This is a genomic window from Chromatiales bacterium, assembly GCA_014323925.1.
Classification (GTDB): Bacteria; Pseudomonadota; Gammaproteobacteria; order Poriferisulfidales; family Oxydemutatoraceae; genus SP5GCR1.
Window position 1 is genome coordinate 135,350 of sequence record JACONC010000001.1, and the last position, 57,671, is coordinate 193,020.

Here is a 57,671-nt window from a genome sequence, read left to right on the forward strand (position 1 = left end):
TAATCAGGTTCCAGAAGCGTGTGGCGCGAGTTCTTAATTTTAATGACTGCACGCGTCAGTGGCACGGTTAAACGTTCGTAAAGAGTTTCCTTTTGCTCGACCTGTTGTTCGCCCTGTTCTTCTTTTTGCGGTTCTTCTTTTTTACGAAGTACGGTCAATGTAATGGTCGTGCCTACCTCGCCACGCATCAAATCTATTGATTCTTGCAGGGATAACTTCTTAACCGTTTTGCCATTAATATCAGCGATTAAATCACCTGCCTGTATACCAGCTCGCTGTGCAGGGGTGTCGTCTATTGGCGAGATAACTCTAATAAAATCTCCTTTCTTATCTACTTCTATACCCAGCCCGCCAAATTTACCAGTGGTATTAACTTTGAGTTCTTCGTAAGACTTTTTCTTTAGAAAAACTGAGTATGAGTCCAGTGTGCCAAGCATGCCATCAATAGCACCTTCTATTAGGGTCGCATCGTCTATTTCATCAACATAAGAAGTTTTGATACGGCCGTACACATCACTGAATACGCGCAACTCTTTAAGCGGTAATGTTGCTTGTTCGGCATTTGCTTGATAGGCGCCACTCCAAAATATGCCGCTACTAATTAGTATTACTGATAACGATACGGCAATAAAACGAACAGATAAATATTTATGCATGAGCTTTCTAGCAGTTTAGAAAAATATCATTATATGCTTATTCGTAAGCAGATAACAACTAATGACCAAAATTTGTATTCATAAGCCCTATTATACCCATGCTGGCGTTATAAACAAACGGCAATTTTTCTCTATTTCTCAGAGACATAAAAATGGCTATAGTTTAGCCATTCTCTCAAAACTATTTTATTTCAACCACTTTACTGTTGGTTCATCTATTGTTTGAGTTCATCTTTGCATAGCCGTAGTCATTGGTGATAGCTTTTATTTTGACTGATATCACCACGAAAGAAGGCACGCTAGGATTATATTCGGATAAGGCTAGCGAGTGTTAAAGGCACACTAATCTGCCTGCTAGGCGTTGGTTAATATTTTTACAAGACAGTGCCGCCAATAAAAGAGATAGCAGTTTCTGTAGCGCGTGATGCACAAAACCGGCGTTGCTAGCATCAGTTTAGTGTGACAACTTATTCATTGATAGCTTGATTTTAGAGTGTTTGAAACTACGCATCAGCAAGTCGATAGAGTCATGCTAGCGGTGCCAAAATGTTCGGTTCTATTCTAGTTAATCCACAGCTTATCCACAGATTAGTGAGTTTTAACACCCCAGTTATCCACAACACTTTTTTTGTTAACTATATGAAATATAGCCATAAATTTAAAATATTAGTATTTTATCCACAAGGTGAAGTCATAAGTATTTTTAATCCTTGTTATTGGAGGACTATCCTGATCACCTAAGCGTTATCTGCTGACTTCGCATTCCTGAATAATAGTACTCAGGCTGCAGCTTAGACCAGGCAGTTTGACAACGAGGTGCTTTAATTGGGATGTAAGCCATATTTTATCGATAAATTGGTCATCGTATTGTTGCTAATGTTATCGAGCAAAATCTCAGTTTCGTTATGTTAAAAAATATTTATTCAAATAGAATCACTTCGGGCCTATTTTATTATTATTTTATCATTATTATTTTATGCATAAGTGTAGTTCACTGACGCGGCTATGGATAACAGTGACTATAGATGTCCAGGTTAATAAAGTTAATAAAAAGGTATTGTGTTTTGGTAACCTCAGTGCGTTGTTGCCGGTACTTGCACTATCTTTTTTCGTTGCTTAGGTCTTCGTTTTTCTTTACCGATGTATGCGCAATGCTGCTAAATGCCTATCTATTACTCACTGCCTTGCGCAAAGCACCCTAATCTAATATACTGACCGCTATATATTTTTTTACCAATCTGGATAGCAAAAATAATTTTTGAAAAGTTATTTCAGATGAATGGTATAAAAAAACCGATGAGCTGAATACCCAAATAAAATATTTAATGGATGTGATAAAAAATAAAAACGGCGGTAAGTCGCAAGCTACAGATAACAGATCTCAAACAATGAAACCAAACCAGGTTTCCCATAACCAGGTTTCCCATGATGTATCGGAACTCAAAGTTGCCGAAATATCCAATGTTGCTCCTGGCACATTTAAGGTCATGCGCCGCAGTGGTTCAGTTGCTACATTTGATAATAACAAAATCCATGTAGCGATGAGTAAAGCCTTTATCGCAGTAGAAGGTTCAGCAGCTGCAGCATCGCCAAGGGTGCGTGAAACAATTGACAATTTGACCGCACAGGTTGTCGCCGGGCTTACTCGTTCGCGCCCGGATGGATCTACTTTTCATATAGAAGATATACAGGATAATGTTGAATTGGCATTGATGCGCAACGGCCATCACAAAGTTGCTCGTTCTTATGTACTCTATCGCGAAGAACAAGCTCGCAAGCGTGGCGAAGAACAAGCGCGCAAGCGTAGTAGCGAGCAAACTGATAACAAAGCCATCACTAAAGACATTTTAGTCAGCTACGAAGACGGTGAAAGTAGACCTCTGGATTCAAATCGTATCAAGCAGATATGTCAAGAGGCATGCAACGGTATTGATGCAGTAAATGCCGATGCAGTCATCAGTGAAGTGTACAAAAATATTTACAACGGCATTAATGCTAAAGAGATTGTCAACTCACTTATTTATGCTGCCCGCTCTATGGTTGAAAAAGAACCGGCTTACGCCAAAGTCACTGCACGCCTACTGTTGGATCAATTACGAAGCGAGGCGTTGTCGTTTATAGACGGCCGATATAGCGAAGCGGTTTTCAGCGAGATGACGGAGAGGTATCCCGACTATTTTATCGCTTATATAAAACGCGCGTGCGACCTAGAGTTGCTTGACAGGCGCTTGCACGACGAGTTCGATCTGCAGAAACTAGCAAAAGCACTGCAACCGCAGCGCGACTTGAAATTTAATTATTTGGGTTTACAGACCTTGTACGATCGCTACTTCATACACAGTAATAAAGTACGTTTTGAGTTGCCACAAGCATTTTTTATGCGTGTCGCCATGGGCTTGGCAATCAACGAGGTAGACCGAGAGCAACGAGCGATAGAGTTCTACGATTTACTCTCTGATTTCGCCTTTATGAGTTCTACGCCTACCTTATTTAATTCCGGCACCTACTGTCCACAGCTGTCGTCTTGCTATTTGACGACTGTCTCCGACGATCTATTAGGGATTTTTGGTGCCATACAAGAAAACGCAATGCTATCGAAGTTTGCCGGTGGTTTGGGTAACGATTGGTCTAGGGTGCGGGCGATGGGTTCTTATATAAAAAGTACTAACGGCGAGTCGCAGGGCATTGTGCCGTTTTTGAAAGTAGCTAGCGACACTGCAGTTGCAGTCAATCAAGGTGGCAAACGCAAAGGAGCGGTCTGTGCCTATTTGGAAACTTGGCATCTGGATATAGAAGAGTTTCTCGAACTCAGAAAAAATACTGGCGACGACCGCCGCCGCACGCACGATATGAATACTGCAAATTGGATTCCTGATCTGTTTATGAAACGTGTGAGAGAAGATGAAACCTGGACATTATTTTCACCCAACGAGGTTGCCGATTTGCACGATGTATACGGGAGTGAGTTTGAAAAACGTTATACCGAGTACGAGGCTGCTGCTGAGCGCGGCGAAATCAAACTCTATAAGCGCATCAAAGCCGATCATTTGTGGCGTAAGATGCTTAGTATGCTTTATGAAACCGGGCATCCATGGTTGACATTCAAGGACTCCTGCAATTTACGCTCACCGCAACAACACCTTGGCACCGTACACTCGTCTAATTTGTGCACCGAAATTACGCTCAACACCAGCGACGAAGAAATTGCAGTGTGCAATTTGGGGTCGGTTAATCTAGTTGCCCACTTGGGAGATAAAGGGCTAGATACTGATAAGTTGCGTAAAACGATTCGCACCGCGATGCGCATGTTAGACAATGTTATTGAGTATAATTATTACAGCGTTAGAAAAGCGAGAACCTCTAATTTGCGCCATCGTCCGGTGGGTCTGGGTGTCATGGGTTTTCAAGATGTCCTTTATAAATTACGCATACCTTATGCAAGCGAAGCTGCGGTTGAGTTTGCCGATAGTTCTATGGAAGCGATTAGCTATTATGCAATTGACGCATCGGTTGAACTAGCCAAAGAGAGAGGTGTTTATTCTACTTACCACGGTTCGCTGTGGAGTCAAGGCATACTGCCTATAGACTCTATAAATCTGCTCGCCGACAACCGCGGCAAGTTATTGGACATGGATACATCACAAACCATGGACTGGGATGCTCTGCGTAAGCGCGTCAAAAAATATGGGATGCGCAACTCCAACACAATGGCAATAGCACCGACTGCGACTATTTCCAATATCTGCTCGGTTTCACAAAGCATTGAGCCGACTTATCAAAATCTTTATGTCAAATCTAATCTATCGGGCGAGTTTACGGTTATCAACGAGTATCTGGTAGCAGAACTGAAAAAATTGGGTCTGTGGGACGCGGTCATGGTCAACGATCTAAAGTATTACGATGGTAGCATACAAAAAATAGAGCGAATACCCAATGAGTTAAAAGAGATTTATGCGACTTCATTCGAGATCGACCCAAGGTGGTTGGTGGAAGCTGCTTCGCGCCGGCAAAAGTGGATAGACCAGTCGCAATCGTTGAATTTATATATGGCCGAGCCGGATGGCAAAAAAATGAGTATACTTTATAAATTAGCTTGGCTCAGAGGCTTGAAAACGACCTACTATTTACGCGCGTTAGGCGCCTCCCATGTTGAGAAGAGCACGATGGAGACTACCGACGGCAAATTGAATGCAGTTGAAGTTAAGCAAAATGGTCAGCAAGAGTGTTTGGTGCTGGACGATACTTGTGAAGCATGCCAGTAAGCGATTTTTTTATTTGATAAGATAGATAAAGGAGGCATTATGCAGCAAAGTCAATTTTTTTCGGATTGGGAAGATCCCTTTGCCGAATCTACTGCTAAGGGAACTGCGAAGTTCGCTACCCCCCCCGTAAAAGAAGATATGTCAGAAGATATGTCAGAAGATATGTCAGAAGGTGTGTCAGAAGATGTGTCGTCGAGCGAGCAACCGCAGACTGAACAAAGTGGTATGACTGGCTTGGAGTCCATCGAGAGAGGTGCGGCTCGCATACAGGTAGACGATAAGAAGGTGATTAACTGCCGCGCTGATTTGAACCAACTGGTGCCGCTCAAATACGAATGGGCATGGAATAAATATCTGATGGCTTGTGGTAACCATTGGATGCCGCAAGAGATTAATATGACTGCTGACATAAAAATGTGGAAAGACCCCGAAGGTTTAAGTAGAGACGAGCGTATGGTCGTCAAACGTAATCTAGGATTTTTCTCTACTGCCGACTCCCTAGTTGCGAATAATCTGGTGCTTGCGGTGTATCGTCATATTACTAACCCTGAGTGTCGTCAATATTTATTGCGCCAAGCTTTTGAAGAAGCTTTGCATACTCACGCCTATCAGTATTGCATAGAGTCCTTATCTTTAGACCAAGGTGAAGTATATAATATGTATCGCGAGCTTCCGTCAGTGGCTAAAAAATCCGAATGGGCACTACCTTATACTCAGAGTTTGAGCGATCCTACATTTAAGACCGACACTTTGAAAAATAAACAACGGTTATTACGCGACCTCATTGCTTTCTATGTAGTGTTTGAAGGTATCTTTTTTTATGTCGGCTTCGCACAGATTTTGTCTATGGGACGCCGCAACAAAATGACTGGTATCTCAGAGCAGTTTCAATATATATTGCGCGACGAATCTATGCACATGAATTTCGGTATCGATGTAATCAACCAAATAAAAGTTGAAAACCCTGAATTATGGACTGAAGAGTTTAAGCGGGAAATCATTGCACTTATTATGGAAGGCGTAAAATATGAAAAGCTCTATGCCGAAGACACCATGCCACGCGGCATGTTAGGAATGACTGCTAATTTGTTTAAGCAATATGTAGAATTCATAGCCAACCGCCGTTTTAATCAAATCGGGTTACCAGCACAATTTTCAGGTGCGACCAACCCGTTTCCGTGGATGTCCGAAGTGTTAGACTTAAAGAAAGAAAAGAATTTCTTTGAAACCAGAGTGACCGAATATCAAACTGGCGGTGCCTTAAACTGGGATTAATATCTAAACCAAGCAACCATAGACCCTGCGCGCCGCAAGCTGTAGAAATATGACAGTCTAGGTGTTATGCGTAGGGTGTTCGCATTGACTGCTTGACTAAAAATATTCGTTCTCGGCGTCTTGACCATCGGGCGGCACATCGCTTTCAATCACGCCCTGCATTTGTGCTGCTTTAATCGTATTCTCTATAAGGCTGGCAACCGTCATAGGTCCAGTACCGCCAGGCATAGGCGTAATTGCCCCGGCAACTTCTTTGACTTCGTCAAAAATGACATCGCCGACAATTTTTCCGTCTACTTGAGTAATGCCAACATCAAATACCGTAGCACCTGGTTTAATCGCCGATTTTCCTATCAACGCGTTGATGCCGGTCGCAGCAACAACGATGTCAGCGTCGCGGCATATATCTTCTATAGCGTCGGTTTTAGAGTGGCAGAGTGTAACAGTCGCATCCACTCCTTGTTTAGATAATAGTAATGTCTGTGGTATGCCGACTAAAAAGGAACGTCCGATAACGACTGCCGAACGGCCTGCCGTGGTGATGTTGTATTCTTTAATCAATCGCATTACCCCGAGTGGTGTACAGGGTGCCAGGCCGACACCACCTTTGACAAGCCGTCCCATACTCTGAAAGGTTAGCCCGTCAACATCCTTTTCTGGAGGGATCATTTCCAATAAACGGTCAGTATCCAAGTGTTCGGGTAACGGTAGCTGTAATAAGATTCCGTGTATCTGGCTGTCGTCGGCGAGACTTAGTAAGGTGTCTTCAATGCCATCGTTGCTCACCTCGGCCGGTAATTTAACTAAATGCGGGGTCAAACCGGCTTTTTCGGCAAGCTGCATTTTTAGGTTCACATAGAGATGGCTAGGTGCATAGTCACCGATTAGTATGGTGGCCAGCACAATTTTCGGATTGCCTAGATCGGCTAACTTTAGCGCACAATTGTGAGCGATTTTACGCGATAGACTTTGTCCATCCATAATAACCGCTGATTGCATAGCTGTTACCTTGCTAGGTGGGTAAAGCGGGTTGCTTGGCTGGGTGTAAATAAATTAGACTTTTGCCTAGTTTACCGCCGTAGTTCCCAGCTGAGATCATCGTTAAACCTTCGCTGCCCGATGATGCTTTTATCGCTGCTTGAGTGGCTGCAATAATCGCTTTTATATTGCGACCGTTCATAATAATCTCCATTACCGATGCAACCCCTTCGGGTAAGCCATGCTCTACATCAGGATGTTGTTGTAGCATAGGGCAGAATTTTTCGTAAGTACTGGCAATCGTAAAATCGTAACGACTGCCGGCTTTGGAACCGCTACCGGCAATCCCGCCAGGGAATGTGGTGACAACCTCAGCCATAGGTGCAATCGCCTCGACACCTTTTTCGGCAGCCGCTAATGCTGAGTCGGTATCTTTGCCGAAAAACCATAAATTACCACCCATCAGACCTTCACGATAACCAAGGCGACGGTCTAATATAAACTCTCCTCCGAGTATTGGTATCCACCACATTTCCCGGCCGAAACGCTCTACACGCTTCTGATAACCATTGCCAAAATAAGCGATTTTGCGGCCTATCTGGTAATAATTTTCGCTATCCTCCAACATATTGAAGCAGGAGGCAGTCGGACAAGTCAATATATTTTGACTGATGCGCACCAATGCCGCTTTCTCAAGTCTCTGCACTCGGTCTTTCCAAAAGCGTGGCACATGCAGCTGAACGATAGCACCTGGTCTGCCATCTGGGGTTTGTACGCTGTCATCGCCTCCCGGTCCGACATAGCGATCTAAACCAGCTTCACAATCGCAAAGTATCGAACTAGACGCATTACCAGTGCACGCGTTAACTGCGTGATCCAACCATTTGCGATCGCGCGCAGTAATCAGAAACTCTACATAAAGGCTCTTAAAAGCCTCTGCATAAGTATCATCTATTATGGTATCCATCAATCTCGCCCTTTACCCTCGTATACTGCTTTTTCGGTAATCACTTTGTCCATAAATATATCGTGAGGCCCTACCAGTATTTCGTCGCACAACTGCGATTCATAACAGATGGCTACCAGCGGACAATCTTTGCGAACCTTTTCCAGCAATCGATCATAATATCCCTGACCGTTGCCCATCCGTCCGCCGTTTTTGTCAAAACCAACTCCCGGCACCATTACGATGTCAAGCTCTTCAGGCTTCGCTTCTTTATCTGGGTTACCCCACAGTTCGCGCGGTGGTTCCAATATATTCCATTTTCCAACGATAAGCTCGTCAAAGCTCTCCAAATGCCACAGCCCCAGTTTATTATCGCCTTTGTCGTCTACCGTGCAATAAGGGACGATAATTTTTCTGTCCTGTTTTTCAATTTCCTGTTGCAGATGTTTTTTGGTGCGGGTCTCTGATCGACAGTCTATGTACCACATTGCAGTTGTTGCGCTTTGGTATTCCGTCAATGCGATAAACTTATCGCAAATCTTCTCGCTAATCTCGTCTTTTTTTTCTTGTGCTGCTCTCGCATCGTAGGCTTTACGCCGCATTAAGTTCTTTTTTTCCATTAGAACTTTCAGTTCTTCTTGTGTCAATGACATATTTTTTACTCCTTATAAAAGAATGGGATAATCAGTTAAAGCTTTAGCGTGTTTATTTTAAGCAAGCTATTATATAATATACCGCTATTCAATGGCAGCAGCCCAGCCCTAGTTTTTTCAATCGCCAATAGTTATATGGCCAAGGTGTGATAAAACCTGCTAATAGCATAGGTAATATCACCGTCGGCGTCAATAGTGCACCGCCAGTCATAATAAAATCGGTTGTATTCATTGCCGCTTCCATTGCCAGCATGGATAGAAAACTCATCCCCATCGCTGTTCGCAATGCAGTTATCAATGGAAAATGTTGCCGCCGCATCAAAATAAAAGTCTCTAGTACGATACTGGTAATCAAGCCGTTGGTCATCGCCAGTAGCATAATATAAAGCGTATGCCAGGGTATACCAGTGAACTGAAAATACGCAATAGTGCCTAAATCACCAATAGCACAACCTATCAGACACCACATCGTGTTATACGCACTCTTTGCCCAAAGCTGTCCGGATGTCCAAAAATCTATCATAATGGCCGATTAGCAAGTTCTAACAAACATTATTTCGGGTGCTTCGGTTTTATATCTTTTATGAATAGTATTTTGATCAAGCTTACCAGCGTTCAAAGATTGTTATATATCTCACATCAGTGGTATAAGCACTGCACATGAAGTTTTATGCAGGGTAGCTCAGTATAACTCCGAGGCCATGAGTATGCTGTCGTGTATAAGCTCAAGTACATTATCAATCATAGGTCAGGGGATCAATCATAGGTCAGTGGATCAATCATCGGTCAGTGATTGCACCTTCGGAAGCTGAAGCGACCAACCGCGCATATTTAGCAAGTGTACCATGCCGATGTTTTACCTGCGGTGCTTGCCATTTTTTCAGCCGGTTTTTGATTTGTGCAGCCGACAAGTTAAGATCAATCTTTCTTGCTATCGCATCAATCGTAATCGAGTCCCCATCTCGGATGATCGCCAAAGGACCACCAGCTGCCGCCTCAGGTGTAATATGTCCGACGACGAAACCGTGGCTACCTCCGGAGAAGCGGCCGTCGGTAATCAATGCAACATCGTTGCCTAAACCGCGACCCATAATCGCCGAGGTCGGTGACAACATCTCGCGCATACCAGGACCGCCGCGTGGACCTTCATAGCGAATGACGACGACATCTCCTTTTTTGATTTTGCCAGCTAAGATACTTTGCAGAGCTTCCTCTTCGGAATTATATACGCGCGCCGGCCCAGTAAATTGACTACCTTCTTTACCAGTAATCTTGGCAACTGCACCGCGCGGTGCTAGGTTGCCGCGCAAAATGACCAGATGTCCGTCTGCTTTAATCGGTCGGTCCCAGCTGCGGATAATGTTTTGGTTTTTAGGATAGTCGGGTGTATTTTTTAGATCTTCGGCCAGTGTTCTACCAGTGACAGTCAAACAATCACCGTGTAATAATCCTTTTTCCAACAGTTGTTTCATCAACGGGCGTATACCTCCAATGCGTATCAGTTCGGACATCCGATAGCGACCGCTGGGTCTAAGATCAGCAAGCACAGGCACCTTACGCCCTAGTCTGGAGAAGTCGTCGAGCTTTAGTTTAACGCCAGCACTGTGTGCCATGGCTATCAGATGCAACACTGCATTGGTTGAACCACCGAGCGCAGTGACCACCGTGATAGCGTTTTCAAATGCTTTTTTGGTCATGATGTCACGCGGTAATATTTGTTTATTGATTAAGTTGAGCAACAGTTTGCCGGCGGTAGTGCAATCTTCTGCTTTGGCACGCGACACTGCATTTTGCGCTGAACTGTTTGGCCCGCTCATACCCAGTGCTTCTATAGCCGAAGCCATCGTATTAGCGGTGTACATACCACCGCAGGATCCGGCACCCGGAATCGCACGCGATTCAATTTGCTTAAGTCGCCTAGCACTTAGATTTCCAGCTGCTCTACTGCCGACACTTTCAAATACACTGATGATATCCAATTTCTTTTTGCCTAGAGTCCCCGGCAGTATCGTACCACCGTATATAAACACCGCTGGTCGGTTTAAGCGCGCAATTGCCATCATGCAGCCAGGCATATTTTTATCGCATCCACCGATAGCTATAAGCCCGTCAAAGCCTTCGCAGCCGACCACTGTCTCGATAGAGTCGGCAATCACTTCGCGCGACACCAGTGAATATTTCATTCCTTCACTACCCATAGAAATACCATCTGAGACGGTGATAGTGCCGAATATTAAGGCTTTGCCACCGGCGTCGTCAACCGCCTTTGCAGCACGCCGAGCCAAACGATCAATGTGCATATTACAAGGTGTGACCTCTGCCCAAGTAGATGCAATCCCGATCTGAGGTTTATTGAAATCTTTATCTTTGAAACCCACTGCGCGCAACATTGAACGACTGGGTGCGCGCGCATCTCCGTCCACGATAATCGACGAATAAGGTCTAGTATTTTTTGCCATTGCTCTATTATATACAACAAAAGCTGAACAGACAGCATATACATGCTTTAGTTGTAGCATAGTATACTGTACTAGATTACAATAATTTTTTAGAAAGCGAATGGAAGAGTTCAATATCATTAAGCAAACTATAGAGGATTTGACACAACGCAGCGATGCGCTGAGGAGGTATCTTTGACATTGATGCAAAGCAAGAACGCTATAAGGCTTTGAGTCGTGAGTTGCAAGATCAGGCTATTTGGCACCAGCAAGAGCGGGTCCGCGGTCTGAGTAAAGAGCGTAGTATTTTAGAAAAAATCATAACTGACTTAAGTGCATTGGAACAAGGTTTGACAGACAGCCGTGCGTTACTTGAACTTGCCGAGCAAGAGCAAGACACCGATACCCTAACGGCATTGGCAGACGATATACAAAAACTATCCGAGCGGGTCGCAGCTCTGGAGTTTCAGCGTATGTTTGGTGGTCGGATGGATGCTAATAATGCGTATCTAGATATCAATTCTGGTTCCGGCGGCACTGAAGCTCAGGATTGGGCAGAGATGTTGTTGCGTATGTATTTGCGTTGGGCTGAGCGGCAAGGCTTTAAGACCAACATCACTGGAATATCGCCGGGGGAAGTTGCTGGAATTAAAAGTACAACTATTTACCTACAAGGTGATTATGCATACGGTTGGTTGCGCAGTGAAACTGGCATACACAGATTGGTGCGTAAGTCGCCGTTCAATGCTGGCAACAAACGGCATACTTCCTTTGCTTCGGTATTCGTTTACCCTGAAGTTGATGATGAAGTCGAGATAGAAATCAATCCGAGTGATCTGCGTATTGATGTTTATCGAGCGAGTGGTGCAGGTGGTCAACATGTCAACAAAACCGAATCAGCGGTTAGAATTACACACCTGCCGACTTCTATCGTCGTGCAGTGTCAAAGTGATAGGTCACAGCATAAGAATAAAAGTGTTGCAATGAAACAACTAAAAGCTAAGCTCTATGAATTGGAAATGCGCAAAAAGCTAGGTGAAAAACAAGCAGCGGAAGAGAGTAAATCCGATATAGGATGGGGCAATCAAATACGCTCTTATGTGTTGGATCAATCGCGTATCAAAGATCTGCGCACCCGCTACGAGAATACTGATACGCAAGCAGTGCTTGACGGAGATATCACCGCGTTTATAGAAGAAAGCCTCAAGCAAGGTTATTGATAGAGAACATGCCATGAGCGACGAAGCTGCCGACCGCAGAGCAAAACTAGCTAAGCTACTACAACGGGGCGACATTTATCCTAACAATATTGAACGTACGCTTGCCGAACATTTTCAAGTGCAGTACGGGCACTTAACACGCGACGAGTTAGAAAAACACAATGTATCGGCGGCACTCGCTGGGCGAGTAATGGCAAAACGACAAATGAGTAAGACCAGTTTTATTGAATTACACGATGCGAGTGCCAAGATACAGCTAATGCTCAGTATGACCAACCCCGAGATAGTGCAGACTTTTGAATTACTCGATAGCGGCGATATAGTCTCTGCCACTGGTACTCTAACGAAGACTAAAACCGGCGAGTTGAGTGTACGGGTGAAGGCACTGCGTATACTGGCAAAATCTATACATCCTTTACCTGAAAAATTTCATGGTTTAGCCGATATAGAAACTCGCTATAGAAAACGCTATTTAGATTTAATCATCAACGCCGATAGCTTGGCAGTATTTGAAAAACGTTCTCGGATTATCGCTTACCTACGGTCATATTTAGGTGGCGTTGGTTTTCTTGAGGTAGAAACGCCGATGATGCAAGGGTTGTCCGGCGGTGCTGCAGCCAAACCTTTTGTGACCCATCACAATGCTTTGGATATGACATTGTATTTGCGGGTTGCCCCTGAACTTTATCTCAAGAGATTGCTAGTTGGTGGGTTTGAAAAAGTCTACGAATTGAATCGCAATTTCAGAAATGAAGGTATATCAAGCCATCATAATCCGGAATTTACGATGCTCGAGTTTTATCAAGCGTACACAGATTATCGCCTAGCGATGGATAGAACTGAGGATCTGCTGAGAAATTGTCAACTGTACCTGCAAGAGCAATTTCCGCACCCACCGCCAGCTAGTGATTGTGATTTAAGCCAGCCGTTTGTACGCATGACTTTCAAGCAAGCACTGCTAGAATATATAGACGACTTGAACGAACAATCCTTAGATAATCCGCAGGTATTAAAAAACTGTGCGCTGAGCAAAGGCATTACAGTAGGTGACATTGACAATCCTTATTTGTTACAGATGGCATTGTTTGAAAAACAAGTTGAACCACAGTTGCAAAAACCTACTTTTGTAACAGATTATCCGACTATTGTTTCACCGCTTGCGCATTCAAAACCAGACACTCCCGATGTTGCTGAGCGATTTGAATTGTTCGTGTCAGGCTATGAAATTGCTAACGGTTTTTCGGAACTGAACAATCCCATTGAGCAAGCCCGCCGACTGAAAGCGCAAGCGCAGCAAAAAAGCATTGGCGACGACGAAGCAATGTATTACGATGCTGACTATATAGAGGCTCTAGAATATGCCATGCCGCCAGCCGCAGGTGTCGGTATTGGTATAGATCGCCTAGTGATGATACTGACTGGTTGCACCGCGATTAAAGATGTTATCCTTTTCCCGTTATTACATGCTAAGAAATAGTAGGGGCTAAGAAATAGTAGGGCGCAGAAGCGTATTGTTACAGCACGCCCAACGCAATGACACTGTACACTAGCACCTGCGGTCTCTGCTTTGTGTAGAAACCTAGCAATTCAAGGTTGTCTTTACGGTTTTAAACTTTCTAGTTATCTTTTATTGTGCATTTGGTAGAATATAGTATTTTAAGCTTATGAAAACAGCAAACGAAATTAGACAATCTTTTCTAGATTTTTTCGTGGCAAAGGCGCATCGGCTGGTACCTTCTGCTCCGCTAGTGCCGGCGAACGACCCCACCTTATTGTTCACCAACGCCGGGATGGTGCAATTCAAGGATATATTCTTGGGTAAAGAACAAGCATCTTATAAGCGAGCGGTCAGTAGCCAGTGTTGTATACGCGCAGGCGGCAAGCATAATGATCTGGAAAATGTTGGTTATACCTATCGTCATCATACATTTTTCGAGATGTTGGGTAATTTTAGTTTCGGCGATTATTTTAAGCGTGAGGCTATCGCGTATGCTTGGGAATATATCACTGAGGTATTGCTACTGCCTAAAGATAGGTTGTGGATTACAGTTTTTGATAAAGACGACGAGGCTGCACGAATCTGGCTTAGGGAGATAGGTATCGGCGAGGATCGTTTAGTGCGCACTGGTGCGCGTGATAATTTTTGGACGATGGGTGAGGTTGGTCCCTGTGGTCCTTGTAGCGAGATATTTTACGATCACGGTGCAGGTATAGCCGGTGGTGCGCCTGGCACTGCGCAACAAGAAGGCGACCGCTATGTAGAGTTATGGAACCTCGTGTTTATGCAACACGAGCGAGACGCCAACGGCGTGCTTTCGGATTTACCTAGACTTTCGGTCGATACCGGCATGGGGCTTGAGCGTATCGCTGCAGTCATGCAAGGCGTATGCGATAATTATCAAACCGATCTATTTATGCCGTTAATCGACGCGATTACCGAACTGAGTGCGGATCAATCCTCAGACGATGCCTCGCAAAAAGTGATTGCTGACCATTTGCGTTCCAGTAGTTTTTTAATTGTCGACGGTGTTGTTCCATCTAACGAGAGGCGTGGCTATGTATTGCGGCGTATTATTCGCCGCGCTTTGCGGCACGGTCATAAGCTGGGTATCAGCGAGCCTTTTTTTTATAAACTGGTGTCGCCACTGGTTGAGAATATGGCTGCAGCTTATCCGATACTAAAAGAAAAGGCAGCTTATATAGAGCAAACACTAAAGAAAGAGGAACAACGTTTCGGTGAGACTTTGATTGTTGGTTTGAGTATGTTGGATGCGCATATCAAAGAGATGTCATCTAAGGTTTTACCTGGTGATTTGGTCTTTAAGCTGTACGATACTTACGGTTTTCCTTTAGACTTAACTCAAGATATTGCGCGAGAAAAAAAGCTAACCGTAGACCTCGCCGGATTCAATCGTTTGATGGACGAACAGCGTACACAAGCGAAACAAGCGAGTTGCTTTATCGACCGCACTGAGATTTTAGATATTGCCGCACCCGCACAGCAATTTAGTGGCTATCATAAGAGCGACGAAAGCAGCGTTATCAGAGAAATTTTTTGCCAAGGTCTAAAGGTTCAGACTATCAACGAAGGCGCGCGTGCGACTATTTTATTAGACAGCACCCCGTTTTATGGAGAATCGGGTGGTCAAGTCGGCGATATAGGAAAATTGACAACTGCAAGCGCGTTGTTTGAAGTAGAAGATACGCAAAAACAAGGTGATTATCACAAGCATATCGGTATTCTCAAACACGGCACTTTAACCACCGGCGAAGCAGTGCAAGCCTCTATCGATAATGCGCGTAGAAAAGCCATTGTATTAAATCATTCGGCGACCCACTTGCTGCACGCTGCGTTAAAACAAGTGCTGGGGGAGAGTGTAGTGCAAAAAGGTTCTTTAGTGACAGATACGCATTTACGTTTTGATTTTGCGCATCACCGCGCAGTGTCCGATGAACAAATCAAACAGATAGAGCAAATAGTCAACGAGCAAATTCGTTTGAATGTGGCGGTTGAAGACGAGGTTATGGCTAAGGATGCGGCGATGCAGCGTGGTGCAGTGGCGTTATTCGGAGAAAAATATGGAGAGCAAGTGCGAGTATTAAGTATGGGAGATTTCTCTACTGAGTTATGCGGCGGTACGCATGTCGGCAGAACCGGTGATATAGGGTTATTTAAGATCGTATCAGAGGGCGGAGTAGCTGCTGGTGTGCGCCGTATACAGGCAGTTACTGGTGCCGCAGCACTCGCCCGCGTGCAAGCTGACGAACTATGTTTGAACGAATTGCAAACCCATCTAAAAGCGACTCCTGAGGAGATTGTCGCTAAGGTTAAGCAGTTGTTGCACAGCAATAAGCAGCTGAAGCGAGAAATAGAACAGCTTGCCACCGGGAGCAAAGGTGATGACGAGTTATTATCTAGAGCATCGGAGATCAATGGCATACAAGTTTTAGCGGCGCGTGTCAAACACGCGGATACAAAGATAATGCGCAAGTTGATTGACCAAATGAAGATAAAGCTCGGTAATGCGGCAATTGTTTTAGGTGCAGAAAAAAATAACCGAGCGATATTGGTTGCCGGTGTCAGCAAAAGCTGTGCAGACCGCATTTCGGCAGAGCGGATGATTAACGCGGTTGCCGCCTTAGTCGACGGCAAAGGTGGTGGACGTTCGGATATGGCTGAAGCCGGTGGTAAAAATCCGGCTGCTTTAGATCAAGCACTAGCAACTGTCCCACAGTGGGTGCGTGATCATCTGGCAGCTTGATTACCGTGCCGCTCTAAATAATCATTGTAATCTCTAGTGCAATTTTCCGAACCTATTTTCCTAACCTATTTTCCTAACCCATTTTCCTAACCCATTTTCCTAACCTACTGCTTTATCTTCCTGTTTATGATTGATGCACTTAAAAAGAAGCTGGCAAAGAGAATGTATATCTACAGACAGCTAGATGTATTTAATATGCAATACCACCGTCTAGTCGGTTTAGCCAACGATACGATCGGTCGTCACACCTAGACTGAGACAATCAGATAGCAACATAAAATGCGTACGCGTATCAAGTTCTGTGGTATTAATCAACAAACCGATTTTGCTTATGCGGCAGCATTGGGTGTTGATGCGGTCGGTCTGGTTTTCTACCCATCAAGCCCCCGTTATATAGATATCGAAAAAGCACAGAAATTATTGAGTAAAGTGACTAGAATAGTGACCACAGTTGCTTTATTTATGGATGCAAGCCGAGAATTTGTTGCGCGTGTGTTAAATAGTGTCAATGTTGATTACCTACAATTTCACGGTGGTGAGTCGCCGACATTTTGTACATCGTTTTCGTTGCCTTATATTAAAGCGATACCTATGGCGGATAGTGAGGAAGCAAGAAAAATGATAGCGGCACATAGTAATAGTGCAGATATATTATTGTTCGATAGTCATCGTGCTGGAATGGCTGGAGGTACAGGTGTTGCTTTTGATTGGCATCAATTACCCAAAACTGATGTCCCTATATTTATTGCCGGCGGCTTGACACCAGAAAATGTCGGGCAAGCGATTGCTACCTGCCATCCGCACGGCGTTGATGTGGTGAGTGGTGTAGAATCAGTGGCTGGCGTTAAAGATCATATTAAAATGAGAGCTTTCGTACAAGCAGTTTTACGGGCTGATAACGATAGTTCTGTATAACAGGAGTAAACTAGTTGCAATGAAAGCATTACAAGAAAGCGCAAATACAACTGGACATTTCGGTCCCTACGGCGGTCGTTTTGTCTCCGAGACATTGATGTGGCCGTTAGAGGAGTTAGAAGAGGCCTATCTGTGCTACAAGGACGATGCCGATTTTATTGCCGAATACGAGGATGATCTGCGTCATTATGTAGGCCGTCCTAGTCCGTTATATTTAGCTCGTCGGTGGAGCGAAGCTTTGCAAGGCGCGCAAATCTACTTGAAGCGTGAGGATCTAAATCACACTGGTGCGCATAAAATTAACAGTGCACTGGGACAAGCATTGCTCGCTAAGCGTATGCATAAAAAGCGTATTATTGCCGAGACCGGCGCCGGACAGCACGGCGTTGCCACCGCAACGGTGGCTGCACGACTAGGTCTGGAGTGCGTGGTTTATATGGGGAGTGAGGATATTAAAAGACAAAGGCCCAATGTTTATCGCATGGAATTGCTAGGTGCCGAAGTGGTACCAGTCAAAAGCGGTTCGCGTACGCTAAAGGATGCTTTGAATGAGGCGATGCGTGATTGGGTGACTTATGTCGATGAGACTTTTTATATTATTGGCACGGTCGCCGGTCCTCATCCATATCCGACGATGGTGCGCCATTTTCAATCGGTAATAGGGCGCGAAACTAAGCAGCAGATAGTGGAATTGGGTATTGCATCGCCGCGCGCATTGCTTGCGTGTGTCGGCGGTGGATCTAATGCACTGGGTTTTTTCTATGATTTTTTAGACGATGAAGATATTCAATTATACGGTGTAGAAGCGGGTGGCGAAGGTCTAGATAGCGGCTACCATTCGGCATCGCTGACCGCTGGCAAGCCTGGCGTATTGCACGGAAACCGCACTTATTTACTCGAAGATAACGACGGTCAGATACTGCCGGCACATTCGGTTTCGGCAGGTTTGGATTATCCCGGAGTAGGGCCCGAACACGCCTGGCTCAAGGATAGCGGGCGAGTTTCTTATGTCACCGTGACAGATAAACAGGCACTGGAGGCATTCCATCACTTAACCCGATACGAAGGCATTATCCCGGCTCTGGAGAGTAGCCACGCGCTCGCTTATGCTGCACAACTGGCAAAGCATTATAAAAAACACGAGTCTATTATTATCAATTTATCGGGACGAGGGGATAAAGATTTAGAGACGGTTCGTAATTTCTTATAAGTTAAATGACTACGACTCGTATCGGCAAACGATTTGAATCATTGGCGGTAACTATGCGTAGTGCCTTAATACCTTATATTATGGCTGGCGATCCGCTGCCTGATGCCACTGTGCCGCTGATGCATACTTTAGTTGAAAGTGGCGGTGATTTGATAGAGCTGGGTGTTCCTTTTTCGGACCCGATGGCTGATGGTCCGGTCATACAAGCTGCCAGTGAGCGGGCATTGGAGCATCGTGTAAACTTGCACGATGTGATTGCTATGGTCGACGAGTTCAGGCGCGACGATAGCGATACTCCAGTAATATTGATGACTTATCAGAATCCAATTGAAGCGATGGGTGAGATGCAATTCGTCAACGCGGCAACCTTAGCCGGCGTTGACGGGGTATTGGTGGTCGATTTACCAATAGAGGAAGCAGATTCTTTGTTAACCGCGGCTTCCGGCAAGGCTCTCGATATAATATTTTTAGTATCACCGACGACCTCTGCCGATCGTCTAAATAGCATTGCAAAATCAGCTAGTGGATTCGTTTATTATGTCTCGTTAAAGGGTGTGACCGGTGCTAAAAACATAGATACAGCACACATTGCTGATAAAGTGCAGCAGTTTAAGAATATAATAACGATACCAATCGCGGTAGGGTTTGGCATACACGATGCACAAAGTGCCGCCCAAGTTGCACAATCGGCCGATGCGGTCGTCGTGGGTAGTGCGATAGTGCGTCTTGTTGAGCAAAACCGCACTGCTGATTACCAAAAAAATATTGCCGATTTTATAGTTGGCTTGCGTCGCGCTATGGATCGCAAAACAATAGAATAATGATAGGGAACTGAGATGAGCTGGTTTGAAAAATTAATTCCTTCGCGCATACGCACTTCCCGTACAGATAACCGCAAGATACCAGAAGGACTGTGGAACAAATGTCCTGCATGCCAAGCTATCTTGTATCAACCTGAACTGAAAAAGAATTTCTATGTGTGTCCTAAATGTGAATACCATATCAGACTCTCAGCCAGAGAGCGCATTGATTTATTCCTTGATGCCGAACAGCGCACTGAGCTGAGCGGCACGATACGACCGACTGACTTCCTAAAATTCAAAGATAAACAACGATACAAGGAGCGTTATAACGCAGCTTATAAAAATACCTCTGAACGCGATGCTTTGATTGTATACCAAGGTACGCTGAAATCTAAACCGGTGGTGGTTGCCGCTTTTGAGTTTCGCTTCATAGGTGGTTCTATGGGAGCGGTAGTCGGTGAACTTTTCAAACGCGCAGCTGAGCAGAGTTTAGCAGAACGTATGCCTCTAGTTTGTTTTTCAACCAGCGGTGGGGCGCGTATGCAAGAAGCATTAGTCTCTCTATTTCAAATGGCTAAAACCAGTGCTGTTTTAGCCAAATTATCTGAGCATCGCATTCCTTTTATCTCGGTGTTATGTGATCCAACAATGGGGGGTGTGTCGGCCAGCTTGGCAATGTTGGGGGATGTTATAATTGCCGAACCTAAAGCTCTAGTCGGTTTTGCTGGTCCTAGAGTGATTGAACAAACTGTCAAGCAGACACTACCAGAGGGGTTTCAGCGCAGCGAGTTTTTATTAGCGCACGGTGCTATAGATATGATTGTAAGCCGCCAGCATATGCGTGATCGTATTGCCAATATACTTGCGTTGCTGATGAGAAACTAAACACAATAAATGAAGTCTAATAAAGCTGATTATTCAGCAGAACTACAACTATGGCTTGACAAGCATAGACATACGCATCCTCAAGAAATAGATCTGGGCTTGCATCGGGTCAGAGCAGTCGCTGACAACATGCAACTGCTAAACCCTGAGCAGACCGTGGTGACGGTTGCTGGCACCAACGGTAAGGGTTCAACCGTTGCGCTATTGGAATCGATGCTGCGTGCCGCTGGCTATAAGACGGCGAGCTATACTTCTCCGCACATGCATCGCTATAACGAACGCATTAAAATCAACAATCGTTGTCTGAGCGATGGCGAATTGTGTAGGTCTTTTGAGATGATAGAAGCGCATCGCGGCGACATTAGTTTGAGTTTTTTCGAATTTAGCACACTCGCAGCACTGCAATGTTTCAAGTCTGCAAAGCCCGATATTATATTATTGGAAACTGGTCTGGGGGGTCGTTTGGATGCGGTGAACATCATTGATGCCGACCTGGCAATTATCACCAGCATAGGTATAGACCATGTTGAATGGCTCGGTGATAACCGCAACTCGATAGGTTATGAGAAAGCCGGGATTACGCGCCCTGGTGTGCCCTGTATATGCGGCGATATCGCCCCTCCTGAGTCTATTAAAGCACTCAACAAAGACCGTCCTCTTTATTTAATTAATGAAGATTTTAGTTATCGCAGAGAGCGTGATAGTTGGTATTTTGAACACCGTGATTTTCGCTTAGACGATTTACCATTGCCCGCTTTATTCGGAGATATACAACTGCAGAATGCAAGTTGTGTCGTTATGGCACTCAGGTGCTTGGCGGCAAATTTTCAAGTGTCATACGACGATATAGTTGCCGGATTAACGACCGCGTATTTGCCCGGCCGCTTTCAGATCAAATCGCAAAACATAGAGGGCGGAAGTATCGTCAGTATCTTTGATATTAGTCACAATCCGCAGGGTGTCGAAGTGATGGTAGAAAACCTAAAAAGCCTCACCAACGGCAGAGAATTGCATGCGGTGTTTGCTATTTTAGCCACTAAGGATGCCGACAGCATTACTAAAATTGTCGCGCCTATGGTTGATCATTGGCATTTGTCGGAACCTGACTCGGCTCACGCTTTGCCGGTCGAGCAACTAAAAAGTATTGTTGAAAGATATACAAATGCGTCTAATAGTATACAATGTTTTAATTCGGTATCGGAGGCATACGATGATGCTATGTGCAATATGAAAAACGGTGATCGTCTGTTAGCTTTCGGCTCGACGATGACAGTTGCCGAAGCTTTGAAAAGCTGAGAGGGGTATTTTAACTAAAACCTATAAATGGAACAGCAATTGAAACAACGATTATTGGGGACTGTGGTGTTGGTCGCCGTGGCGGTTATAGTATTGCCTTTATTATTGGACGGTGAGGGTTATAGAGCCATGCAATCTATTGAAATAGACGCCCCACAAAAGCCGCCAATCAAATACCAGCAAGAGGGTTTTATGGTTCCGCTCAAAGACTTCAATAGCACTGTATTAGAAGCACCGCAACCTCTTGATATTAAGCAATTCGATGCAACTGACGGAGAAAGCAAACCTGCACAGCCGAACGCCACCGCCACCGAAGCCACCACCGAAAATGTCCCACCCATTGAAAACCAAGCGACCACCACTTGGGTGATGCAGGTAGGCAGTTTTAGCATTGCCAAGAATGCTGATGAAGTACGTAAACAACTGCTAGGATTGAATGTAAAAAATACTGCTATTGAAGTCGAACCCAAAAAGATTCAAGGACTCGATGTCTATATCGTCAAGGTGATTTCCGATGATTACCGAACATTGAGCGAAGTGGCAGGACTGATTAAAGAAGACTATCCCGATGCTTTTATAAAAGAGAGAGAATGATTTACGCATGCTGAATTATGCTGATGTTTTAATATGCCTGATTATATTTATCTCGATAGCGATGGGTATATATAAAGGATTTGTTAAGGAGATATTCTCGCTGGCGGGTTTGATTGTTGCATTGATACTCGCTTTTTATCTCGCCGATTACCCAGTACAATGGTTATTGCCCACAGCCCACAACTGGGATAGAGAGTTGTTTGATATCAAGATAGAAGGAGAATCTATAGTTTTTGTTGCCTCATTTATATTGATTTTCGTGATTGCGCTTGTTATAGGTAACACAGTGAGTAATGCACTCAGCGGTTTAGTCGCAAAAACAGCCATACTAAGAAGTATCGATCATGTGCTGGGTGCTGCTTTTGGTTTTTTACGAGGGGCTTTGATAGTTATGTTATTAGTCGTTTTTGCCGGGCTTACAAAAGTATCTATATATCCGTGGTGGCAGCAATCTCAGCTACTACCACTTTTTGTCAATGGTGCACAGCGTATTATGATACTATTACCAGAGCAATATTTACGGCATTTCGAGTTCGATACGCCAAGCGAGCAAGGCCAGCCTGCGGAATTAAAACCACAGCCTGAATACGATGCCAACGAGCATATTAGTTTATGATGTGACCGCATATGTGTGGAATACTTGGTATTTATAGTCATCAGCCAGTTGCACAAAACCTACACGACGGTTTATTGTTATTGCAGCATCGCGGGCAGGACGCTGCCGGTATCGTTGTACAAGAAAGTGGCAAGATATATCAACACAAGGGTAACGGTTTAGTTAGAGATGTATTTCACCAAAGACATCTGAACGATCTAAAGGGTTCTATGGGTATTGCGCATGTACGTTACCCGACCGCCGGAACTCCGCACCAAGAGGAGGCGCAACCGCTTTATGTCAACAGCCCCTACGGTATTGCCATGGCGCACAACGGCAACCTGATAAACTCTGAGAAGCTGATTAAAGAATTATTTGCCCACGACCACCGACATATCAATACGGGTTCGGACTCAGAGATTTTATTGAACATATTCGCTAATGAATTACTCAATCAAATGCCGCTGATAGCAGGGCCGGATGCTATATTTAAGGCGATTACTAAGCTACATAGGCGCGTGCGCGGCAGCTACGCAGCAGTGGCGATGATATCCAATGTGGGTCTGGTTGCATTTCGCGACCCCCACGCGATTCGTCCATTAATTTACGCTAAAAAAGAAACCGAGCAAGGCACCGAATATATGTTTGCTTCGGAGAGTGTTGCGTTCAATGCTGCTGGATTTGAAACAATTAGAGACTTAAAACCAGGCGAAGCTATATTTATCGATCAAGCGGGCGATATGTATAGTCAAGTATGTTGCAAATCTGCAATGTATCGCAGTTGTATATTTGAATATGTTTATTTTGCGCGCCCTGATTCGATCATTGACAATGTTTTCGTACATAAGGCGCGTATGCGTATGGGAGACCAATTGGCTAAAAAAATTAAGCAGCAGTGGCCGGACTATAAAATCGATGTGGTCGTACCAGTGCCGGATACCAGCCGTACTGCAGCACTGGAATTGGCTATCAAACTCAAGGTGCGTTACCGTGAAGGGTTTATTAAAAACCGCTATATAGGACGAACCTTTATTATGCCCTGGCAAAAAGAACGACAAAAATCTGTGCGTCATAAATTAAATCCTCTAGTGCCTGAGTTTAAGGGCAAAAAGGTAATGATAGTAGATGACTCGATCGTGCGCGGTACGACTTCCAAACAAATAGTACAAATGGCACGCGACGCTGGTGCTAAAGAGGTCTACTTAGTTTCGGCATCGCCACCTATTTGCTATCCGAATATTTATGGCATCGATATGCCGGTGCCGGGTGAATTAATTGCGTATGGCCGTAAAATAGATCAAATTTGTTCTTTGATAGGAGCCGATCGCCTATTTTATCAAGATCTGGATGGTTTGATAGAAGCAGTACAGACAGGGAATAGACATCTGAAAGAGTTTGATTGCTCTATGTTTGACGGCGATTATGTGGTTGAACCAGAAGACGGGTATTTAGAACAATTAAAATTGCAGCGCAGCGAGCAATCTAAGCAAAATAAAATACACTCAACGGATTTGCATGTTGTACCAATATAGTCAGTATGCTCAACTAGGTGTGTTGGTAGATGATCGGTGATGCCGACTATGGCAGGTTGGTTTGAACGGTCGCGACTTTTAGTAACGAGATACCCGAAATGCGCAAAATATCCGTTGGCTATCGTTGATATTGATAGACAAAAACTCTATCTGATTAATCGTTTACACTTATCTGGGCGATACTCTGTATCCACCTCGCGCTACGGTATCGGCTATATCAAAGATTCGTATAAAACCCCGTCTGGGGTGCACAAAGTTGTTGATAAAATAGGTAATGGCGAACCGTTATACAGATCTTTCAAAGCGCGTCAGCCAACCGATAAAATCTTATCACCTAATCGTTATGCAACGATTAGCAAAACTGATGCTATTTGTACGCGCATCGTATGGTTAGGCGGACTTGAACCGCATATCAATCAAGGTGGCTACCACGATTCCCAAGGGCGCTATATTTATATACACGGCACGATTGACGAAAAACGCATAGGTCGTCCTTCGTCGCTCGGCTGTATTAGAATGAATAACCGCGATATAGTAGAGGTCTTCAATGTACTGCAGCGAAACTCTCTGGTTTATATAACTCCACCTAGAATAGACAATCCTAGAATAGACAATCCCTAGAATAGATCATGACGCAAGATAAATTCCGCACCGATTTAATGCAGATTTTCAACTGCGGTATTGACCGGGTTAGAGGACGATCGGCAGTCATCAGCGCCTTAAAGGCATACCCTATAACCTCTTCACAACTGCATTTGCTGGCGATTGGTAAAGCAGCGTCAGATATGACATTGGGGGCTTTGACGGTACTCGGTGATAGCGTAAAAGACGGTTTGTTAATTACTAAGCGCGGACACATCGCTGCCGAACTGAAAAAAAACAATATCATAGAACTGATAGAATCCGATCATCCGCTTCCTAGCGATGCGAGTTTACACGCTGGGCAAAAATTATTAGATTATCTAGATAGTCGAGCTGTAGCGGGTGCGCATTTCCTCTTTTTGTTATCGGGCGGTGCTTCCAGTTTAGTCGAAGTGCTAGCCACTGGTATGACTTTGGTCGATCTAAAAGAGATGACCCGATTGCTGTTGTCTAAAGGTTTCGATATAGGGCAGATGAATGCGTTGCGCCAAGCAGTTTCTTGCATCAAAGGGGGACGGTTAGCGGCAAAACTCAGAGGCTGCAAGACATTGAATTTGATGATCTCTGATGTGCCGCGCGATGACCCTGCAGTGATCGGTTCAGGCTTATTGAGTCAGCCTAGTGGAAAACTAAATCTTGATGATTACCCGCAAGAGATAAAACAATGCTTGAATAACATGGAACTCGTAGCCCAGCCCAATGCAGATGCCTTCTCGTGCATTGATACCCGCATCGTTGCCTGCTTGGATGACGCTAAAACAGCGTGTGTCGATCAAGCGATCGCGTTAGGCTATGATGCTTACGCAGTCGCCGATTTCATCGCAGGTGATGTCAGTGAAGTTGCTGAGCGTCTGTATCAAACCTTATCCGACAGTACACATCGGTTGTTGATCTGGGGTGGAGAGCCGGCCATGCATTTGCCAGCCAATCCGGGACGCGGTGGACGCAATCAACATCTTGCATTATTACTAGCCGAGCGCATTGCGCATAAAGAAGGTATTTATTTCTTGATTGCCGGCACCGACGGTAGCGACGGACCAACCACTGATGCCGGTGCATTGGTAGACGCCAACACTATAGCGAGAGGAGTGTCTAAAGGCTTCGATGTTAAACATAGTTTAGCAGCTGCCGACAGCGGTCATTTCTTATCGCAAACTAAGGATCTTATCAGCACCGGCCCCACTGGCACCAATGTAATGGACTTGATGATCGGGTTGAAGTCGTCATAAACCATTGCGACCACTCATCTATAGTCGTGGTAACGCATTTATCGATACTGCGGGATGAAGATGCTTAGTTCTCTAAAGTGCTTCGTTCGCGGCAGTTGTATTGTTCAAAGCGCACCGTATGCCCGGCATAATCAAAAGAACATGAGTTTATAAGGGCATCCTTTAACCAGTTGTCGTGTGTGTACTGGGTGTGCGGTGATGAAGAGCCCTTACGAATTGTCCCGAATTGTCCTGAGTTGTCCCGAATTATTTTTGTCTCGCAAATTGAAATGATATACCATTATAGCCGATCGAGTGTCGCGTGCTCTTCGCTCACTTCCAATACACTGCCTTGCTCGTACCAGTCACCCAACACCATGCGTTTTGCGTTGTTACCATCTAGTGTAAAGTCGTGTATTGCCGGGCGATGCACATGACCGTGTATGAGTCGCTGTACCTGATATCGCCGCATCGTTGCTTTGACGGTATTGTCGTTTACATCCATAATAGTTTCAGCCTTTTTAGCGGTGGCGTGCTTGCTGGTTGAGATTAATCGCTCGGCGAATGATTGGCGCCAGGCAAGTGGCATAGCTTTCCACAATGTCTGCAACATTCGGTTGCGCACCACCCGGCGATATCTTTGATAGGCAATGTCGTCGCTACATAATTGATCGCCGTGCATCAATAGGGTCTTGTTGCCTTCTATATCAACGACCACTGCGTCTTCAGAGGGTTGTCCTCCTACAAAGCGACATCCACTACGCTCGCTAAATGCTCTGCCGACTAAAAAGTCGTGGTTGCCGGACATAAAATACAGCGGTTTAGTACGCGCATATTTTCTAAGTGTGGTGAAAACGGCTTCTAAGCCAGGTGTTGGATCATCGTCACCTAGCCATCGGTCAAATAAATCACCTAGTATGTAAAGTGCCTGTGCACTTTGGCAACGAGTTTCTATGAAATCGCAAAAAAGCTCAATAATTTGGGGTCGTTCGGGACTTAAATGACAGTCGGCGATGAACAGTGTTGTCATCCATTCTCTACGCTAGCCTTTTTAATGGTAATCGCTCGCATCGGCACATCCTGATGGACCTGTCTGGTGCCGGTTTTGACCGTTGCGATTTTATCTACTACTTCCATTCCTGAAGTCACTTTGCCAAATACGCAATACCCCCAACCTTCTAAGTTTTTCTGTTTGAAATTAAGAAAATCATTGTCTTTTAGGTTAATGAAAAATTGCGAACTTGCGGTGTCGGGAGACAGCGCGCGCGCCATTGCAATGGTGCCGCGGTTATTTTTCAAACCGTTGTCGGCTTCATTCTTGATATTCGGATGTGTTTTCTTTTGTTGCATATCGGCGGTAAATCCACCCCCTTGTATCATAAAATCAGGAATGACTCGGTGAAAGATGGTGCCGTCGTAAAAGCCTTCGTCAACATATTTTATGAAGTTAGCGACGGTGATAGGTGCTTTTTCATCATCCAATTCAATGATGATATCACCCTCACTGGTTTCTAATTTAACTATTGTATTTTTCACCTGTTCTCCTGTTTCTTTTCCGCCTTCGCCTTCGGCTTGTTGTGAGGGCTTACAGGCGCCTACTACAAGGCAAGCTATGATTGCGATGCTATAAATTAAATATCTTTTCATGGTGTTTTGATTTCTCTCCATAGATGAGGTGATTATTATATCACAACCGTTCGTCATCTATTTTATGCCATTCGTCTAAAAAGAAATTTTTTGGGATGCGCGTGATGCAAAATTGCTGTACATCTTGTGAGGAAGGACTATGAAGTTACAGCATTATATATTTATAAAATACAACAATATTTGTGCCCGGCGATTGGCCAGTATATTTGTGCCATGCATATCGTATGCAATGACAGCATTGCTTTTAGCCGCCTGTGTAGCAGATGATATAGGCAGCCGCACAGTCGCCGAACAAGTGCTGCCAACGCAACAGTATCAAAGTCCACCGTCTGAGGCTTACTTCAAAATTAACCAACTAGCAATCGTCGATGAATTATTACAATCAGTCAATGTCACCAATGCACAGCTCAGTTTGCGCGAGGCTATCCATGCAACCTTACCTTTCTCAGTGGTCGTACGCGCGGCGGATGTTGCGGTAGATTTAACTAAGGTGTACAGCATAAGAACGAATAAAGAGATGCGGGTAGCCGATTTTCTTGCCTATTTGGAAGGGCTGAGTAATTACCGAATCACCCTAAACCCAGCAAATAATATCGTTGAAGTTGCTGCCTATATTACCCGTCAATGGAATTTAGCAGCGATCGCATCGGCTAGCCTCAATCGTATTTATTTCGGTTCTGCAACAGCCACCGATGACGATAGCGATCTAAACAGTTCGGTAGATGCTGAACTTTCTATTTCAAGTCGTATGGAATACGGCGATAAAACACCATGGCAAACGATCGTCGAGCAAGCGAACTGCATTATGAAGACGCGCTTATGCGAGGAAGATATTTTTACAGATTCAACCAGTGATTTTGCCGACGATGACGATGGCTTTGTTGAGGAATTATCGTGGGTGCAAGCCGACCAGAGAACTGGCTTGTTGGTTGCATCGGGCCCTATACAAGAGATCAAACGTCTGGCTGAGTGGTTGAACCCGCTGCAACAAAAATCTACTCGCATGGTGCAAATGGAAGTATTGATATTGGATGTGGCTAATAACAACGCCAAAGTAAAGCTATTTAATCTTTTAGCACTCAATGATTCGGGACGCATTGGCTTATCGGGTGGTAGTGAAGAGACAATAAACTTGACCGCTGGCGGGTGGGTGATAGATTCTGATTTTTCGATTAACGGCAACAACTTCGATGTATTGCTGAATAATTTTGATAATGAACAGGATATACAAGTACTACACCGCACCAATTTAATCGCCGCAAACGGTGGTGTTGCACGCATCAATTCAGTTGAAACTTTTTCGTATGCCGGTGGCCAAGAAATTATACCGGGTGATGCGAATAATCAGCAGCGTGTCTCGGCGAGTTTGCAGCAAGCGCAGATAGGTTTGGAATTGACAGTCATGCCGCAACTACTGGCCGACGATAAAATTTTATTGACCGTAATACCGGCGCTGTCGTCGTTGATAAGATTAGAGGATATCGTATCAGGTGGTGTCATTATCTCCAAAGCGCCGCGCATATCGTTGACTAATTTAAGTTCTAAAGCAATTACGCGTTCCGGGCGCGCGGTGCCAGTCGGTGGTTTGACCACCAAGCAGATTAGCGATAATGTCAGTGCCTCCTTAGGTTTGGATAGAACGGTGTTGGGTGATTTATTTACTTCTAAAGATAACAGCGACCGCCGCCGAGAACTCGTCGTTATCGTGTTACCTAGGGAGATTTCGGTATGACATTATTCACGCCCGGTATTTTGAATATAAAAGGTAAGCGATGTCTGATAATTGCCGATTCAGTGGGTCATGCACTGCCGGCTTCGAAAACAGTATTGCTCGAACAAGTCGAAGGTTTTAGTATCTTTTGCCTAACCGAAGAGTTGATAGAAAAAAAAGCAATCTATCGTGGTGTGCCGATTTACGGTTATTGGCAAACCTTATATGCGTCTAAGCAGTGGCGTCCTGATAACGGCATCTTCGCCTATAAGCATAATCATATTGGCCAATATGTAGCAGTAGATTTGGACGAGAAAACCGCAGTCACTGGGGAAGTCGTCGACGGTCGTGCAGTAGCGACCGTAGGTGAACAGCTTAACACACATCAAATACAGTGGCTTGAAGTGAATATTGATGACATCACTTTACCCGATCGCTCAGCGATGACCATGGCTGAGCAAATCGCAACCCGCGAGCAAAAGCATAAAACGATACTGGCAGCAGTATTGTTCTCGGCAGTCGCACTGCTATTCGGATGGCTGTCTGGTTCGTGGCTCACTGATAGAAACATCAAGCAGCTCGAAGTACAGCGCCAGACTCTAAGTGCAGAGATTGAAAGTGCACAGACGGTGGTTGCTGAATTGAAAAAAAGAAAATTAGCCACTATGCCGAATCAAAGTGCGATATTAACGCTGCTCGAAGAGTTGAGCTGGATTGAAGATATAGAAATCCCCAACGCAGAGATAGATGCCATACAGCTGTCGGTCCCCTATCAATCGTACACCGATATGATTTATGTATTAGCGAGGCACGATGTTCCTTACACCGAACAATGGTTACCGTCGGGTCGCGTTCAGGTGCGTTTACAGTGATAACCAATACGCTTATGGTCGGCATCATAGCGATCGGTATTTTTGCGCTTGCGGTGCTCGCATCTTATGCCATTAATTACCAGACCCTAGCCGCAGCGACTGCGGATACTGATATCGTGGTCATGGAAAATAATCTTGCCGCGATTAACAAGCAGATACACACACTCGAACACGAAGCGGATTTAATGCCGATAACGCAAAGCTGGTTAAAGGTACTCGAGATAGTTGAACAATATCCTAATGTGGCATGGCAGGTCAACGAGAATGCGGCTATTGCTGGCGATGGCGAGACGAGTAATGTATGGCACGCAGTCATGATTGCACCGCCGGACTTAGTCATGCCGGTGATGCGCACGATTCAAAGAACGGTGCCCGCCGAGGTGTCTGATATTCAACTCAACCAGAGGCAGGGTGTTTTATCAATCAATATACTTGGAGTAGTGAAATGAAATTGACTCGCATAAAGCGACTGCTGATCTGCTTAATCGCAATGATGTATATGCTCTGGTGTAGCAATGTATCTGCTGAACAACACCCATCGTATGAACAGCCGCTCGCGCAATCGCAGGAAGTAAATGAACAGTCGCTCTGGCAATCGCAGGAAGTAAATGAACGGCTAAGTCTATATAAGCGTATTCGCTTAGAAGAGAACAAAAAGGTACTGATGCAGTTGTTGCACGATATCGCCGATATTCAAAAACAATGCAGGGATAAAGGTTATTTGTGTAGTAGCGAAGGATTAAGTCCCGAAGGATTAAGTCCCGAAGGATTAAGTCCCGAAGGATTAAGTCGTGCTCATCCACGCGCTATTGATTCACTGCAGTACGCTCTGCCTACCCATGATACCAGTTTGGAATATGCTTCACCCAGTATGCGCGCGCCGAATATTAATTTGTTAGGTATCGTCGGCGGTCGTGCACGATTTAGCTTAGACGATGGGCGGATACAGGATTTTTCTGAGGATGAATCGATTGCTGGCAACTGGAAGGTTATCGAGATTAGTGTCGCTACTGCCACGCTTAGCCACGATGACAAACCAGATCTGAGAGTCCTTTATCAGATCCATAGAACCACACAGCAGAATGACAACCCGGTCGACATCGAGCGCAACCCATGAAGCAACAGCAAAGAATAGATAAATTTAAGCAAGTGCTTGAATATCTCAACAAAACAGGCGTATTGGAGCAGGCTACAGTGCATCACATAGGTTGCCCTGAACCTGATCGGGTGATAGAGCGGTTGTTGCAACTCGGCGGTGACAAATTATCTCCGACTTTGCTCGCCGAAGCATTTGCACAGGCATTTAATTTAGAGGTTTATTCATCGGCACAGCACGGCCAACCGATATGCAAAGACGAAACCGAAAAAGGCTGGCTGTATGCGAACAACAAGTTATTTCTAACCAATCCGTTTATCTCGCCGGCAATCAGAGGTTTATTGAATTCTGAGGTTTTGGCTAAATCACCGCTAAAAGGCTACGGTGTGCTACAAGTCTCTGAACAGAACGCGGTGCGTCATTCCGAACAATATAAAGAAAATGCCCGCGGTGTTGTAGCCAAGAAGATCGTTATGAAGTGGTTGAGCGATGCGTTGCAAGCCGCTGCCAGTGATTTGCAAATCATCCCGATTGGCAATAATAGTGTGCTTATCAAACAACGTATAGATGGCAAATTGCATCCGATATACGAGTGGACCTATAAAGACGGTGATGGCGTCTGCTATAAACATTTGTGTAATGTTATCTTAAATGAATGTAAGCAGGTGACCGGCACATTCAATCGGTTGATAGATAGTCACTTTAGGTTCAAGGATGATGGCGGAAGTTTGACTGAGGTGCGCGTCTCTATGCGACCCATCTTCATCGACGGGATCAACAAACCGGCGTTCTTTTTGCGGTTTTTAGGCGGCCAACAAGTGCGCATCGCTAAGCTAACAGACCTAAAAATATTCGCAAACACTAAGCGATTATTAAAGGATATTACTGCGATGACTGATGGACTGTGTGTTTTTACCGGTCCTACTGGTTCCGGTAAAACAACGACGATATACACCATACTAAACGAAATACATCGTCGCTATCCCTATAAATCTATACAGACTCTAGAGGATCCTGTTGAACAAAACTTGCAAGGTATAGAACAAACACAGATTAGTGGCGATGAAGACAGCCTGCATAACAACAGTTTGGATTTTGAAGCAGGCATTCGTTCGATGATGCGCACCGATGTAGATTTAATACTCGTCGGCGAGATTCGGGATCAGCGCACTGCCCAGCAAGCGATGCGTGCTGGGCTGACTGGGCACGGTGTATTGACGACACTGCATACCATAGATGCATTAGGTGTCATAGATCGTCTGGTTGATTTCGGCATTGAGAAAACTCAGCTGGCATCTTGGTTACGCTTTGTTTCAGCGCAGCGATTGGTTGCCAAAGTATGTAGCCATTGTGCAAGCGAATTAGTCGCACAGGATTATTATCGGCATCTCAAATATCAATCCACTGCCGAACTAAAAGTGAAGGTGGCAAATAGTGAAGGTTGTCGGCATTGCCGTGGTGGCTATCACGGACGGGCGCTGATCATCGAGGTGATAGCAGTAGACAGTGGATTACAACAGCTACTTAACGAGGATGCATCAGTTTATGAGATGCGTGCGTATATCAAGCAAAACAGAAATTACCTGTTATTGGAAGATTATGCCTTGCAGCTATGGCTGCAAGGTGAGACCACCCTCGAGGCGCTATCGGATGTTTTCGGTTATGCCTGGGGTGTGCCTATCGATTCTTTAGCGTTATCCGACACATCCGACACGGATAACCATTCCGCTCTCTTGGTTAAAGCGAATGGCTCAGGCAGAGGGCACAATCAACTCAACATTATGGAGAAACCTCATGAAGCAATTATGCAATCTTAAAAAATCAGCCGGGCAGCGCGGTTTTACGCTGATCGAAGTGATTATCGTAGTGGCTATTTTAGCAGCATTAACTGCGAGTTCTATTTATGCGTTGTCACCAGGAAATAAAATTTTATCGGCTGAGGAGACTGGTCTCAAACAGATACTGATCTCTAGGGTACCCACCGAACTCACCCAGTACCGCATGGAAAATGGTAGCTTAACAAATTTCAAGTTATCCGACGACAGTGTTGCCTTTATGAAATCATGGCCAGGGGTTAAAGGAAACAATAAAGTTAAGTTTACACCAGCTGCTCAAAAGCTCACTATAGAAATGGAAACTACATTTAATGCCACTAATTTAGAAAGCACTTTGAAGGCAATGCAAAATGTTACCGCCAGTATAACGAACAAGGTATTAACCGTAGAATACAACATTCAGTAGCACCATGTTTGCCTGGCGTATTCAATTAGTGGGCGGTACTGGCAAGCTGCAAGAAGTGGTCGTTCGTGGGATTAGTTTCAAACACGCAATCAGCACTGCAGGTTACGAGTTGGCACAGATAGTCGGTGTTAAGAGATGTCTCAATTACGACTGGTTAACGACTCGTGTTTCAGCACAAGTACAAATGATATTTTTAATGAAATTAATGCCTTATTACATATCAGGTATCCCCGATCAATCGTCGCGACTGTTTAGAACCTATGCACCGATTAAACATCTAACCAGACGAAATCCGTTAGCACTGGATGTTAATCTGAGTTTGAGTGAGCGCTTAGAGGCACTCGCTTTTAATCCTATCGTCGTTGCGGTCATCCGCGCCGGTGAGAAGAGTGGTCAAATTGCAGCAGTCCTTAAGCAAGCGATTTCTAGTCTACACAAAGAGATAGAAACTAAGAGAACAGCGAGCAAAGGGATAATTGGTGGGTTGATGTTATTGATCGCCTCACTGGTAATTTTGTCAGGTGTATCGCTAGGCACATCAGGTGCTTTGACATCGCTGATCGAAGCCGGCATCATTGAGCAATATAATGTTGCTGGCTTAGTCTTAAACGCGATAGGAACTTATACGCGTGACTATTTATGGAGCTTATTCTTAATCGTCGCCGCTATCGTCGGTGTATTTCTTAAATACGGAGATAATCTCAAACAGCTGTGGCCGATCTCCATTTTTGATCGCTATCCAAGAGTGGTGCGTTCAATACGCTTAATTTCAGTATGGCTGATTTTGGAACGCGCCGGTCTCAGTATCGAGCACGACGAGCAATTGCTGTCAACAGCGATAGGTAAAAAGCACGCAGAGTATATCTCTAATCAAAGACAAAGCGGCGAGACCTTCAGCGATTTACTCAACAGCCAATATTTTTCTAAAACTCTGGCTGAATGCTGCATGGGGATTGCTGCACTGACTACCTCAAATAGAGTACATCTGTTGGAACAAATTGCGCAACTATTGGATATCGAAAGAGCACAGCTTGCCACCACCATCTCGCGCACCTTTTATATTATCGGAATGATCATTACACTGTCCGCTATCGCACTTATACTATCAGGGGTGTTACTGCCGATTTATTCTTCGGGTCTCAGCGGAGTACAGCTATGAGCACATCAAGACCAGGTTATACATTAAGATCAGGTTATACATTAAGATCAGGTTATACATTAAGACCGGGCTATACATTGATAGAGGTGTTGGTGGTAGTCGCTACGATTGTCGTTTTAATCTCTATCACCGCCACTTATAGTATGAACACCGCCGCCAGCCAATTAGCAGAGGCCGAATTTCAAGAGCACTATCTGAAAGCAAAAAATATATTGCTACACGCGCAAAACTTACACGCGCAAGGCTTTCGCACCACCGCCGATGTGAATATGAGACAGCTTAAGCGCAAAGTGGAAGGCAACGATTGGCAAGTCATCGCAAATAAAATTTTTCAAATAACCGACGGTCATGCCAAAGACGATTTTAAGATACGCATCAACGATGCGAGCATACAGCTTAGATTTATCATTGCCGACGATGTTGTATTAACTGGTTATCCGCTACAAAGACATCAAATAGCCGGCGACAAAGATGAGGTTGTGCTCACTAAAGCGATGCATTCTGAGCGCAGCCGCATCTTAAAGTTTAACGATTATCTAGCAAACTGAGGTATATAGTTGATGCGGTCTTCTGTAGCTGAAACCGAAAAGCACTGCGGTTTTACATTGATAGAAACACTGGTGACGGTGGCTATTTTATCTATCTTGGTCTCCGGTTATGCGGTTTATAAACTCAGAGCGGATATTAACGAATTGAATCAGCGGTTATCGGATGCGCTCATCGAGGAACTTACCATCATCGGCAACCAAGCGCAGGTGGTATATGCACAGACCGGTTCTTGGCCAGACGATGACAACCAGTGCGTCAATGCGCTGGCTGAGCCGACTATGAACGCCGTAGGCATAGATAGAGATTCACCATTTCCAGCAGTGCGTTATACGCTGGGATGTAGTGCCCAGACATTTACCATTAGTTTAGAGATGCCTGCAAGTTTAGAGATTTGGGCACATTATATTAAGGCACGCACCCCAAGTATCAATGATGCCGCTACCCTAACAAACGGCAACCAAAGCCTGACATCTCAATGGCTACCGCCCACGGATATTACCTTATTCAGACAATTATTGGATGATTACTATAGGATTGATGGCTCTAAAGCGATGACCGGTGATATGAATCTAGCGGGCAATGATATCTTTGGCATAGGCCGTGCGCGCGGCGATGATTTTGAACTCAACCGAGGGTCGCTTGGCAATAAACACAGCCTGAGTAAAACAGTCGAGCGTATCCAGTTGGTCAGTGCGGGCGACATCATCACCAAACCAAACTGTCGGTTACCTAAAATTTATATAACATCGGCTAATATTGGAACCCCCGCACGGCGACCGGTGACCTCAATACAGTGGACGGCTACCAGCAGTGGCAATAGATGGCGCATTGAGAATACACTGTCCGATGATCGAGAATTTAGCGTCAACGATAGAACCTTTTTAAGAGGCATCGCTATAATTAAGTGCTCCTAGCTGATTATGCTATAATAATCTTGTTAGTGCACTGTATTTCCTTGGTAGACGATAGCAGTGATTGCCCTCTCTGATTAGCTGATGCCTAGTGATAAAAACATCAAAGTAAAGGTCGGTATTAGGAGATAACAAATATGAGCTTTTGAAAAGTTTTCAAGAAATAACAATAGATAACTAATATAAAGAAAGAGGTTCTTTATGCAAGGCGATCATAAGTTTCATCCCAAACTGCTTGTGCAGATAGATGACCATGCAATCGTTCCTCAAAATCACTACCGTCATAAACTAGCAACTAAAAAAAGATTAAACTTTTTTAGTACCTTTTTACTCCCGACTTTGATACTTGCCCTGTTATGGCAGCCGGCGGTTGCGCAACAGTCTGCGTTACCCGCTTGTGCGCAAGCCATAGCAGATAACGATAACGACGGTGTGTCAGCAGCGATCGACATAGACAAAGATAATGATGGTCTGATAGAACTTTGTAGCTTAGAAGGATTGGATGCGATACGCCATCAGCTCGATGGTATGGGCTATCGAGCGAATAGCACGGCAACCGCAATAACGACCGGTTGCCCTGACGATGGCTGCCGTGGCTACGAGTTGGTTCGCAGTTTAGACTTTGCAGAGGCTAGCAGTTATGACGGTGGCAGCGTTAATACGGCATGGACGACGGGTGTAGGGTGGTTGCCGATTGGCACTAGCGATCAACCATTCAATGCAGTATTTGAAGGCAACAGCCATACCCTATCTAACTTAATGATAGATACACCTATAGATACACCTAATAATGATAGTTTCGGTTTATTTGGTGAAACTAGCGTCGATTCTACAGTGGCTAATATCGGCATGTTAGATGTAGATATCACCGGGCATTCTCGTGTAGGTGGTTTAGTCGGCAACAATGGTGGTAGTATAACGAACAGCTATGCGACCGGTGCTGTGAGTGGGGAGAATAATGTAGGCGGCTTAGTTGGCTTTCATTCAGGTAGTATAACGAACAGCTATGCGACAAGTACTGTGCCAGGAAAGCTTAATGCAGGCGGTTTAGTCGGTAACAATCAAGGTAGCATTACCAACAGCTATGCGACCGGTGATGTGACTGGCACTGGTAATCGTGTAGGCGGTTTAGTCGGTTCTGGTACTGGTAGTATAACGAACAGCTATGCGACGGGTGTTGCGACTGCGACTGGTGATAGTGTAGGCAGTTTAGTCGGCCGCACTGCTAGTAGTGCTAGTATTACAAACAGCTATGCGACCGGTGCTGCGACTGGGCGTGATAATGTAGGCGGTTTAGTCGGCGAAAATGCAGGTAGTATAACGAACAGCTATGCGACCGGTGATGTGACTGGGACTGGTAATCGTGTAGGCCGTTTAGTCGGCGAAAATGCAGGTAGTATAACGAACAGCTATGCGAGCGGGGATGTGACTGGACTGGATGATGTAGGCGACTTAGTTGGCGAGAGTTCTGGTAGTATTACAGACAGTGAAGCCCGGGACATTAACGCATTACAGATGCCTACTACGACAACTGGTATATATAGCGAATGGAATACTGCAGACTGGGACTTTGGTAATGCATTGCAATTCCCAGCACTCAGATATACCAGCGGAGCCGATCTTGAAAACCCAGCCTGCGGTGGTGTCGGGCAACCTAACTGCGGTAGTTTATTGCCCAATCAATTGCTGAGTCTTTTAGATAATCTCGAGGTGTCCAATGGGCTATTGATACCTGAATTTGATCCGCAGAGATTGGCTTATGATGTGGTGGTTGATGAGTCCGTCAATTCAATAACACTGCAAGCGACGGTGGCGGATGGTTTGATTACCATTCGCGGTGATGGCTTAGGCGGGCAAGCGACCACCGGCAAAGGCACTATCAGACAAAATATTGATCTCAACCCGAGCGATGACACCCTGATTACGGTTGAAGTGTTTGAAGGAAGAAAACCGGCGAACTACATGGTGACCGTTGGGCGAACAAATTTACCCGCTTGTACTCTGGACATATTGGATACTGATGACGACGGTGTGCCAATATTCATGGATATAGATAGAGATGGTGATGGTCTAATAGAACTGTGTGATTTAGAGGGATTGGATGCGATGCGCTATCAGCTCGATGGGAGTGGTTATCAAGCAAATAGCACCGCAACCGCAATAACGACCGGTTGCCCTGAGGTGGGTTGCCGTGGCTATGAGTTGGTTCGGAGTTTAGACTTTGCAGAGGCTGAAAGTTATCGCAGTGGGCGCATTAATACGGCGTGGACGATGGGTGTAGGATGGCTACCGATAGGCACTGAAGATCAGCGATTCAATGCGAGATTTGAAGGCAACAGCCATACGATATCCAACTTAACAATAGATAGAAGATCTGCTGATGGTATAGGTTTATTCAGTGATGCAGGCAGCAATTCTATCATTACTAATATTGGCATGTTAGATGTAGATAACACAGGAGGTGATGGTGTGGGCGGTTTAGTCGGCTTTAGTTTTGGTAGTATAACCAACAGCTATGCAACGGGTGCTGTGGCGGGAGATACACAGGTAGGCGGTTTAGTCGGCACCAATGATGGTGGAAGTATAACGAACAGCCATGCGAGGAGTGGTGTGTTAGGACAGGAAGATGTAGGCGGTTTAGTCGGCTACAATGATCGTGCAGGTATAAATGATGGTGGAAGTATAACGAACAGCTATGCAACGGGTGATGTGACGGGAGATGATAATGTAGGCGGTTTAATCGGCTACAATGATGGTGGAAGTATAACGAACAGCTATGCGACGGGTGGTGTGGCGGGAGATATACAGGTAGGTGGTTTAGTCGGCGAAAGTGATGGGAGTATAACGGACAGCCGTGCGAGCGGTGAGGTGACAGGTAATGAAGAGATAGGCGGTTTACTCGGCTTTAATATTGGTTCAATTACGAACAGCCATGCGACCGGTGCTGTGGATGGGAGTGATGATGTAGGCGGTCTAGTCGGCGAAAATAGGGGTAGTATAACGAACAGCTATGCGACTGGTGATGTGGATGGGAGTGATGATAGTGCAGGCGGTTTAGCTGGCTTTAATGTTGGTAGTATAACGAACAGCTATGCGAGCGGTGAGGTGGATGGGAGTGATAGGGTAGGCGGTTTAGTCGGCAACAATCAGCTTATCGGCGGCAATCAGCGTGGTCATATAACGAACAGCTATGCGAGCGGTGAGGTGACGGGTAATGAAAATGTAGGCGGTTTAATCGGCTTTAATTTTGGTTCAATTACGAACAGCCATGCGACTGGTGCTGTGGATGGGAGTGAAGATGTAGGCGGTTTAGTCGGCGAAAATAGTGCTGCTGATATAACGAACAGCTATGCGAGAGGTGAGGTAATTGGAGGCAGTCAGGCAGGTGGTTTAGTCGGTAGAAATCGTGGTCGTATAACGAACAGCTATGCGAGAGGTGAGGTGACTGGGGATAGTGATTTAGGCGGTTTAGTCGGCATCAATGTTGGTGGTGGTAGTATAACCAACAACTATGCAACCGGTGATGTGACCGGTAATGAAAATGTAGGCGGTTTAGCCGGCATCAATCAGGATACTATAATCAACAGCTATGCGAGCGGTGAGGCGAATGGACAGCCAAGCATTTTAGTCGGTTCCGAAGCAGGCAGCACTATGAACAGTATGCCGCGAACCATGACGCAACTGCAATCGCCCACCACGGCAACTGGTATATATCAACAATGGGGTACTGCAAACTGGGATTTCGGTAATCAGTGGCAATACCCGGCGCTGAAATATAGCCGCGGATCTGATCCTGACAACCCGGCCTGCGGTATCGCTGGGCAACCTAGCTGTAGCAGTTTATTGTCTAATCAACTGCCTAGTACTTTGGATAGTCTCGCAGTATCTAATGGTCTATTGGTGCCTGCGTTTGATCCACGCAGACCAGTCTATGATGTGGAAGTTTCTGCTGGGGTCGTCAATTCAATAACGCTACAAGCAACGGCTAGTATGGATAGTGTGATTACCATTCGTAATGATGGCATGGGAGAGCGATCGACCACCGCGACCATCCGTCAAGATATTCCTCTAAACGACAGTGGTGTCACCCTGATTACGATCGAAGTTTCTCAAACAAATGGAAGACCAATGGGGAACTATATGTTGACCACTATGTCAATAGATTTACCCGCCTGCACTCAAGATCTAGCAGATACTGATGACGACGGTGTGTTAGCGTCTGTAGATATAGATAAAGATGGCGATGGTCTAATAGAACTGTGTAGCTTAGAGGGACTCAATGCAACACGCTATCAGCTCGACGGCACTGGCTATCGAGCAGATAGCAACACGGACATTATAACGACCGGTTGTCCTGAGAATCGCTGTCGTGGCTACGAGTTGGTTCGCAGTTTAGACTTTGCCGAAGCCGGCAGTTATGACAGTGCGCGCATTGACACGACCTGGACAACCGAGGCAGGATGGCTACCAATAGGCACTGGCGATGAGCCCTTCAGCGCAGTATTTGAAGGCAACGGACATACGATCTCTAACTTAAGGATAGATAGACCTGCTGACGATGACATAGGTTTATTCGGTCAAATAGCTAACAATTCTATAATGACCAATGTGGGTCTGCTCAATGTAGATATTGAAGGGAGGGAACAGGTAGGCAGCTTAGTCGGCGAAAGTAGAGGAAATATTACGAACAGCTATGCGACCGGTGATGTGACCGGAGATACCCAGCAGGTAGGCGGTTTAGTCGGCTTTAATTTTGGTCGTATAACGAACAGCTATGCGACCAGTGATGTGACCGGAGATACACAGATAGGCGGTTTAATCGGCTTCAATGGAGGTAATATAACGAACAGCTATGCGACCGGTGATGTGACCGGCGATACACAGGTAGGCGGTTTAGTCGGCGACAGTCAGCGTGGTGATATAACGGACAGCTATGCGACCGGTAATGTGTCTGCAAGCACAGCAGTAGGTAGCTTAGTCGGCTTAAATGGTGGATTGAGTAATATTACGAACAGCCATGCGAGCGGTGATGTCAATGGGCAGAGGCCGGTAGGCGGTTTAGTCGGTGACAATGGTGGTCGTCCTGCTACAAACAGTCGTTATCTTTCCATTAGAGAACTGCAGTCGTCCACTACCGCAACTGATATATATAGTGGATGGGATGCTACAGACTGGGATTTCGGTAATCAGTTGCTATCCCCGACGCTGAAATATGCTGCAGGACCTGTTCCCGAAAACCCGGCCTGTGGTATCGCTGGGCAACCTAGCTGCGGCAGTTTATTGCCCGACCAATTGCTGAGTCTTTTGGATAATCTCACACTATCCCATGGTCTATTGACGCCTGAGTTTAATCCGCAGAGAAAAGTCTATGATCTCGAGTTTGATGGTTCCCTCAATTCAATAACGCTGGACGCAACGGCGACTACGGATAGTGTTATTACCATTCGTAGTGGTGACATAGAAGCGCAATCGACCACCATCACTATCCGTCAAGATGTTCCTCTAAACGCAGAGGGTGTCACCCTGATTACGCTAGAAGTGTCTAATGGGAGAACAGCAACCGACTACCTGTTCACCGTTATGCCAATCAATTTACCGGCCTGCACTCGGAATCTATCGGATACTGATGACGACGCTGTACCAGCGGTTATCGATATAGATAAAGATGGTGATGGGCTGATAGAACTGTGTAGCTTAGAAGGATTGGATGCGATACGCCATCAGCTGGACGGCACTGGCTATCGAGCAAATACCACCGCAACCCTGATAACGACCGGTTGCCCTGAGGGCGGCTGTCGTGGCTACGAGCTGGTTCAGAGTTTAGATTTTGCCGAGGCTGACAGCTATGACGCTGGCAGTTATGACAGTGGGCGCATTAATACAGCGTGGACGACGGGAGTCGGATGGCTACCAATAGGCAATGTGGCATTTCTATTCAATGCGATATTTGAAGGCAACGGACAGACGATATCTAATCTGATGATAGATAGATCTAGTGATAGGATAGGTTTATTTGCTGGGATAAGTTTTAATTCTAAAATTACTAATATCGGTCTGTTAAATATAGATAACAAAGGAAATAATGATGTAGGCGGTTTAGTCGGCGACAATAGGGGGGGGAGTATTACAAACAGCTATGCGACCGGTGCTGTGACTGGGATTCGAAGGGTCGGTGGTTTAGTCGGCTTGAATGAGAACGGTAGTATAACGAACAGCCATGCGATGATTGATGTGGATGGGAGTGATAGAGTAGGTGGTTTAGTCGGCGAAAATAGAGGAAGTATAACGAACAGCTATGCGATGGTTGATATGAGAGGAATGGATGAGGTAGGTGGTTTAGTCGGTTTTAGTGATGGTAGTATAACGAACAGCTATGCGACCGGTGCTGTCAGTGGGAATTCACGGGTAGGCGGTTTAGTCGGCGAAAATGCAAATAGTATAACGAACAGCCATGCGATGGTTGATGTGACTGGGAATGATAGTCGGATAGGCGGTTTAGTCGGCTTCAATGGCAGTCCAATTGTTGGAAATAACGCTAATATAACGAACAGCTATGCGACCGGGAGTGTGATGGGATCATCTGCTGTAGGCGGTTTAGTCGGCTTCAATGGCAGTTTAATGAGCGGAAATAACGCTAATATAACGAACAGCTATGCGACCGGTAAGGTGATGGGAAACATACAAGTAGGCGGTTTAGTCGGTGTGCATAGCAGAGGTATTATAACCAACAGCTATGCGACCAGTGCTGTGAGTGGGAATGGACGGGTAGGCGGTTTAGTCGGCCAAAATATCAGTAGTATAACGAACAGCTATGCGACCGGTAATGTGCGTGGGAATGTACGGGTAGGCAGTTTAGTCGGCCAAAATACGGGTAGTATAACGAACAGCTATGCGGCAGGTGATGTGAATGGGCAGAGGCCTGGGCCTGTAGACGGTTTAGTCGGCGAGAATAGTAGGGGTGGTACCGCTACAAACAGTAGTTATCTGCCCATTGGCGAACTGCAGTCGCCCACTACGCCAACTGCTACATTATATAGTCGATGGAATACTACAGACTGGGATTTCGGTAATCAGTTGCAACTCCCGACGCTGAAATATACCACCGGACCTGATCGCGACAACCCGACCTGTGGTATCGCTGGGCAGCCTAGCTGCGGTAGTTTATTGCCCAATCAATTTATGAGTCTTTTGGATAATCTCACAGTGTCCCCTGGTATATTCACACCTGAGTTTAATCCGCAGAGACAAGCCTATGATATTATTGAGGTTGATGGCGCCCTCAATTCAATAACGCTACAAGCAACGGCGACTACCGATAGTGTTATTACCATTCGTAGTGATAACATAGAAGCGCAATCGACCACCTTCACCATCCGTCAAGATGTTCCTATAAACGCAGAGGGTGTCACCCTGATTACGATAGAAGTGTCTGATGGAATAACGGAAACCGAATACCGGTTGACCGTTATGCCAACAAATTTACCCGCCTGCACTCGGAATCTATCGGATACTGATGACGACGGTGTGTTAGCGGGTATCGATATAGATAAAGATGGTGATGGTCTGATAGAACTGTGTAGCCTAGAGGGATTGAATGCGATACGCCATCGCTTGGACGGGCGTGGCTATCAAGCAAATAGCACTGCAACCCTGATAGCGACAGGTTGTCCTGAGCGTGGCTGTCGTGGCTACGAGTTGGTTCGGAGTTTAGATTTTGCCGAGGCTGACAGCTATGACGCGGGCAGTTATGGCAGTGGGCGCGTGAATACCGCGTGGACGATGGGTACCGGATGGCTACCAATAGGTACTAGCGACCAGCCCCTCAGAGCAGTATTTGAAGGCAACGGCCATACGATATCTAACTTGATGATAAATAGACCTGCGGGTGATAACATAGGTTTATTCGCTGCGATAGCTAACAATTCTACAATGACTAATGTCGGTCTGCTCAATGTAGATATCACCGGAAATGATGTTGTCGGCAGTTTAGTCGGCTCTAGTTCTGGTAGTATAACGAACAGCTATGCGACCGGTGAGGTGGTCGGAAACACACAGGTAGGCGGTTTAGTTGGTTCTAATCCTGGTAGTATAACGAACAGCTATGCGACCGCTGGTGTGACCGGCGATTCCAGAGTAGGCGGTTTAGTCGGCGACAGTCTGTTTGGTAGTATAACGAACAGCTATGCGACCGGTAGTGTGACCGGCGGTTCCAGAGTAGGCGGTTTAATCAGCGACAGTCAGCGTGGTAGTATAACGAACAGCTATGCGACCGGTAATGTGTCTGGAAGCACAGAAGTAGGTAGCTTAGTCGGCTTAAATAGTGTATTCAGTAATATCACGAACAGCTATGCGGTGGGTGATGTGAATGGGCAGAGGCCTCTAGACGGTTTAGTCGGCAACGATGATGGTCGTGATCGTACTACAAACAGTCTTTATCTGTCGATTGAAGAACTGCAGTCGCCCACTACGGCAACTATATATAGTGGATGGGATACTACAGACTGGGATTTCGGTACTCAGTTGCGCACCCCGACGCTGAAATACGCCACAGGAGCTGATACCGACAACCCAGCCTGTGGTAGCGCTGGGCAACCTAGCTGCGGTAGTTTATTGCCCGATCAATTTCTGAATCTTTTAGATAATCTCACGGTGTCCCACGGTATATTGACACCTGAGTTTAATCAGCAGAGACAAGCCTATGATATTATTGAGATTGATGGGTCGATAATCAATTCAATAACGCTACAAGCAAGGGCTGCTACTGATAGTGTCATTACCATTCGTAGTGATCGCATAGAAGCGCAATCGACCACCGTTACCATCCGTCAAGATGTGCCTCTAAACGCAGAAGGTGTCACCCTGATTACGATAGAGGTGTCTGATGAAAGAACGGCAACCAAATACCGGTTGACCGCACTGCCAATCAATTTACCCTTCTGTACTCTAGACCTAGCAGACACCGATGACGACGGTGTACCCAGGACTACAGATGTAGATAAAGATGGTGATGGTCTGATAGAACTGTGTAGCTTAGAGGGATTGGATGCGATACGCCATCAGCTGGACGGGCGTGGCTATCGAGCAAATAGCACCGCAACCCTGATAACGACCGGTTGTCCTGAGGGTGGCTGTCGTGGCTACGAGTTGGTTCGCAGTTTAGATTTTGCCGAGGCTGACAGCTATGACAGTGAAGACATCAATACGGCATGGACAACGGGTGCAGGATGGCTGCCGATAGGCACTGGTAGCCAGCCCTTCGGCGCGGTATTTGAGGGTAACGGCTATACGATATCTAACTTAATGATAGATAGACCTGCTGATGAGAGGGTAGGTTTATTCAGTGCGACAGCTAACGATTCTACAGTGGCTAATGTCGGTCTGCTCAATGTAGATAATACCGGCGGTAGTGATGTGGGTAGTTTAGTCGGCGACAATAGGGGTAGTATAACGAATAGCTATGCGACCGGTGATGTGCGTGGAACAAATGAGGTAGGCGGTTTAGTCGGCGAAAATACCGGGAATATAACGAACAGCTATGCGATGGTTGATGTGATTGGGGATAGTACTTGGACAGGCGGTTTAGTCGGAATCAGCTTTGATTCTGGCAGTATAACGAACAGCTATGCGACCGGTGATGTGCGTGGAATAATTGAGGTAGGCGGTTTAGTCGGCCAAAATACAGGTACTATAACGAACAGCTATGCGACCGGTGATGTTGATGGGAATAATAGTGTAGGCGGTTTAGTCGGCCAAAATACGGGTATTATGATGAATAGCTATGCGACAGGGAGTGTGAGTGGGCAGGAGAATGTAGGCGGTTTAGTCGGCCAAAATACGGGTAGTATAACGAATAGCTATGCGGTGGGTGATGTGAATGGGCAGAGGCTTGGGTCTCTAGACGGTTTAGTCGGCGAGAATAGAGGGGGTACCATTACACCAAACAGTCGCTATCTGTCCATTGGAGAACTGCAGTCGCCCACTACGGCAACTATATATAGTGGATGGGATACTGCAGACTGGGATTTCAGTAATCCGTCGCGCACCCCGACGCTGAAATATACCACAGGACCTGATCCCGACAACAACCCGGCATGTGATGTCGCTGGGCAACCTAGCTGCGGTAGTTTATTGCCCGATCAATTTCTGAGTCTTTTGGATAACCTCACGGTGTCCGATGGTATATTGACACCCGAATTTAATTCGCAGAGACAAGTCTATGATATTATTGAGATTAATGGGTTTCTCAATTCAATAACGCTGCAAGCAACGGCGACTACGGATATTGTTATTACCATTCGTAGTGAGCGCATAGAAGCGCAATCGACCACCGTTACCATCCTTCAAGAGGTGCCTCTAAACGCGGAGGGTGTCACCCCGATTACGATAGCAGTGTCTGATGAAAGGACGACAACCGACTACCGGCTGACCGCTATGCCAATCAATTTACCCGCCTGTACTCGGGAACTAGAAGATACTGATAACGACGGTGTGTTAGCGGCTATCGATATAGATAAAGATGGTGATGGTCTGATAGAACTGTGTAGTTTAGAGGGGTTGGATGCGATACGCCATCAGCTGGACGGGCATGGCTATCGCGCAAATAGCACCGCAACCCTGATAACGACCGGTTGTCCTGAGGGTGGCTGTCGTGGCTACGAGTTGGTTCAGAGTCTAGACTTTGAAGAAGTTGGCAGTTATGACAGTGGGCGCATTGATACGACCTGGACAACGGCAACAGGATGGCTGCCGATAGGCACCTTCAGCGCGATATTTGAAGGCAACAGCCATACGATATCTAACTTAATGATAAATAGACCTGATGATGGTAGTATAGGTCTATTCAGTGTGATAGCTAGCAATTCTACAATGACTAATGTCGGTCTGCTCAATGTAGATATCGCAGGAAATAATTGGGTCGGCAGTTTAGTCGGCGACAATAGGGGTAGTATAACGAACAGCTATGCGATGGGTGATGTGGCTGGGACTGGTAATCGTGTAGGCGGTTTGGTCGGCGAAAATACCGGGAGTATAACGCACAGCTATGCGATGGTTGATGTGACTGGGAATAATAATTGGACAGGCGGTTTAGTCGGCTTCAATGGCAGTTTCATTGGTGACAACACAGTTAGTATAACGAACAGCTATGCGACCGGTGATGTGACTGGGAGTGATACTGTAGGTGGTTTAGTCGGCTTCAATGGCAGTATAACTGGCGGAAGTAACTCTAATATAACGAACAGCTATGCGAGAGGTGCTGTGCGTGGGAATAGTAATGTAGGCGGTTTAGTTGGCGAAAATACAGGTATTATAACGAACAGCTATGCGACAAGTGATGTGGATGGGAATTTAAATGTAGGCGGTTTAGTTGGCTTTAATCCTGGCAGTATAACGAACGGCTATGCGACCGGTGATGTGACTGGGACTGGTGATCGTGTAGGCGGTTTAGTCGGCTCTCATACGGGTAGTATAACGAACAGCTATGCGACCGGTGATGTGATGGGAGGTAATCAGGTAGGCAGTTTAGTCGGCGGCAGCGCACCTAGTTCTAGTATAACGAACAGCTATTCGGCGAGTAATGTGAATGGAATAAATAGTCGTCGGTCGATCGACGAACTGCAGTCGCCCACTACGCCAACGGGTATATATAGCGAATGGAATACTGCAAACTGGGACTTCAGTAATCCGTTGCGCACCCCGAAGCTGAAATATACCACAGGACCTGATACCGCCAACCCGGCATGTGGTATCGCTGGGCAACCTAGCTGCGACAGTTTATTGCCCGATCAATTTCTGAGTCTTTTGGATAATCTCACGGTGTCTAGTGGTCTATTGATGCCTGAGTTTAATCCGCAGAGAAAAGCCTATGATCTCGAGTTTGATGGCTCCCTCAATTCAATAACGCTGCAAGCAACGGCTACTTCGGATAGTGTTATTACCATTCGTAGTGATGACATAGAAGCGCAATCGACCACCATTACCATCCGTCAAGATATTCCTCTAAACGCAGAGGGTGTCACCCTGATTACGATAGAAGTGTCTGATGAAAGGACGACAACCGACTACCGGTTGACCGCTATGCCAATCAATTTATCGTCCTGTACGCAGGCGCTAGCAGACACGGATAACGACGGTGTACCAGCGGTTATCGATATAGATAAAGATGGTGATGGTCTGATAGAACTGTGTAGCTTAGAGGGATTGGATGCGATACGCAATCAGCTCGATGGCACTGGCTACCGAGCAAATAGCACCGCAACCCTGATAACGACCGGTTGTCCTGAGGATGGTGGCTGTCGTGGCTACGAGTTGGTTCAGAATTTAGACTTTGAACAAGCGGGCAGTTATGACAGTGGACGCATCAATACGGCATGGACAACAGAACCAGGATGGCTACCGATCGGCACTAGGACTGAACAATTCGCTGCGGTATTTGAAGGCAACGACCATACGATATCTAACCTAATGATAGATAGACCCGATGATAGTAGGATAGGTTTATTCGGTGCGACTGCTAACAATTCTAGTATGACTAATGTCGGGCTGCTCAATGTAGATAACACAGGAAATAGTTTTGTCGGTGGTTTAGTTGGCGACAGTACCGGGAGTATAACGAACAGCTATGTGACCGGGAGTGTGATGGGATCATCTGCTGTAGGCGGTTTAGTCGGCGAAAATAACTTTAATATAACGGACAGCTATGCGACCGGTAATGTGATGGGAGGTAGGTGGGTAGGCGGTTTAACCGGCTTAAATAATGGTGGTAGTATTACAAACAGCTATGCGATGGGTGAGGTGACTGGGACTAGTAATAGTGTAGGCGGTTTAGTTGGCGAAAATAATTCTGCTGGTCGTATAACAAACAGCTATGCGATGGTTGATGTGATTGGCAATGATAGTTGGACCGGCGGTTTAGTCGGCTCCAATGATAGTAGTATAACGGATAGCCATTCAACCGGTGAGGTGAGGGGGCCAGATCAGGTAGGCGGTTTAGTCGGCGCAAATACCGGGATTATAACGAACAGCTATGCGACCGGTGATGTGATTGGGATAGGTGATGTGATTGAGAGTATTAGGTGGGTAGGCGGTTTAGTCGGCGTCAATGGCAGTATAACTGACCAAAGTATAGCTGGTCGTATAACGAACAGCTATGCGACCGGTGAGGTGATGGGAAGCATACAGGTAGGCGGTTTGGTCGGCGAAAATGCGAAGGGTAGTATAACGAACAGCTATGCGACCGGTAATGTCAATGGGAATAATGGTTTAGGCGGTTTAGCCGGCCAAAATCAGGATAGTATAACGAACAGTTATGCGACTGGTGATGTGACAGGCAATCAATGGGTAGGCGGTTTAGTCGGCATCAATGGCAGTGCAATTGACGAAAATAACCCTAATATAACGAACAGCTATGCGACCGGTCAGGTGATGGGAAACATACAGGTAGGCGGTTTAGTCGGCTTCAATGGCAGTACAGTTGGCGCAAGTAACTCTAATATAACGAACAGCTATGCGACCGGTAATGTCGATGGGACTGATCGTGTAGGCGGTTTAGTCGGCTTCAATGGCAGTTTATCTGGCGGAAATCCCGGCAGTATAACGAACAGCTATGCGACCGGTGATGTGACTGGGACTGGTAATCGTGTAGGCGATTTAGTCGGCGAGAATGACCGTGGTACCATTATGGACAATCGTTATCTGTCCATTGGCGAACTGCAGTCGTCCACTACCGCGACTGATATATATAGTGGATGGGATACTGCAAACTGGGATTTCAGTAATCCGTTGCGCACCCCGAAGCTGAAATATACCATAGGACCTGATCGCGACAACCCGGCATGTGGTATCGCTGGGCAACCTAGTTGCGGTAGTTTATTGCCCAATCAATTTATGAGTCTCTTAAATAATCTCACGGTGTCCGAGGGTATATTGACACCCGAGTTTAATCCGCAGAGACAAGCCTATGATATTATTGAGATTGATGGGTCCGCCATCAATTCAATAACGGTCGACGCAGCGGCGACTACGGATAGTGTTATTACCATTCGTAGTGATAGATTAGGAGAGCAATCGACCACCGTTACCATCCGTCAAGATGTTCCGCTAAACGCAGAGGGTGTCACCCTGATTACGATAGAGGTGTTTGATGGAGAAACGACAACCAAATACCGGTTGACCGCCATACCAATCAATTTACCCGCCTGTACTCAGGATATAGCAGATACTGATAACGACGGTGTGTTAGCGGGTATCGATATAGATAAAGATGGTGATGGTCTGATAGAACTGTGTAGCTTAGAGGGGTTGGATGCGATACGCCATCGCTTGGACGGCACTGGCTATCGCGCAACTAGCACCGCAACCTTGGTAACGACCGGTTGTCCTGAGGGTGGCTGTCGTGGCTACGAACTGGTGCGCAGTTTAGATTTTGCCGAGGCTAACAGCTATGACAGTGAAGACATCAATACCGTATGGACAACGGGGGCAGGATGGCTGCCGATAGGCACCTTCAGAGCTATATTTGAAGGCAACGACCATACGATATCTAACTTAATGATAAATAGACCTGCTGATACGAGGATAGGTCTATTCGGTGCAACAGCTAACAATTCCACAATGACTCATGTGGGCTTGCTCAATGTAGATATCACCGGGGGAAGTTTTGTAGGCAGTTTAGTCAACCGCAATGATGGCCGTATAACGAACAGCTATGCAACCGGGGCTGTGCGTGGTAATAATGATGTAGGCGGTTTAGTCGGTATCAATGGTCCTTCTGGTCGTATGACGAACAGCTATGCGATAGTTGATGTGACTGCGACTGGTAGTAGGATAGGCGGTTTAGCCGGCGAAAATAGTGGTAGTATAACGAACAGCTATGCGACCAGTGCTGTGACGGGGGAGGATAATAGTGTAGGCGGTTTAGCCGGTATCAATGGTCCTTCTGGTCGTATAACGAACAGCTATGCGGCCGGTGCTGTGCGTGGTAATGCTGATAATGTAGGCGGTTTAGTCGGCTTCAGTAATGGTAGTATAACGAACAGCTATGCGACCGGTGCTGCGCGTGGTGATGGTGCTAATGTAGGTGGTTTAGTCGGCTATAATGGCACTGTATTTACCAGCAATGAGGGTCATATAACGAACAGCTATGCGACCGGTACTGTGCGTGGGGCTTCACAGGTAGGCGGTTTAGTCGGCTTCAATGGCAGTATAGCTGGCAACAATTCGGGTAATATAACGAACAGCTATGCGACCGGTGATGTGTCAGGACAGAGGACTGATATAGGCGATTTAGTCGGTGAGAATAGCCGTGGTACCATTACGAACAGTCTTAGTCGGACCATTGAGCAACTGCAGTCGCCCACTACGACAACTGGTATATATCGCGAATGGAATATTGCAAACTGGGACTTCAGTAATCCATTGCAATCCCCGGCGCTGAAATATACCACCGGACCTGATACCGACAACCTAGCGTGTGGTATCGCTCGGCAACCTAGCTGCGGTAGTTTATTGCCCGATCAATTTCTGAGCCTGTTGAATAATCTCACGGTGTCCAATGGTCTATTGACATCTGCGTTTAATCCGCAGAGATTAGTCTATGGTATCGACCCTGATGGGTCCGCCGATTCAATAACACTACAAGCAACCGCGATTATGGACAGTGTGATTACCATTCGTAGTGATGGCATAGGAGAGCAATCGACCACCGCGACCATCCGTCAAGATGTTCCTCTAAACGCAGAGGGTGTCACCCTAATTACGATAGAGGTGTCTAATCGAGGAACAATAACCGACTACCTGTTGACCGTTGCGTCAATAGATTTGCCGGCCTGTACGCAGGATATAGCAGACACCGATGACGACGGTGTGTTAGCGGGTATTGATGTAGATAAAGATGGTGATGGTCTGATAGAACTGTGTAGCTTAGAGGGATTGGATGCGATACGCTATCAGTTGGACGGGCGTGGCTATCGCGCAACTCGGACCGCACCTCAGATAACGACCGGTTGTCCTGACGATGGCTGTCGAGGCTACGAGTTGGTTCGCAGTTTAGACTTTGCAGAAGCGCGCAGCTATGACAGTAGAAGCATTAATAGGACATGGACGATGACTCCTGGATGGCTACCCATAGGCGATGACAGTCAGTCATTCAATGCGATATTTGAAGGTAACGGACAGACGATATCTAACTTAATGATCGATAGACCTGCTGATAGTAGGGTAGGTTTATTTGGTGACACAGCTAACAATTCTAGAATGACGAATGTCGGTCTGCTCAATGTCGATAACACCGGAGGGAGTGATGTAGGCAGTTTAGTCGGCTTAAATGGCGGTAGTATAACGAACAGCTATGCGACCGGTGCTGTGCATGGTAATGGTGCTAATGTAGGCGGTTTAGTCGGCAACAGTAGTGGTCGTATAACGAACAGCTATGCGACGGTTGAGGTGACTGGGAATACTACGGTAGGTGGTTTAGTCGGCTTAAATGATGATGGCAGTATAACGAACAGCTATGCGACCGGTGATGTGATCGGAAACACACGGGTAGGCGGTTTAGTCGGCCGGAGTAGAGATGGTACCATTACCAACAGCTATGCGACCGGTGCTGTGACTGGGACTGGGACTGCTAATCGTCTAGGCAGTTTAGTCGGCTGGTTATCTGATGGCAATATAACGAACAGCTATGCGACTGGTGCGGTGCGTGGGAATGGGGAGAATGTCGGCGGTTTAGTTGGCTTAAATAATGATGGCAGTACAACGAATAGTAGTCAGCAGACCATTGCCGAGCTGCAGTCACCTACTATGGCTATATATAGCGGATGGGATACTGCAGACTGGGACTTCGGTAATCAATCGCAACTCCCGGCGCTGAAATATACCACCGGACCTGATGCCGACAACCCGGCATGTGGTATCGCTGGGCAACCTAGCTGTGATAGTCTATTGGCCAATCAATTTCCGATTCTTTTGGATAATCTCACGCTGTCCGATGGTCTATTGACACCTGAGTTTAATCCGCAGAGACGATTCTATGATATGACGATTGATGGGTCGGTCAATTCAATAACGCTGCAAGCAACGGCGACTACCGATAGTGTTATTACCATTCGTAGTGATGGTGTAGCAGAGCAATCGGCTATGGCTACCATCAGTCAGGATGTTCCTCTAAACGCAGAGGGTGTCATCCTGATTACGATAGAAGTGTCTGATGGAAGGACGGCAATCGACTACCTGTTGACCGTTGTCCCATTACCCCCCTGTCTGCCGTATCTATCCGATACTGATGACGACGGTGTATCAGCGGCTATCGATATAGATAAAGATGGTGATGGTCTAATAGAACTGTGTAGCCTAGAGGGATTGGATGCAATACGCCATCAGTTGAACGGCAGTGGCTATCGAGCAACTAGCACCGCACCTCGGATAACAACAGGTTGTCCTGATAATGTCTGTCGTGGCTACGAGTTGGTGCGCAATTTAGATTTTGCCGAGGCTGGCAGTTATGACAGTGAAGACATCAATACGGCATGGACAACGGCGGCAGGGTGGCTACCAATAAGCACATTCAGAGCGGTATTTGACGGCAACAACCATACGATATCTAACTTAATGATAGATAGACCTACTGATAGGATAGGTTTATTTGGTGCGACAGATAGCGGTTTTATAATGACTAATGTGGCTCTGCTAGATGTAGATATCACAGGAAGGACTGATGTGGGCAGTTTAGTCGGCTACAATAAGGAGGGGAGTATAACAAACAGCTATGCGACCGGTGATGTGACTGGGACTGGTAATAATGTAGGCGGTTTAGTCGGCCATAATTTTGGTGGTAGTATTACAAACAGCTATGCGACATGTGCTGTGCGTGGGGATGAAAGGGTAGGCGGTTTAGTCGGCTTCAATGGCAGTATAGGTGGCGGCAATGCGGCTAATATAACGAACAGCTATGCGACCGGTGATGTGAGCGGGCAGGGGGTGCAGGTAGGTGGTTTAGTTGGCTCCCAGTCAGGTGGAATCATTACGAACAGCCATGCGACCGGTGCTGTGCGTGGGTCTTCAGAGGTAGGCGGTTTAGTCGGCACAAGTGATGAGGGTAGTATAACGAACAGCTATGCGGCAGGGGCTGTGGATGGGAATAATAGGGTAGGTGGTTTAGTCGGCTTAAATGGCGGTAGTATAACGAACAGCTATGCGACAGGTATTGTGGAGGGGGGGGCTAATTTTGTAGGCGGTTTAGTCGGCGGCGGTGCAGGTCGTGTAGTAAACAGCTATGCGACTGGTGATGTGACTGGGGATGGCAATGTAGGCGGTTTATTCGGCGGCTCAGGTCTTAGTGCTCCTGCAACGAACAGCTATGCGTCGGGGAATGTCAATGGAGAAAATAGTGGTCTGCCCCTTGAGCAACTGCAGTCGCCTACTGCGGCAACTGGCATATACAGTCAATGGAGCACGGCAAACTGGGATTTCGGTAATGCATTTCAATTGCCGGCACTCAAATATACTAGAGGATCCGATCCTGCCAACCCGGCTTGCGGTGTCGCTGGGCAACCTAGCTGCGATAGTTTATTGCCCAATCAACATCCGATTCCTTTGGATAATCTCACCGTGTTAAACGGTCTATTGATGCCTGAGTTTAATCCGCAGAGATTGATCTACGATGTCGGGGTGGGTAGTCGGGTCACTTCAATAACGGTCGACGCAACGGCTACTACGGATAGTGTTATTATCATTCGTAGTGATGGCATAGGAGAGCAATCGTCCACCGCTACCATCAGTCAGGAGGTTCCTGCAACCGCCGCTGCGCGCACCATGATGACGATAGAAGTGTCTGATGGAAGAGCGCCAACGAACTACACGCTGACCGTAGTGCTGGCAAATAATGATGCGAGTTTAAGTGATTTGGAACTAACGCAAACCGATGGCACACCAATACAACTGGATCAGACTTTTGCGCCGACCACGACGACCTATACCGCGCGTGTCGAGAACCCGATAGCGCAAGTGCGGGTGGTTCCGACGGTGAACCGTCCCAATGCGACCGTTACAGTGGATGGCAATGAAGAGAGCAGTGGTACTCCGAGTAGCGATATTATGCTAACCGAAGGTGGCGTGACCACGATTACGATTGTCGTCACCGCAGAAGACCAAGAGACGACAGAGACTTACACAGTGGCTGTGGCTCGTCCCCCAAGTAGTGATGCGAACTTAAGCGATTTAGTGCTCACGCAAAGCGATGGAACAACGATTATTCCACTGGCTGAGGATTTTGCGACGACCACGACGACCTATACCGCGCGTGTCGACAACACCGTAGCACAACTGCAAGTGATGCCAACCGCGCACCCCAATGCAAATATCACAGTAGGTAGTGAAACAGTAGCGAGTGGTGGTCAGAGTAGTGACATTCCGCTAACTGCAGGGGGAGTTACCACGATTACGGTGGTAGTGACTGCCCAAGACGGCAGGGCAATGCAGCGCTACACGATAGCTGTGAGCCGTCCACTGAGCAGTGATGCGAACTTGAGTGATTTAGTGGTCACGCAAACAGATGGCACACCCATACAACTAGATGAGACTTTTGCGCCGACTACGACGACCTATACTGTGCGTGTCGAGAACACCGTAGCGCAAGTGCAAGTGATGCCAACCGCACACCCCAATGCAAATATCACAGTCGATAGTAGCACGGTGGTCAGCGGTGAGCGTAGTGGAGAGATTGATCTAACCGAAGGCGGCGTGACAACGATTACGATTGTTGTTAATTCACAAGACCGACAGACGACAGAGACTTACACAGTGTTTGTGACCCGTGCGCCGAGTAGTGATGCAAGTTTAAGCGATTTAGTGCTCACACAAGCAGATGGCACAACGATTATTCCACTCGATCAGACTTTTGCACCGACCACGACGACCTATACCGCGCGTGTCGAGAACACGATAGCGCAACTGCAAGTGATATCCACAGCGCACCCGAATGCGACGATTATCATAGCGGGTATTAATACTTTTGTTATCGGTCAGCGTAGTGCAGAGTTTGATCTCATCGAAGGCGAGGTGACAACGATTACGATTATCGTCACCTCACAAGACACAGAGACAGAAGAGGTTTACACAGTGGCTGTGACCCGTTTGCTGAGTAGTGATGCGACCTTGAGTGATTTAGTGCTAACGCAAACAGATGGCACACCCATACAACTAGATGAGACTTTTGCGCCGACCACGACAACCTATACAGTGCGTGTCGAGAACACGATAGCGCAAGTGCAAGTGACACCCACAGTGAATAACCGGAATGCGACTATCCGAGTAGGTGACGATACGGTGGCTAGCGGTGAGCAGAGTAGAGAGATTGATCTAACCGAAGGCGAAGTGACCACGATTACGATTGTCGTCACTGCACAAAACCGACAGACGACAGAGACTTATACAGTGGCTGTGACTCGTCTGCTGAGTAGTGATGCGACCTTGCGTGATTTAGTGCTAACGCAAACAGATGGCACACCCATTGAGCTGGATGAGACTTTTGCGCCGACCACGACGACCTATACAGTGCGTGTCGAGCACGCGATAGCGCAAGTGCGCGTGATACCCACAGTGAACCACCCGAATGCGACTATCCAAGTGGCTAGTGAAACAGTGGCGAGCGGTGGTCAGAGTAGTAACATTCCGCTAACGGCAGGCGAAGTTACCACGATTACGGTTGTCGTCACCGCGCAGAACGGTGAGACGACCAGAACCTATGCAATAGCAGTGATCCGCGCTGCGAGTGGTGATGCGAGCTTGAGTGGTTTGGAACTGGTATATGTGATAAGTGATAGTGAGACAGTCATAGATATATTTGAAGAGTCAACGACGACCTACACAGTATTTGTGCCAAATAGATTAATGCAAGCGAAGGTGAAGCCGACGGCGAGCGAAGGTGCGCTGTCAACGATTACGGTGAGTGCTGAGAACTTTACTACAGCGACCGTAGCGAGTGACTCGGCAACTGCCGAATTTGTGCCGCTAGAGGCAGTCGGTGAGAACACTACGATAACTATAGTGGTGACGGCACCAAATGAAATAGCGCAGATAACTTATCGCATACTTTTGATTCGTGTCGCAGAGGATGCAAGTC

Annotated in this window: 33 protein-coding genes (2 of these 33 running past the window's edge); 25 read left to right on the forward strand and 8 right to left on the reverse strand. The window is 46.2% G+C overall.

The genetic code is table 11. From position 1 onward, the window contains the following. Positions 1-656, reverse strand: partial view of a S41 family peptidase gene (locus GDA45_00645; GenBank protein MBC6413434.1) — the 5' portion only. The gene continues 637 nt to the left of window position 1, outside the view; the window shows 656 of its 1,293 coding nt (coding positions 1-656); its start codon is at positions 654-656; the stop codon falls past the left edge of the window. A gap of 1,388 nt (positions 657-2,044) precedes the next feature. On the opposite strand from GDA45_00645, the gene GDA45_00650 reads away from it, so the two are divergent. Further along, the gene (locus GDA45_00650; protein ID MBC6413435.1) at positions 2,045-4,918 is read left to right on the forward strand and encodes a ribonucleoside-diphosphate reductase subunit alpha; all 2,874 of its coding nucleotides are present in this window, start codon (positions 2,045-2,047) and stop codon (positions 4,916-4,918) included. A 39-nt stretch (positions 4,919-4,957) separates the two neighbouring features. Further along, a complete protein-coding gene (locus tag GDA45_00655) occupies positions 4,958-6,193 on the forward strand; it encodes a ribonucleotide-diphosphate reductase subunit beta (GenBank protein ID MBC6413436.1) in 1,236 nt (411 codons plus the stop codon). 96 nt (positions 6,194-6,289) lie between these two features. On the opposite strand, the gene GDA45_00660 is transcribed toward GDA45_00655, so the two are convergent. The 5 genes from GDA45_00660 to ilvD all read right to left on the reverse strand — a co-directional run bounded on the left by GDA45_00660 (position 6,290) and on the right by ilvD (position 11,229). Next, positions 6,290-7,192, reverse strand: a complete 903-nt coding sequence (locus GDA45_00660) for a bifunctional 5,10-methylenetetrahydrofolate dehydrogenase/5,10-methenyltetrahydrofolate cyclohydrolase (GenBank protein MBC6413437.1) — start codon at positions 7,190-7,192, stop codon at positions 6,290-6,292. Between the two features lie 13 nt (positions 7,193-7,205). Beyond that, complete coding sequence (gene fhcD, locus GDA45_00665) at positions 7,206-8,138, reverse strand: formylmethanofuran--tetrahydromethanopterin N-formyltransferase (protein MBC6413438.1); 933 nt, start codon at positions 8,136-8,138, stop codon at positions 7,206-7,208. Then, on the reverse strand, positions 8,138-8,737 hold the full coding sequence (locus GDA45_00670) for a 5-formyltetrahydrofolate cyclo-ligase (GenBank protein ID MBC6413439.1): 600 nt from the start codon (positions 8,735-8,737) through the stop codon (positions 8,138-8,140). The genes fhcD and GDA45_00670 overlap by 1 nt, the downstream gene beginning before the upstream one ends. A gap of 121 nt (positions 8,738-8,858) precedes the next feature. Next, the gene (locus GDA45_00675) at positions 8,859-9,293 is read right to left on the reverse strand and encodes a DUF4396 domain-containing protein (GenBank protein MBC6413440.1); all 435 of its coding nucleotides are present in this window, start codon (positions 9,291-9,293) and stop codon (positions 8,859-8,861) included. Between the two features lie 256 nt (positions 9,294-9,549). Continuing rightward, positions 9,550-11,229 (reverse strand): dihydroxy-acid dehydratase, encoded by a 1,680-nt coding sequence (gene ilvD, locus GDA45_00680; protein ID MBC6413441.1) that lies wholly within the window; start codon positions 11,227-11,229, stop codon positions 9,550-9,552. Positions 11,230-11,329: 100 nt separating this feature from the next. Between ilvD and prfB the strand changes: the two genes are divergently transcribed. The 13 genes from prfB (at position 11,330) to GDA45_00745 (ending at position 26,391) form a co-directional block, all read left to right on the forward strand. Further along, positions 11,330-12,428, forward strand: a protein-coding gene (gene prfB / locus GDA45_00685; GenBank protein ID MBC6413442.1) for a peptide chain release factor 2 whose coding sequence is annotated in 2 segments (ribosomal slippage) — positions 11,330-11,404 and positions 11,406-12,428 — 1,098 coding nt in all. Because the reading frame shifts where the segments join, the coding sequence is not laid out codon by codon here. Between the two features lie 13 nt (positions 12,429-12,441). Then, positions 12,442-13,905, forward strand: a complete 1,464-nt coding sequence (lysS, locus tag GDA45_00690) for a lysine--tRNA ligase (protein ID MBC6413443.1) — start codon at positions 12,442-12,444, stop codon at positions 13,903-13,905. A gap of 187 nt (positions 13,906-14,092) precedes the next feature. Continuing rightward, positions 14,093-16,690: an alanine--tRNA ligase gene (gene alaS, locus GDA45_00695; GenBank protein ID MBC6413444.1), complete on the forward strand. Its 2,598-nt coding sequence runs from the start codon at positions 14,093-14,095 to the stop codon at positions 16,688-16,690. A 279-nt stretch (positions 16,691-16,969) separates the two neighbouring features. Further along, entirely contained in the window at positions 16,970-17,605 is a 636-nt protein-coding gene (locus GDA45_00700) for a phosphoribosylanthranilate isomerase (GenBank protein MBC6413445.1), read from the forward strand. A gap of 19 nt (positions 17,606-17,624) precedes the next feature. Continuing rightward, on the forward strand, positions 17,625-18,815 hold the full coding sequence (gene trpB, locus GDA45_00705) for a tryptophan synthase subunit beta (protein ID MBC6413446.1): 1,191 nt from the start codon (positions 17,625-17,627) through the stop codon (positions 18,813-18,815). A 5-nt stretch (positions 18,816-18,820) separates the two neighbouring features. Then, complete coding sequence (locus GDA45_00710; GenBank protein MBC6413447.1) at positions 18,821-19,636, forward strand: tryptophan synthase subunit alpha; 816 nt, start codon at positions 18,821-18,823, stop codon at positions 19,634-19,636. A gap of 15 nt (positions 19,637-19,651) precedes the next feature. After that, the gene (locus tag GDA45_00715; GenBank protein MBC6413448.1) at positions 19,652-20,503 is read left to right on the forward strand and encodes an acetyl-CoA carboxylase carboxyltransferase subunit beta; all 852 of its coding nucleotides are present in this window, start codon (positions 19,652-19,654) and stop codon (positions 20,501-20,503) included. A 9-nt stretch (positions 20,504-20,512) separates the two neighbouring features. Then, the gene (gene folC, locus GDA45_00720) at positions 20,513-21,799 is read left to right on the forward strand and encodes a bifunctional tetrahydrofolate synthase/dihydrofolate synthase (protein MBC6413449.1); all 1,287 of its coding nucleotides are present in this window, start codon (positions 20,513-20,515) and stop codon (positions 21,797-21,799) included. Between the two features lie 27 nt (positions 21,800-21,826). Continuing rightward, complete coding sequence (locus GDA45_00725; GenBank protein MBC6413450.1) at positions 21,827-22,393, forward strand: hypothetical protein; 567 nt, start codon at positions 21,827-21,829, stop codon at positions 22,391-22,393. A gap of 61 nt (positions 22,394-22,454) precedes the next feature. Further along, the gene (locus GDA45_00730) at positions 22,455-23,009 is read left to right on the forward strand and encodes a CvpA family protein (protein MBC6413451.1); all 555 of its coding nucleotides are present in this window, start codon (positions 22,455-22,457) and stop codon (positions 23,007-23,009) included. 11 nt (positions 23,010-23,020) lie between these two features. Next, complete coding sequence (gene purF, locus GDA45_00735; GenBank protein MBC6413452.1) at positions 23,021-24,520, forward strand: amidophosphoribosyltransferase; 1,500 nt, start codon at positions 23,021-23,023, stop codon at positions 24,518-24,520. 48 nt (positions 24,521-24,568) lie between these two features. Beyond that, positions 24,569-25,141, forward strand: coding sequence for a L,D-transpeptidase (locus GDA45_00740; protein ID MBC6413453.1), 573 nt, complete (start codon positions 24,569-24,571; stop codon positions 25,139-25,141). 8 nt (positions 25,142-25,149) lie between these two features. Further along, positions 25,150-26,391 carry a DUF4147 domain-containing protein gene (locus tag GDA45_00745; protein ID MBC6413454.1) on the forward strand — a complete coding sequence of 414 codons (1,242 nt, stop codon included), beginning with the start codon at positions 25,150-25,152 and terminating at the stop codon, positions 26,389-26,391. A gap of 280 nt (positions 26,392-26,671) precedes the next feature. On the opposite strand, the gene GDA45_00750 is transcribed toward GDA45_00745, so the two are convergent. Together GDA45_00750 and GDA45_00755 are read right to left on the reverse strand one after the other, a co-directional pair. Continuing rightward, positions 26,672-27,400: a UDP-2,3-diacylglucosamine diphosphatase gene (locus tag GDA45_00750; protein MBC6413455.1), complete on the reverse strand. Its 729-nt coding sequence runs from the start codon at positions 27,398-27,400 to the stop codon at positions 26,672-26,674. Then, on the reverse strand, positions 27,397-27,894 hold the full coding sequence (locus tag GDA45_00755; GenBank protein MBC6413456.1) for a peptidyl-prolyl cis-trans isomerase: 498 nt from the start codon (positions 27,892-27,894) through the stop codon (positions 27,397-27,399). Before GDA45_00755 ends, GDA45_00750 begins: the two co-directional genes overlap by 4 nt. Positions 27,895-28,246: 352 nt before the next feature. Here GDA45_00755 and GDA45_00760 point away from each other — a divergent pair, with 352 nt between their 5' ends. The 10 genes from GDA45_00760 to GDA45_00805 all read left to right on the forward strand — a co-directional run. Then, positions 28,247-29,749, forward strand: coding sequence for a hypothetical protein (locus GDA45_00760; GenBank protein MBC6413457.1), 1,503 nt, complete (start codon positions 28,247-28,249; stop codon positions 29,747-29,749). Next, positions 29,746-30,600: a hypothetical protein gene (locus GDA45_00765; GenBank protein MBC6413458.1), complete on the forward strand. Its 855-nt coding sequence runs from the start codon at positions 29,746-29,748 to the stop codon at positions 30,598-30,600. Before GDA45_00760 ends, GDA45_00765 begins: the two co-directional genes overlap by 4 nt. Continuing rightward, positions 30,597-31,049: a hypothetical protein gene (locus GDA45_00770; GenBank protein MBC6413459.1), complete on the forward strand. Its 453-nt coding sequence runs from the start codon at positions 30,597-30,599 to the stop codon at positions 31,047-31,049. The genes GDA45_00765 and GDA45_00770 overlap by 4 nt, the downstream gene beginning before the upstream one ends. After that, entirely contained in the window at positions 31,046-31,717 is a 672-nt protein-coding gene (locus GDA45_00775; protein ID MBC6413460.1) for a hypothetical protein, read from the forward strand. Before GDA45_00770 ends, GDA45_00775 begins: the two co-directional genes overlap by 4 nt. Next, on the forward strand, positions 31,714-33,513 hold the full coding sequence (gene tadA / locus GDA45_00780; protein MBC6413461.1) for a Flp pilus assembly complex ATPase component TadA: 1,800 nt from the start codon (positions 31,714-31,716) through the stop codon (positions 33,511-33,513). Before GDA45_00775 ends, tadA begins: the two co-directional genes overlap by 4 nt. Then, positions 33,491-33,937, forward strand: a complete 447-nt coding sequence (locus tag GDA45_00785) for a type II secretion system protein (GenBank protein MBC6413462.1) — start codon at positions 33,491-33,493, stop codon at positions 33,935-33,937. The genes tadA and GDA45_00785 overlap by 23 nt, the downstream gene beginning before the upstream one ends. 4 nt (positions 33,938-33,941) lie before the next feature. Then, complete coding sequence (locus tag GDA45_00790) at positions 33,942-35,096, forward strand: type II secretion system F family protein (GenBank protein MBC6413463.1); 1,155 nt, start codon at positions 33,942-33,944, stop codon at positions 35,094-35,096. Continuing rightward, positions 35,093-35,644 (forward strand): prepilin-type N-terminal cleavage/methylation domain-containing protein, encoded by a 552-nt coding sequence (locus GDA45_00795; GenBank protein ID MBC6413464.1) that lies wholly within the window; start codon positions 35,093-35,095, stop codon positions 35,642-35,644. Before GDA45_00790 ends, GDA45_00795 begins: the two co-directional genes overlap by 4 nt. Before the next feature lie 12 nt (positions 35,645-35,656). Then, on the forward strand, positions 35,657-36,559 hold the full coding sequence (locus GDA45_00800; GenBank protein ID MBC6413465.1) for a type II secretion system protein: 903 nt from the start codon (positions 35,657-35,659) through the stop codon (positions 36,557-36,559). 198 nt (positions 36,560-36,757) lie between these two features. After that, on the forward strand, positions 36,758-57,671 hold part of the coding region annotated (locus tag GDA45_00805; GenBank protein MBC6413466.1) for a cadherin-like beta sandwich domain-containing protein (this coding region is incomplete at its 3' end). The annotated region continues 2,921 nt past the right edge of the window; 20,914 of 23,835 annotated nt are visible.

What these genes read in the sequence shown, in the direction of transcription:
- GDA45_00675 (MBC6413440.1), bottom strand. Translation starts at nt 9,293, where the DNA reads ATGATAGATTTTTGGACATCCGGACAGCTTTGGGCAAAGAGTGCGTAT.
- fhcD (MBC6413438.1), bottom strand. Translation starts at nt 8,138, where the DNA reads ATGGATACCATAATAGATGATACTTATGCAGAGGCTTTTAAGAGCCTT.
- GDA45_00790 (MBC6413463.1), top strand. Translation starts at nt 33,942, where the DNA reads ATGTTTGCCTGGCGTATTCAATTAGTGGGCGGTACTGGCAAGCTGCAA.
- purF (MBC6413452.1), top strand. Translation starts at nt 23,021, where the DNA reads ATGTGTGGAATACTTGGTATTTATAGTCATCAGCCAGTTGCACAAAAC.
- folC (MBC6413449.1), top strand. Translation starts at nt 20,513, where the DNA reads ATGAAGTCTAATAAAGCTGATTATTCAGCAGAACTACAACTATGGCTT.
- GDA45_00730 (MBC6413451.1), top strand. Translation starts at nt 22,455, where the DNA reads ATGGGTATATATAAAGGATTTGTTAAGGAGATATTCTCGCTGGCGGGT.
- GDA45_00670 (MBC6413439.1), bottom strand. Translation starts at nt 8,737, where the DNA reads ATGGAAAAAAAGAACTTAATGCGGCGTAAAGCCTACGATGCGAGAGCA.
- GDA45_00760 (MBC6413457.1), top strand. Translation starts at nt 28,247, where the DNA reads ATGACAGCATTGCTTTTAGCCGCCTGTGTAGCAGATGATATAGGCAGC.
- GDA45_00655 (MBC6413436.1), top strand. Translation starts at nt 4,958, where the DNA reads ATGCAGCAAAGTCAATTTTTTTCGGATTGGGAAGATCCCTTTGCCGAA.
- GDA45_00795 (MBC6413464.1), top strand. Translation starts at nt 35,093, where the DNA reads ATGAGCACATCAAGACCAGGTTATACATTAAGATCAGGTTATACATTA.
- GDA45_00700 (MBC6413445.1), top strand. Translation starts at nt 16,970, where the DNA reads ATGCGTACGCGTATCAAGTTCTGTGGTATTAATCAACAAACCGATTTT.
- GDA45_00745 (MBC6413454.1), top strand. Translation starts at nt 25,150, where the DNA reads ATGACGCAAGATAAATTCCGCACCGATTTAATGCAGATTTTCAACTGC.
- GDA45_00650 (MBC6413435.1), top strand. Translation starts at nt 2,045, where the DNA reads ATGAAACCAAACCAGGTTTCCCATAACCAGGTTTCCCATGATGTATCG.
- GDA45_00740 (MBC6413453.1), top strand. Translation starts at nt 24,569, where the DNA reads ATGGCAGGTTGGTTTGAACGGTCGCGACTTTTAGTAACGAGATACCCG.
- GDA45_00725 (MBC6413450.1), top strand. Translation starts at nt 21,827, where the DNA reads ATGGAACAGCAATTGAAACAACGATTATTGGGGACTGTGGTGTTGGTC.
- GDA45_00660 (MBC6413437.1), bottom strand. Translation starts at nt 7,192, where the DNA reads ATGCAATCAGCGGTTATTATGGATGGACAAAGTCTATCGCGTAAAATC.
- GDA45_00750 (MBC6413455.1), bottom strand. Translation starts at nt 27,400, where the DNA reads ATGACAACACTGTTCATCGCCGACTGTCATTTAAGTCCCGAACGACCC.
- GDA45_00785 (MBC6413462.1), top strand. Translation starts at nt 33,491, where the DNA reads ATGAAGCAATTATGCAATCTTAAAAAATCAGCCGGGCAGCGCGGTTTT.
- alaS (MBC6413444.1), top strand. Translation starts at nt 14,093, where the DNA reads ATGAAAACAGCAAACGAAATTAGACAATCTTTTCTAGATTTTTTCGTG.
- GDA45_00715 (MBC6413448.1), top strand. Translation starts at nt 19,652, where the DNA reads ATGAGCTGGTTTGAAAAATTAATTCCTTCGCGCATACGCACTTCCCGT.
- GDA45_00775 (MBC6413460.1), top strand. Translation starts at nt 31,046, where the DNA reads ATGAAATTGACTCGCATAAAGCGACTGCTGATCTGCTTAATCGCAATG.
- ilvD (MBC6413441.1), bottom strand. Translation starts at nt 11,229, where the DNA reads ATGGCAAAAAATACTAGACCTTATTCGTCGATTATCGTGGACGGAGAT.
- trpB (MBC6413446.1), top strand. Translation starts at nt 17,625, where the DNA reads ATGAAAGCATTACAAGAAAGCGCAAATACAACTGGACATTTCGGTCCC.
- GDA45_00710 (MBC6413447.1), top strand. Translation starts at nt 18,821, where the DNA reads ATGACTACGACTCGTATCGGCAAACGATTTGAATCATTGGCGGTAACT.
- lysS (MBC6413443.1), top strand. Translation starts at nt 12,442, where the DNA reads ATGAGCGACGAAGCTGCCGACCGCAGAGCAAAACTAGCTAAGCTACTA.
- GDA45_00800 (MBC6413465.1), top strand. Translation starts at nt 35,657, where the DNA reads ATGCGGTCTTCTGTAGCTGAAACCGAAAAGCACTGCGGTTTTACATTG.
- GDA45_00765 (MBC6413458.1), top strand. Translation starts at nt 29,746, where the DNA reads ATGACATTATTCACGCCCGGTATTTTGAATATAAAAGGTAAGCGATGT.
- tadA (MBC6413461.1), top strand. Translation starts at nt 31,714, where the DNA reads ATGAAGCAACAGCAAAGAATAGATAAATTTAAGCAAGTGCTTGAATAT.